General features: G+C 34.8%; 58 protein-coding genes, 6 pseudogenes and 1 other annotated feature (2 of these 65 running past the window's edge). Of the genes and pseudogenes, 9 read left to right on the top strand and 55 right to left on the bottom strand.

The window, feature by feature from the left end; translation table 11 throughout:
* The 6 genes in view from AXE83_RS04675 to AXE83_RS04650 are tightly spaced (at most 25 nt apart) and all read right to left on the bottom strand, a layout consistent with a single transcriptional unit that may run on beyond the window.
* On the bottom strand, positions 1-1,069 hold the 5' portion of the coding sequence (locus tag AXE83_RS04675) for an ATP-grasp domain-containing protein (protein WP_060955617.1). It extends 161 nt beyond the left edge of the window; 1,069 of the gene's 1,230 nt are visible here — the first part of the coding sequence; it begins with the start codon at positions 1,067-1,069; its stop codon lies off the left edge, out of view.
* 24 nt (positions 1,070-1,093) lie between these two features.
* Entirely contained in the window at positions 1,094-1,933 is an 840-nt protein-coding gene (locus AXE83_RS04670; RefSeq protein WP_060955616.1) for a bis-aminopropyl spermidine synthase family protein, read from the bottom strand.
* Positions 1,934-1,955: 22 nt separating this feature from the next.
* Complete coding sequence (locus AXE83_RS04665) at positions 1,956-2,477, bottom strand: hypothetical protein (RefSeq protein WP_150114525.1); 522 nt, start codon at positions 2,475-2,477, stop codon at positions 1,956-1,958.
* 25 nt (positions 2,478-2,502) lie between these two features.
* A complete protein-coding gene (locus AXE83_RS04660) occupies positions 2,503-3,714 on the bottom strand; it encodes an ATP-grasp domain-containing protein (protein ID WP_060955614.1) in 1,212 nt (403 codons plus the stop codon).
* 17 nt (positions 3,715-3,731) lie between these two features.
* Positions 3,732-5,432, bottom strand: a complete 1,701-nt coding sequence (locus tag AXE83_RS04655) for an ATP-binding cassette domain-containing protein (RefSeq protein ID WP_060955613.1) — start codon at positions 5,430-5,432, stop codon at positions 3,732-3,734.
* 3 nt (positions 5,433-5,435) lie between these two features.
* Positions 5,436-7,184, bottom strand: a complete 1,749-nt coding sequence (locus AXE83_RS04650; RefSeq protein WP_060955612.1) for an ATP-binding cassette domain-containing protein — start codon at positions 7,182-7,184, stop codon at positions 5,436-5,438.
* 261 nt (positions 7,185-7,445) lie between these two features.
* Between AXE83_RS04650 and AXE83_RS04645 the strand changes: the two genes are divergently transcribed.
* The 4 genes and pseudogenes from AXE83_RS04645 to AXE83_RS04630 form a co-directional block, all read left to right on the top strand.
* A complete protein-coding gene (locus AXE83_RS04645) occupies positions 7,446-8,291 on the top strand; it encodes a helix-turn-helix domain-containing protein (RefSeq protein WP_022524918.1) in 846 nt (281 codons plus the stop codon).
* Positions 8,292-8,471: 180 nt separating this feature from the next.
* A complete protein-coding gene (locus AXE83_RS04640; protein ID WP_060955611.1) occupies positions 8,472-8,825 on the top strand; it encodes a plasmid mobilization protein in 354 nt (117 codons plus the stop codon).
* Positions 8,812-9,559, top strand: a pseudogene (locus AXE83_RS04635) (relaxase/mobilization nuclease domain-containing protein); the annotation flags it as partial. The gene AXE83_RS04640 and the pseudogene AXE83_RS04635, both read left to right, overlap by 14 nt.
* Before the next feature lie 52 nt (positions 9,560-9,611).
* A pseudogene (locus AXE83_RS04630) lies at positions 9,612-10,055 on the top strand (IS3 family transposase); the annotation flags it as partial.
* A 516-nt stretch (positions 10,056-10,571) separates the two neighbouring features.
* Here AXE83_RS04630 and AXE83_RS10970 read toward each other — a convergent pair.
* The 15 genes and pseudogenes from AXE83_RS10970 to AXE83_RS04555 all read right to left on the bottom strand — a co-directional run bounded on the left by AXE83_RS10970 (position 10,572) and on the right by AXE83_RS04555 (position 22,806).
* Entirely contained in the window at positions 10,572-10,778 is a 207-nt protein-coding gene (locus AXE83_RS10970; RefSeq protein ID WP_150114524.1) for a hypothetical protein, read from the bottom strand.
* Positions 10,779-10,926: 148 nt separating this feature from the next.
* Positions 10,927-12,792 (bottom strand): SAG1250 family conjugative relaxase, encoded by a 1,866-nt coding sequence (locus tag AXE83_RS04620; protein ID WP_060955610.1) that lies wholly within the window; start codon positions 12,790-12,792, stop codon positions 10,927-10,929.
* Positions 12,779-13,144, bottom strand: a complete 366-nt coding sequence (gene mobC, locus AXE83_RS04615; protein ID WP_000263039.1) for a plasmid mobilization relaxosome protein MobC — start codon at positions 13,142-13,144, stop codon at positions 12,779-12,781. Before mobC ends, AXE83_RS04620 begins: the two co-directional genes overlap by 14 nt.
* Before the next feature lie 9 nt (positions 13,145-13,153).
* Positions 13,154-13,513: an SAG1252 family conjugative relaxosome accessory protein gene (locus tag AXE83_RS04610; protein WP_060955609.1), complete on the bottom strand. Its 360-nt coding sequence runs from the start codon at positions 13,511-13,513 to the stop codon at positions 13,154-13,156.
* Positions 13,514-13,846: 333 nt separating this feature from the next.
* Positions 13,847-15,250 carry a hypothetical protein gene (locus tag AXE83_RS04605; RefSeq protein ID WP_060955608.1) on the bottom strand — a complete coding sequence of 468 codons (1,404 nt, stop codon included), beginning with the start codon at positions 15,248-15,250 and terminating at the stop codon, positions 13,847-13,849.
* Between the two features lie 221 nt (positions 15,251-15,471).
* Positions 15,472-15,564 (bottom strand): annotated as a pseudogene (locus tag AXE83_RS10575) (toxin PezT); the annotation flags it as partial.
* A complete protein-coding gene (gene pezA, locus AXE83_RS04595) occupies positions 15,564-16,040 on the bottom strand; it encodes a type II toxin-antitoxin system antitoxin PezA (RefSeq protein WP_060955607.1) in 477 nt (158 codons plus the stop codon). The gene pezA and the pseudogene AXE83_RS10575, both read right to left, overlap by 1 nt.
* 360 nt (positions 16,041-16,400) lie before the next feature.
* The gene (locus AXE83_RS04590; RefSeq protein WP_060955606.1) at positions 16,401-18,716 is read right to left on the bottom strand and encodes an AAA family ATPase; all 2,316 of its coding nucleotides are present in this window, start codon (positions 18,714-18,716) and stop codon (positions 16,401-16,403) included.
* A 444-nt stretch (positions 18,717-19,160) separates the two neighbouring features.
* Positions 19,161-19,388: a hypothetical protein gene (locus AXE83_RS04585; protein WP_000301902.1), complete on the bottom strand. Its 228-nt coding sequence runs from the start codon at positions 19,386-19,388 to the stop codon at positions 19,161-19,163.
* Positions 19,379-20,011 (bottom strand): DUF3990 domain-containing protein, encoded by a 633-nt coding sequence (locus AXE83_RS04580; RefSeq protein ID WP_049525923.1) that lies wholly within the window; start codon positions 20,009-20,011, stop codon positions 19,379-19,381. Before AXE83_RS04580 ends, AXE83_RS04585 begins: the two co-directional genes overlap by 10 nt.
* Positions 20,012-20,092: 81 nt before the next feature.
* Positions 20,093-20,368, bottom strand: coding sequence for a hypothetical protein (locus tag AXE83_RS04575; protein WP_060955605.1), 276 nt, complete (start codon positions 20,366-20,368; stop codon positions 20,093-20,095).
* Between the two features lie 37 nt (positions 20,369-20,405).
* A complete protein-coding gene (locus AXE83_RS04570; protein WP_002933294.1) occupies positions 20,406-20,789 on the bottom strand; it encodes a DUF5945 family protein in 384 nt (127 codons plus the stop codon).
* Complete coding sequence (locus tag AXE83_RS04565; RefSeq protein WP_049548773.1) at positions 20,786-21,019, bottom strand: DUF5965 family protein; 234 nt, start codon at positions 21,017-21,019, stop codon at positions 20,786-20,788. The genes AXE83_RS04570 and AXE83_RS04565 overlap by 4 nt, the downstream gene beginning before the upstream one ends.
* A 50-nt stretch (positions 21,020-21,069) precedes the next feature.
* Positions 21,070-22,155, bottom strand: coding sequence for a toprim domain-containing protein (locus AXE83_RS04560; RefSeq protein ID WP_060955604.1), 1,086 nt, complete (start codon positions 22,153-22,155; stop codon positions 21,070-21,072).
* Positions 22,156-22,164: 9 nt separating this feature from the next.
* Positions 22,165-22,806, bottom strand: a complete 642-nt coding sequence (locus AXE83_RS04555; RefSeq protein WP_060955603.1) for a hypothetical protein — start codon at positions 22,804-22,806, stop codon at positions 22,165-22,167.
* A gap of 159 nt (positions 22,807-22,965) precedes the next feature.
* On the opposite strand from AXE83_RS04555, the gene AXE83_RS04550 reads away from it, so the two are divergent.
* Complete coding sequence (locus tag AXE83_RS04550) at positions 22,966-23,163, top strand: hypothetical protein (RefSeq protein WP_060955602.1); 198 nt, start codon at positions 22,966-22,968, stop codon at positions 23,161-23,163.
* Positions 23,164-23,176: 13 nt separating this feature from the next.
* On the opposite strand, the gene AXE83_RS04545 is transcribed toward AXE83_RS04550, so the two are convergent.
* The 7 genes from AXE83_RS04545 to AXE83_RS04515 all read right to left on the bottom strand — a co-directional run bounded on the left by AXE83_RS04545 (position 23,177) and on the right by AXE83_RS04515 (position 33,756).
* Positions 23,177-23,473: a DUF5966 family protein gene (locus AXE83_RS04545; RefSeq protein WP_060955601.1), complete on the bottom strand. Its 297-nt coding sequence runs from the start codon at positions 23,471-23,473 to the stop codon at positions 23,177-23,179.
* A gap of 13 nt (positions 23,474-23,486) precedes the next feature.
* Entirely contained in the window at positions 23,487-23,771 is a 285-nt protein-coding gene (locus tag AXE83_RS04540; protein WP_060955600.1) for a DUF5962 family protein, read from the bottom strand.
* A gap of 74 nt (positions 23,772-23,845) precedes the next feature.
* Positions 23,846-30,064, bottom strand: a complete 6,219-nt coding sequence (locus tag AXE83_RS04535) for a DEAD/DEAH box helicase family protein (protein ID WP_190279324.1) — start codon at positions 30,062-30,064, stop codon at positions 23,846-23,848.
* Positions 30,065-30,111: 47 nt separating this feature from the next.
* Positions 30,112-30,522, bottom strand: coding sequence for a thrombospondin type 3 repeat-containing protein (locus tag AXE83_RS04530; protein ID WP_049525944.1), 411 nt, complete (start codon positions 30,520-30,522; stop codon positions 30,112-30,114).
* A gap of 198 nt (positions 30,523-30,720) precedes the next feature.
* A complete protein-coding gene (locus tag AXE83_RS04525) occupies positions 30,721-31,362 on the bottom strand; it encodes an ABC transporter ATP-binding protein (protein WP_049525946.1) in 642 nt (213 codons plus the stop codon).
* Between the two features lies 1 nt (position 31,363).
* On the bottom strand, positions 31,364-33,385 hold the full coding sequence (locus AXE83_RS04520; RefSeq protein ID WP_060955598.1) for a bacteriocin-associated integral membrane family protein: 2,022 nt from the start codon (positions 33,383-33,385) through the stop codon (positions 31,364-31,366).
* Positions 33,386-33,456: 71 nt separating this feature from the next.
* Positions 33,457-33,756 carry a lactococcin 972 family bacteriocin gene (locus tag AXE83_RS04515; RefSeq protein WP_049525949.1) on the bottom strand — a complete coding sequence of 100 codons (300 nt, stop codon included), beginning with the start codon at positions 33,754-33,756 and terminating at the stop codon, positions 33,457-33,459.
* Positions 33,757-34,275: 519 nt separating this feature from the next.
* On the opposite strand from AXE83_RS04515, the gene AXE83_RS11190 reads away from it, so the two are divergent.
* Positions 34,276-34,440, top strand: coding sequence for a hypothetical protein (locus AXE83_RS11190; RefSeq protein WP_000201399.1), 165 nt, complete (start codon positions 34,276-34,278; stop codon positions 34,438-34,440).
* A gap of 1 nt (position 34,441) precedes the next feature.
* Positions 34,442-35,050: a hypothetical protein gene (locus tag AXE83_RS04510; RefSeq protein ID WP_049525950.1), complete on the top strand. Its 609-nt coding sequence runs from the start codon at positions 34,442-34,444 to the stop codon at positions 35,048-35,050.
* Positions 35,051-35,084: 34 nt separating this feature from the next.
* On the opposite strand, the pseudogene AXE83_RS11725 reads toward AXE83_RS04510, so the two are convergent.
* The 19 genes and pseudogenes from AXE83_RS11725 to rplJ form a co-directional block, all read right to left on the bottom strand.
* Positions 35,085-35,207 (bottom strand): annotated as a pseudogene (locus tag AXE83_RS11725) (CHAP domain-containing protein); the annotation flags it as partial.
* 138 nt (positions 35,208-35,345) lie between these two features.
* Positions 35,346-37,268, bottom strand: coding sequence for a group II intron reverse transcriptase/maturase (ltrA, locus tag AXE83_RS04505; protein ID WP_000165607.1), 1,923 nt, complete (start codon positions 37,266-37,268; stop codon positions 35,346-35,348).
* A 726-nt stretch (positions 37,269-37,994) separates the two neighbouring features.
* Positions 37,995-40,682 (bottom strand): annotated as a pseudogene (locus tag AXE83_RS04500) (phage tail tip lysozyme); the annotation flags it as partial.
* 11 nt (positions 40,683-40,693) lie between these two features.
* Positions 40,694-43,051: a VirB4-like conjugal transfer ATPase, CD1110 family gene (locus tag AXE83_RS04495; protein ID WP_190279323.1), complete on the bottom strand. Its 2,358-nt coding sequence runs from the start codon at positions 43,049-43,051 to the stop codon at positions 40,694-40,696.
* On the bottom strand, positions 43,002-43,361 hold the full coding sequence (locus tag AXE83_RS04490) for a PrgI family protein (RefSeq protein ID WP_001097589.1): 360 nt from the start codon (positions 43,359-43,361) through the stop codon (positions 43,002-43,004). The genes AXE83_RS04495 and AXE83_RS04490 overlap by 50 nt, the downstream gene beginning before the upstream one ends.
* A 53-nt stretch (positions 43,362-43,414) precedes the next feature.
* Positions 43,415-44,269, bottom strand: coding sequence for a conjugal transfer protein TrbL (locus tag AXE83_RS04485; protein WP_001054256.1), 855 nt, complete (start codon positions 44,267-44,269; stop codon positions 43,415-43,417).
* 16 nt (positions 44,270-44,285) lie between these two features.
* A complete protein-coding gene (locus AXE83_RS04480; protein ID WP_000627865.1) occupies positions 44,286-44,528 on the bottom strand; it encodes a hypothetical protein in 243 nt (80 codons plus the stop codon).
* Positions 44,529-44,548: 20 nt separating this feature from the next.
* Positions 44,549-46,426 (bottom strand): VirD4-like conjugal transfer protein, CD1115 family, encoded by a 1,878-nt coding sequence (locus tag AXE83_RS04475; RefSeq protein ID WP_060955596.1) that lies wholly within the window; start codon positions 46,424-46,426, stop codon positions 44,549-44,551.
* Positions 46,426-46,914, bottom strand: a complete 489-nt coding sequence (locus tag AXE83_RS04470; RefSeq protein WP_060955595.1) for a hypothetical protein — start codon at positions 46,912-46,914, stop codon at positions 46,426-46,428. Before AXE83_RS04470 ends, AXE83_RS04475 begins: the two co-directional genes overlap by 1 nt.
* Positions 46,904-47,203, bottom strand: a complete 300-nt coding sequence (locus AXE83_RS04465; RefSeq protein WP_000869763.1) for a hypothetical protein — start codon at positions 47,201-47,203, stop codon at positions 46,904-46,906. The genes AXE83_RS04470 and AXE83_RS04465 overlap by 11 nt, the downstream gene beginning before the upstream one ends.
* Before the next feature lie 333 nt (positions 47,204-47,536).
* Positions 47,537-48,124, bottom strand: coding sequence for a CPBP family intramembrane glutamic endopeptidase (locus AXE83_RS04460; RefSeq protein WP_060955594.1), 588 nt, complete (start codon positions 48,122-48,124; stop codon positions 47,537-47,539).
* Positions 48,125-48,126: 2 nt separating this feature from the next.
* Entirely contained in the window at positions 48,127-48,360 is a 234-nt protein-coding gene (locus AXE83_RS04455; protein WP_000840776.1) for a hypothetical protein, read from the bottom strand.
* 12 nt (positions 48,361-48,372) lie between these two features.
* On the bottom strand, positions 48,373-48,753 hold the full coding sequence (locus AXE83_RS04450; RefSeq protein ID WP_041974913.1) for an arsenate reductase: 381 nt from the start codon (positions 48,751-48,753) through the stop codon (positions 48,373-48,375).
* On the bottom strand, positions 48,746-49,195 hold the full coding sequence (locus tag AXE83_RS04445) for a hypothetical protein (RefSeq protein ID WP_060955593.1): 450 nt from the start codon (positions 49,193-49,195) through the stop codon (positions 48,746-48,748). The genes AXE83_RS04450 and AXE83_RS04445 overlap by 8 nt, the downstream gene beginning before the upstream one ends.
* Positions 49,179-50,537 (bottom strand): DNA (cytosine-5-)-methyltransferase, encoded by a 1,359-nt coding sequence (gene dcm, locus AXE83_RS04440; protein ID WP_060955592.1) that lies wholly within the window; start codon positions 50,535-50,537, stop codon positions 49,179-49,181. Before dcm ends, AXE83_RS04445 begins: the two co-directional genes overlap by 17 nt.
* 99 nt (positions 50,538-50,636) lie before the next feature.
* Positions 50,637-51,416: a replication initiator protein A gene (locus AXE83_RS04435; RefSeq protein WP_060955591.1), complete on the bottom strand. Its 780-nt coding sequence runs from the start codon at positions 51,414-51,416 to the stop codon at positions 50,637-50,639.
* Positions 51,413-51,586 (bottom strand): hypothetical protein, encoded by a 174-nt coding sequence (locus AXE83_RS10955; RefSeq protein ID WP_150114523.1) that lies wholly within the window; start codon positions 51,584-51,586, stop codon positions 51,413-51,415. The genes AXE83_RS04435 and AXE83_RS10955 overlap by 4 nt, the downstream gene beginning before the upstream one ends.
* 201 nt (positions 51,587-51,787) lie before the next feature.
* Positions 51,788-52,153: a 50S ribosomal protein L7/L12 gene (gene rplL / locus AXE83_RS04430; protein ID WP_001196968.1), complete on the bottom strand. Its 366-nt coding sequence runs from the start codon at positions 52,151-52,153 to the stop codon at positions 51,788-51,790.
* A gap of 76 nt (positions 52,154-52,229) precedes the next feature.
* On the bottom strand, positions 52,230-52,730 hold the full coding sequence (rplJ, locus tag AXE83_RS04425; protein WP_060955590.1) for a 50S ribosomal protein L10: 501 nt from the start codon (positions 52,728-52,730) through the stop codon (positions 52,230-52,232).
* A gap of 38 nt (positions 52,731-52,768) precedes the next feature.
* Positions 52,769-52,904: a sequence feature (ribosomal protein L10 leader region), on the bottom strand.
* A 176-nt stretch (positions 52,905-53,080) separates the two neighbouring features.
* Between rplJ and AXE83_RS04420 the strand changes: the two genes are divergently transcribed.
* Positions 53,081-53,608, top strand: coding sequence for an ECF transporter S component (locus AXE83_RS04420; RefSeq protein WP_060955589.1), 528 nt, complete (start codon positions 53,081-53,083; stop codon positions 53,606-53,608).
* 18 nt (positions 53,609-53,626) lie between these two features.
* A complete protein-coding gene (locus AXE83_RS04415; protein WP_060955588.1) occupies positions 53,627-54,142 on the top strand; it encodes a transcription repressor NadR in 516 nt (171 codons plus the stop codon).
* Here the strand turns inward: AXE83_RS04415 and AXE83_RS04410 are convergent.
* From AXE83_RS04410 to AXE83_RS04380, 8 genes and pseudogenes are all read right to left on the bottom strand, one after another.
* Positions 54,139-54,606, bottom strand: coding sequence for an 8-oxo-dGTP diphosphatase (locus tag AXE83_RS04410; protein WP_060955587.1), 468 nt, complete (start codon positions 54,604-54,606; stop codon positions 54,139-54,141). The two genes, AXE83_RS04415 and AXE83_RS04410, sit on opposite strands and share 4 nt — an antisense overlap.
* Positions 54,607-54,628: 22 nt before the next feature.
* Positions 54,629-55,060 (bottom strand): hypothetical protein, encoded by a 432-nt coding sequence (locus AXE83_RS04405; protein ID WP_060955586.1) that lies wholly within the window; start codon positions 55,058-55,060, stop codon positions 54,629-54,631.
* Positions 55,057-55,581 (bottom strand): hypothetical protein, encoded by a 525-nt coding sequence (locus tag AXE83_RS11415; RefSeq protein WP_223299870.1) that lies wholly within the window; start codon positions 55,579-55,581, stop codon positions 55,057-55,059. Before AXE83_RS11415 ends, AXE83_RS04405 begins: the two co-directional genes overlap by 4 nt.
* Positions 55,559-56,110 carry a hypothetical protein gene (locus AXE83_RS04395; RefSeq protein WP_060955585.1) on the bottom strand — a complete coding sequence of 184 codons (552 nt, stop codon included), beginning with the start codon at positions 56,108-56,110 and terminating at the stop codon, positions 55,559-55,561. The genes AXE83_RS11415 and AXE83_RS04395 overlap by 23 nt, the downstream gene beginning before the upstream one ends.
* Positions 56,107-56,733, bottom strand: a complete 627-nt coding sequence (locus tag AXE83_RS04390) for an NAD(P)H-dependent oxidoreductase (RefSeq protein WP_060955584.1) — start codon at positions 56,731-56,733, stop codon at positions 56,107-56,109. The genes AXE83_RS04395 and AXE83_RS04390 overlap by 4 nt, the downstream gene beginning before the upstream one ends.
* A 94-nt stretch (positions 56,734-56,827) precedes the next feature.
* Positions 56,828-57,325 (bottom strand): GNAT family N-acetyltransferase, encoded by a 498-nt coding sequence (locus tag AXE83_RS04385; RefSeq protein WP_060955583.1) that lies wholly within the window; start codon positions 57,323-57,325, stop codon positions 56,828-56,830.
* Positions 57,326-57,339: 14 nt separating this feature from the next.
* A pseudogene (locus AXE83_RS10550) lies at positions 57,340-57,426 on the bottom strand (UvrB/UvrC motif-containing protein); the annotation flags it as partial.
* Positions 57,427-57,456: 30 nt separating this feature from the next.
* On the bottom strand, positions 57,457-57,671 hold the 3' end of the coding sequence (locus AXE83_RS04380) for a DNA/RNA helicase domain-containing protein (protein WP_060955582.1). The gene runs 1,675 nt beyond the window's last position; only the last 215 of its 1,890 coding nucleotides appear in the window; its start codon lies beyond the right edge, outside the window; the stop codon is at positions 57,457-57,459.

Raw genomic sequence — 57,671 nt, 5'->3', positions numbered from 1 at the left:
CTCCATCCAATTTTAAAATTTCATCAACATCAGACACAAATGTCACTTTACCCTTTTTAGGATAAACTATAGTCCATCCTCCCTGGTTGACTTGACTAATTATTTCATTAGGAATTAGTTCCTCATGATTTGATTGGAGGTTATACTCAACTTCAAAAAGATTTGTTCCAAATAACGATTCAATGACTGGGACAACTCCCGCCCCTCCCGGCCTGACCCCAATCTCACAAAAATAGATACCATTGACTGAATTTATAAGCTCTAAGTGGAGTGTCACTTTGTCCATCCCATAGCACGCTATAACTTCATGAGCCGCATCTATAAGTTTATCTCTAAGTTGACTATCACTAACTGACACTGCAGATAAAGATTTATTTGATTTAAACTCAAATTGATTTTCTTGATACATCATCAAGTTATTAATTATTGGGGTCTTATTAATAACAAATGTATCATAGTGAAACACTTGACCTTCTATAAATTCCTGAATTATATAGCTTTTATCTTTACGTATATTTTCTGTAAGTTCTTTCACCTCTAAATCAGACAAATCACTTGTAAAAATTGCCATATCTTTGGAGCCCATACCATCCTTTCTTTTCGCTATAACTTTTTTAAATTTTTTTAGCAGTCTCACAACCTGACTATAATCTATATAGTCCTCTGTATATGGAATTTTAACAGAGTTTATACCACTATTTTCAAGCACATCAATCATGAGCTTCTTATCTCTAAAAGTGATAACATCCTCTGGCTTTTTTCCATCAATTTTGAAATGTTGCCGTAAATATGCGGCACTTAATAAGCAGTATTCTTCAAAAGCAAAAATATGCTCAATAGTGGCTTTTGAACCGATACAACTGATTAATTCTTCTAGTTTTTTTATTTTTACATTGGTTGAAATAGTGACTTCAGTTTCAACTGTAAGTAAATTTTCCAAGTAGTCCTCTGTGTATTCTAGACTCCCTACAGGTGTTATAATATGTATTTGATCTACATTCTGGGCTTCTTTTATGATAAAATCTAAAAAATTATTTAAACCCAATAAAATAAATATTGATGTTTTCATTAAGCTTCCTTTCTAATTTTAACATTACCAAAACTTTGTTCCATAAATCCAATCATAATTTGGATAACCATAAATAGTTCCATCGTCGCTTATATTTTTAGGAATTTCGCGCTCCTTACCATAAAGATTTATTACGTACTCTTTAGGAAGAATATGACCTTCAAATTCAGATGAAGTGTTTTCAACCCTATCAACAATTAATGTTGCTGAAGTTAATCCTGGTGCTTCAGGCAAGTGATAACTGTGCATACCCGTAACCATATCACGAATTACAAAACCACTTTTGATTAAAAAATCTTGAATATTTCTCATAGCTTCAACAGTCCATAAAACATTCTCATCATAGGGTATAACCAAACATCCAGACGACTCTTGTTTACATAACTCCATACATCTATGTAACCAAGCAATCGTACTTAACCCTTTATTTTTAGAACCATAAGGTGGATTTATATAGAAAAAGTCAAATTTTTGTTTTAGATCTGGATCAACTTTATCAATGACATTATAAATGGAAGCTTTCACTGGAACTGAAAACTCGAAATCTTTAGAAAATTTATCAATGTTATTGACCATTCTCTCATCAAAGTCAAGAACAGTGAGGCTCTTAGGTTTAGAGGTAAGTCCTTGTGTTGCAAACAACCCAAACATCATGCTCATTCCATCACCATCACCAAGAAATAGCACATCTTTATCACTTAAAAAACTATGCATTAGCATTGTTTGTTGTATCATATCACCACCATGCATAAAAATCTGGTCAAAGGTTCTGTTAGCTGATGGCCTTCTATATGTTACTTGGTCTGCCAAGTTAACCATTTGTTGTGAAATTGAAGAATTTAAGTTAGCAAATAAATTTTTCAAAACATTTCTCCTATTTTATTTTTTATTTTGTAAAAACTGCGAAGGGGGCTATTACTTCTGCAAGCAGTGTAATTTTTACCGTCTTATGATTAGTGGTGTAACTATCTGTTTTAACTGCACACGCTTTATCCACTCGATAACGGATATAATCACTCAAAATCGTTCCACATTTATTTCCGATTCCAACAGAATATGTATCCAAAGATAAATCAAAATTGCAAACTGTTAAATTTTTGATGCACAAAGCAAATTTTGAACCCAATACATTAATTTTTTCATCTATGGGAGACCAATCTACATTATCAATCGAGAAGTAATGACTCTTATCGGGAGTATTATTCAACTTCGATTCTGTTAAAGACATAACTAGATAAAGCTTTTCTCCTTTTTTATAGACATTCTCTGCAAAAGGTTGAACTTGAGTTAAAGGGTGACAAAAGTTTCCCCCATATCCCCAAAAAGTATATCCAACTTTTGCTATCTCATCTTGTTTACGCCTCACTATACTATCAACTGTTTCACCGGCATGTACACCGTACTTCATGTATATAATGTTATCCATTTAACTATTACTCTCTTTCATACTCAATACAGATCTCACTAAAATATTTTCTAGCTGCCTCTTCTATATCAGTTCCCGACAACATAATATAGCCCCATTTTCTATCAAATGAATTTTGTATAGGGTTGACATCTAATGTTGTAAAATCAAGCCTATCTTTTACATAAATATCATCTGAAAAAGTATGAGAATACTTTGTAACAGATGATATTTTACCAACCTCAGGGATATAATAAAATATTCCAGACCTCCCTTTATTTGTTACTAAAGGCAGCTGTTCACCATCTAACGCTTTAAAAAATAAATAGTATGGATTATAACCTGATACATTTTCGACTAAATCTGGTATGCAATCTCCCCCAGCTCTTAGATGAGATTCCACGACATATACCTCATTAGTTCCCTTCTCAATTATCATTTCTGTGTGTCCCAATGTAGTATTGACGTTAAGATGATTAAAGATTTTCCTAACATTATTATAAATATCATTGACAAGGTAAGATTCTAAATTTGCACAGAAGACATGACCACTCTCAACAAATTGTGAGTGAGGTGTCCCTTTCGGAATCTTATACTTATCTGTTATCCCAAATATCTGTGTAACTCCATCATAAGTTAATGTCTCAACGCTTACTTCTTTACCATCAATAAATTTTTCCATAATCAACCATCCATTGGATAACGACTCATTAAGTTGTTTTGGAAAAATATCTTCGAATCTATCTTCAGGTGATATCAAAAGGATATCTTGACTTCCTTGACCTGCAACTGGTTTTATAATTGATTTTCCATTGACCTTTAAAAATTGTCTCACGTCGTCAACAGTTTTGGGAACGATATTAGGCACTAGTTTTAAATTGATTGACTTTAAAAAATCTCTCATTTTCTTTTTATCTATAAGTATATCTACCGATTCTTTGGTTACAAACCGATTTTCAGATAAAAGCTTTTCAGAATAGACAGCTGATTTTAAGACTCCGTCCCTAGTATCAGTAAACGAAACAATACCAGCTACAATGTTAGTAGATACAATTCTATCAATTAACCCATCTAATTCTGATAAATTATTTATGATCACAGTTTCATCTGCAAAATTACATGCTTTAATAAATGTACTGTGTAACATATTGGATTGAAGTATATTGATAACATAAAATCCTTGTTCTTTAGCAGCCTTTACAACTGCTTTATGTCCAAAAAGTACTATAATTTTCTTCATGTTTGTTTCACCTCCAATTAAGTTATGTGCGTCTCTAAAATATTTATGTCATTTTCCACATAAATTTTGCTCTGCTTGCTAAACAATTCATAATAAGCACCTTTTTTAGTCATTAACTCATCATGACTACCAGTCTCAATGATTTTGCCACCTTTTAGAAAATAGATAGTGTCTGCAATCTGGCAATTAGCAAGTCGATGAGAAATAAATACCTTTGTCTCAATATCATGCAACTTGGAGACTGTTTCAAATATGGTATGCTCATTTTCAATGTCTAATGAAGCAGTTGGTTCATCTAAAATAAGTAGTTGAGAATCTTGATATAATCCTCGTGCAATTGTTAAGCGTTGGAATTGACCACCAGATAAGCTAATACCGTCAGCATTCACAGTGGGATTTAGTTTTTTCCCTAAAAAATTTTCATCCTGCAACAATATTGACTCTAAATTCACTGATTGAATAACGGACTCAATTTTGCTTCTCTCCTTCTCCTTATCAATAATAATGTTATCTATTATACTTTCTGGAAATTGGATTGACTCTTGTTGAACAAACGCATAATTATGATTTACTCCGTTAGAAACAGATCCAGTTTGTGGTTCTAGAATCCCGGCAATAATACCAATTAAGGTTGTTTTTCCACTTCCATTTTCACCTACTAAAGCTACTGTTTCTCCTTTTTTAATCTTCATTGTAAGGTTATCAATGACTTTATTACTTCCTGTATAGGCGTAAGAAATATTATTCATCTCAATAGCGTACTCACTGGTGTCATCAAAATTACTTGGTACACATTTTAATTTATCTAGGCTATAATAAGACGAAAGTTGGGTGCAGACGGTCAATAATTGTAAGTAAGCTGCAAAAGAGTTTTCAATCATGCCAACAAAAGTAAATAGTGCGGTAATAGCGAGGCTAAGTTCAGAAAATGCTTGATTTTTTGATAAAGTGATTAACATGATTGAACCGATAACTAGACTAGCCACACCTAAAAATGAACTGACACCATCAAAAAAGGCAACTCTAAACATCCCTTTTCGGAGTGTCTTATTTGTCTTTGCTGTATACTTATGAAACCGTGAATTTACTAAAATAGATAGATCATAAACTTTATTATCACTTAAAAATAGTTCATTCTTTGCTAGTTGTTCAAAATAGTTAAGTCCCTTATTGATGTTTAATAACTTATTTGTTCTCATCAATAGTATTTTCTTTTTTAACTCGTTTATGCCAATAGATAGCCCGACTATCACTACGCATGTTAGTGCCACAAATGGATTGATCTTACTAATGATAGCAGCGCTAAAAAGCAATGTTACAGATGTGTAGACTAGTGTAGTAATAATTTCATAATATCGAATGAAAAGAGACTGGTTATCGATAGCAAATAAGGTATTTGATAACTTTGTTCTAATCTCTGATGATTGTAATTCTGAGTAAGTATGGCTCAACATTTTTGATACAATCTTAGTCTTCTTTGACTCAGATAACACCTGATAGAACATTTCAGCCTTTTTAGTTGCGAAATCTGATATTAAACGACAAATTAAATAGAACAGTATAATAACTAAGATAAAAAGCAAATTAAATTGATCACTGTAGGCCGTAAGGAGATAGACTAATACCGTAGGAAAAAGGTTAAAAAGTGTATTTGTCATCACTAACAGAGTCACATAGAGAATAAATACTGGTATGAATTTTCTTTTGATACAATCCATAGATTATTCCTCCCCATATCCCTTATTCTGTAGTTTGTATAAGTTAGCGTAATATCCATTATTTTCTAAAAGTTCGTGGTGCTTGCCTGTTTCAACAAGTTCACCATTATCTAATACTAAAATATCATCAGAAAATTTAGTAGCCAACAACCGATGTGTTACTATAATAGACATCTTTTCTGAAGTTATTTTCAAAAACTCCCTAATTGTTTTTACTTCATTATTAATATCCATGGCTGAAGTGGCTTCATCTAAGATATATAAACTTGAATCTTTCATCATAGAACGAAGTAATAACAGCATTTGGACCTGTCCGCCAGAAAGTTGTACTCCTTCTTCTGAAAAATATTTGGTATAGTGACTATCAATTCCTTGTGGTAGATTTCTAATCATATCCTGTATTTCTAATTCTTTTATCAAGGTATCTAATCGTTTGATTTGTGAGCAATCAAATTTCGATAATACATTTTCTCGAAATGTAAAGGCAAGAAAATCAGTTTTTTGAAAAACAGTTGCAAGTTGCTGGTGATAACTTTTCAAATCGATTTTGTTTAAATCAATCCCATTCACTAAAATCTGTCCGACAGTTGGCCTTATAAAACCACATAATAATTTAATTAGAGTTGTTTTACCAGAACCACTCTCGCCAACAATTGCTACTCGATTGGGAGATTCAAAACAATATTTTATATCCTTCAAAACATACTGGTCACTATTGGGATATTTATAAGAAACATCTACAAACTCTACCTTGTTAATTTCTCCAATACTTACTTTTTGAACTTCATTTTGATAAGTAGTAGTCAAGCATAAAAAGTCTTCATATAAGTCATATAGACGAATATCTGTTTTTATTTTTTCTCCATTTTTCAATAGTTTGCTTATATTATCCTGAACCACTTTAATCATTGATAGATAAAAGATTCCGTCTGTAACTCTCAGATATCCACTATGAACACCTAGTAAAATCAAAATGATTCCTGTTAGATAAGGAAGAGCAGATAACACACTAATATACAATAAATTCAAACCATACTGATTAATTTTATTCGTACTCAATTCATAGAACTGTAAAAGTCTGTCAGACAACTTTTTCTGTACAAAATTTTCATAGCTCGATGATTTAATTTCACGTAGCATTTTGCTATCCGTTAAAACACTGGAATAAAATCCTGTATAATTCTTTTGACTTTGTGCTAATACATCAATCGCTTGATTTAATTCAGGAATTTTACCATTAAAATAGTGAACCAACAAAGCTAGTAAAGTCATGACAATCATAAATACCCTAGTCAAATTATCGTTCATGATTGCGATTAAAACTAATGAAGAAATAATTGCGAGAGAGGATGGGACTAACTTCATCAATCGCTGATATCCTTTCCAACTTTGAGCAGAAAATAGTTCCCCATTCCTATTTGTTGTTAAATCTATCTCTGAGATTGTACTTTCAATTGGTAGATCTATTGTTTTTTCAAAATAAGAAGTTACCAAATAGGATAATCGAAATTCTGCTAACTCTGTTTCAAAAATTTGTGATAGTGGGGGACCCAAGAAGCTCAGAAGGAGATAGAATACAGAACTTACAATCGTTAGTTGAAGATTACTTACTCCTTCAATATAATTTAAAAACCCCTTTAAAAACATAACACTAGATACTGGTAAAATTGCATATATCAGTGTAAAAATAACTGTCAGTGAAATGAGTTTTCGATTTGAATAATGTCTGTAGATACTTCCTATTTTTTTCATAAGTAACCTTCCTTCAGTAATTTTTTCTGTACGTTTAGGAGTGGGAGAGTAGATTAGTATCTACTCTCCCTTATGTACATAAGGACTCATCCATCCTTATTGCTTTTAGGATTAACCACCTACAATGATTAATATGTCACATATAATAAACAGTAAAATTTTTATGAGCCTCTTCATAAACTTTTTCCTTTCCTTTATTTTAGACTTATTGTAAACTAATATTAGAAAAACCAATTTTTTGTTGTGAAAGTGGGATGATTTATGGACGATTTCGGGAAAACACTACGCTTTATCAGGACGAGTAAGCAAGTTAGTATAAATAAATTAGCCGATGATGTTATATCAAAATCACAACTTTCAAGATTTGAAAGAGGTGAGTCTGAAATATCTTGTTCTAAGTTGAATTATCTTTTAAATAAGTTAAATACTTCCTTCGATGAATTTTTAATTATTAATAGAGGTTTTTCTGATTATGATTTTAAAATCATGATAAATGAAGTAAGAGATTCTACTGCTTCAAATGATATTCAGAATATAATAAAAATTTTAGAGAGTTATCAAAACAAAGACAAAAGCACTTTAAAAAACTTTGAAATCACTCTTTTAAAATCTATTCTTAATAATTACTCTAAAGATATATATCCCTCCAAAAGTGAATTAGAAGAGCTCGTTGATTATCTATTTAAAGTCGAACATTGGGGCTACTATGAAATTTCTCTATTTGGCAACTGTTTTAGACAATTAACTTATCAAACTATCTTTTTATTAACAAAGGAATTATTAAACAAGATTAGATACTACATTCGAGCAGAGAGTAATAAAAGATTGGTTATTCAACTTACTATTAATTGTCTAATTGTTAGTATTGACAAGGGTCACTTCAAAAATGCGAGGTATCTTTTAAAAGAAGTCGAATATCTTTTAAATAATGAAACCAGTTTTTATGAGAAAACCGTATTCATCTATGCTTCTGGCTATTTACTTTATAAAGAAGGCAACTTAGACGGTAAAGATAAAATGCTAGATGCTTTAAAAGTTCTTAAAATTTTAAGTGAAGATAAATTCTATAAAAATTATATTGAGCACTACAATAAAATAGTGAATTAATTATCTATAATATAAATTAGCTTACCGCTATCTACTGTTTAGTAGCAAGCACAGTAAGTGTGTACACACTTACGACAAATTGATGAAGCAGCCCCTTGTGGAACTGCTTCTTTTTTATCAATTTAAACTTGTTAGGGAATCCCCTAAGACCCCGAAATACACTGCAAGGAGAAAGTAACTATGGCAAACAGAACAAGAAATATTCAGCTCAAAATATGCCTTAACGAAGAAGAAAAACAAATTTTTGAGAAAAAAATAAAACTTACCAAATGTAAAACCATGAGTCATTTTATACGTAAATTTGTCTTGGAAGGAGATATTTTTGTGGTAGACTTACAAGGACTCCTCTATGATGCAACTAACAACATCAATCAAATTGCAAAACGTGTCAATACTACTGCTGTTATCTATAAAGATGACATACAAACAATGAAGGAAAAAATAGACTCCCTCTCAAAAGAAATCTGGCAAATACACTCTCTTTTACTCTCAAGAACACATAAGGCAGGAGAGAAGCAAAATGGCAGTCACTAAGATTCACCCTATTAAATCAACGTTAAATCTTGCTATCGACTACATCACAAATAACGAAAAGACAGACCAAGAAATTCTTATTAGCACGCATAAGTGTCACGTTACAACAGCGCATACTCAATTTTTAAAAAGACGAGAACAAGAACAAGTTCATGGAACTGTTCTAGCAAGACACCTCATACAATCTTTTTTGCCTGGAGAAATCTCCCCAGAATTGGCTCACGAAATTGGACTGGAACTCTGTAAAAGAGTCTTAAAAGATGAATACGAATTTGTACTAAGTACTCATATTTATAAAGGGCATATCCATAATCATATCATCTTCAATAACGTCAATATGGTGACAGGAAAATGTTATCAATCCAATAAGAAAACCTATCATCAAATCCGCTATCAAAGCGATCTAATCTGTAAGGAAAAAGGGCTATCTATTATAGATGAGTACTACGAAACCTTTAAGAAAAAATACAAACCAAATGGTAAATCATGGTATGAAGATAATCAACGAAAGCAAGGAACATCTTGGAAAAGTAAACTGCAATTTGATATTGATAGAGTAATTAGACAATCAAAAAATTGGGATGATTTTCTGTCTAAAATGGAAAAAATAGACTATGAAATCAAGCATGGGAAACATATTGCCTTCAGACATAAGTATAAGGAACGATTCACCAGAGGAAAAACAATTGGAGAAGATTACTCAGAAAAAAGACTCAAGGAACGAATCACAGAATTACTGTCGAGAAAACGAAAACTGTATAAGGAACAAGTAGGAAATATCATTAATCTAGTCAAAAACTCTATTTATCACCTGTTTTAGATGGCTTTAACAGCGAAATTATCGCCTATAATCTTTCAACTTCACCAAATTTAGAACAGGTGAAAACTATGTTAAACCAGGCCTTCAGTGAGAATCATTACACAAATACGATTCTCCATAGCGATCAAGGCTTGCAATACCAACACGATTTTTATCATCGGTTTCTAGAGAGTAAGGGAATTCAGCCATCTATGTCACGCAAGGGAAACAGCCCAGACAACGGTATGATGGAGTCCTTCTTTGGAATTTTAAAATCCGAAATGTTTTATGGTTATGAAAAGCACTTTAGGTCTTTAGAAGACCTTGAACAAACTATTGTGGACTACATTGATTACTACAACAACAAACGAATCAAAGTCAAACTAAAAGGACTTAGCCCTGTGCAATACAGAACTAAATCCTTTCAATAATTATTTGTCCAACTTTTGGGGGTCAGTACAAATCGAAAGACTATTTTTGTTAATTCACGCACTTCAAGATTGGGAAACTGTGAACCGCTGGCTTCATTGAGAAACTATGCAACCAAGTTAGTTGGGGGTTGAGCCCATTTTCTTCTCTGACTTTGCGTTTAGAAATGTATTTTCTGCCATGAGAAATCTGACGAATTAAGTCACGACCTCGTATAAACTTTTTGAATTGGGCATTTTCTTTGTGGTGAATAAAGAAATCGAAACTTTTTTATAAGCATCCATATTATTCTTCTCCTTTCTTTACAACTACTGAGATGTTAAGAACATCTCTCTTACTAAGAAGCAGCTAAGTGTCCATCTGTTACTGTTGATCCAATCTCGGTTAAAACAGTGGCTGCACTTGCTTCGCTCACACCAGTAATTGTTTGAAGGTATCTTTTTTCTTCAGGGAAACTCCTTTTCGATATAAGCCTGAATCTCACAGGTCAATTTTTAAATGAGATCCTGATACATCCGTTATTCTTCTAAGCTCTGTTCCAAGAGAAAGCGATCGTCTAGTGATAACTTCACATTCATAGCTTCAGCTAATTCTCCAGGACTTTCTTTGACATGCTTATGAATGTAAGGAATCACGTTATCACAGTCTATGACTTCCCCGTTAATAAAGAGAGTCGAGAGATACTGTCCTGTCTTGGAGAAGATGTCAGAAAGATAACTAGTCAATTTAGTGTTGGCCCTTTGTAAGAGATTATGATTTTCGTTTTTGACTTGTGTCTGATGTTGCTTATAAGAAACCAGTTAACGAATGAGTAAATGTAATTGAATAACCTTAGATCTAGAAATGTAGTATTTTCTATAGTTATAGAATCTTCTATTCTATAGTAATATCAGTTTGTAATTTCTGATTTGCTTCTCCATCCATATTCAAAATTCTTACAAATGTTTTTAATCTTCTCACTAAATCCTCATACTCATCAAGATAATGACCGAGTTCCTCTTGTAGCTTTCTTATTTCTTCATTCACATACTCTAACGACGCTGATTCTGTCAAGTTCAATTTTGAAAAGTCATATCTTGCAAGCTTTCGACTGCTTATATCTTCACTCTTCAAATTGATAAGTACTTCCGCCATCTTATTTAAGTTGGCGATTTTTTCATTAATTTGATTTAGTTTTATATCTGTCTCTGCTATTTCTTTTACTAACTCATCTTTAATGTCTTGGTATTTCTTATCTGCTTCAGTTAATTCAATGAAGAGGTTAATCTCGGTAATCTTTTCCTGTAGACTCTTAACTGTAGATCTTCTGTATGGTATTACTCGACTATCGTTGGTTAGCTGTCTTATCAATGTTCGTCCTTCGACATACTGATTCTTATCCGAATGTTCTTTGTTATATACAAAGTATGAGGTTGTCTCACGTATAAAAATTTTATATTTTGTTTGATTCTCTTCTTCTAGAATATCTAATTGATAATTGGGAATGAAAATGAGACCACTCTGCTTAATACCAAAAGACACTTTGATATAAATGCCCTCATCAACTAGCTTCTCTATTTGGTTCTCTGCAAGTTCCACTTCAAATTCACGAACGGTATCTCGTTTTTCCTTAAATGTCTCAAAGGCTTCCTCAATCTCTTCAGTGGATACTTTATCCTTATCTCGTTCTTCTCGGAAAGCATGGTACTGTTCCTGTAAATTCTCTAATCCTTCTGAAACACCGACTTCCTTATTTTTAAAATAATCTTGAAAAAATTTGACATCATATAATTTCTTATCACTTATTTTTTGATGACCCAAACTTATCTTTTGATTATCTTCTTCCAGGATAAAAGTTACATTTTTTTGTTTTAAGCCAATGGTTAAATTCAATTCTTTTGCTTTTGTTATTAACTCTTCTAAAGAATTGACACGGTTCAACAAAAATTCTAAACGACTTTCAATCTCTTGCTTAGCAAAATGCATTCTAAAAAATTCGTCATCATATAGATCTCGTTTGCTGAGTTGGCGTCCTCGAATTGGTTTTGTCATTGCACGATCCGTCATCAAAAAACGGCTATGCTTCTGACTAAAATCAATCTGAACATGCAACTGCTTTGCTTTCTCTAAAAAATCATCAAACGATTTAGATTGCTGCATCAAAAAATAGAGACGTTGTTTCAATTCAAACTTATGACTAGATTCCCTATATTTTTTATAATCACGATAGGAATAACACTTCTCAATAATTTTTGCACCAGCTATTTTTGAAATACGGTCAGAAATCATACGAAAATTTCTTTCTATAACATAGTTCCATATCAATTTTTTATCTGAATTACGATCTATAGCATTGATTAGGATGTGATTATGAATATGATCTTTGTCTGTGTGAGTTGCCACGATGAAACGAAAACATCCTCCTGTTAATTCCATCATGGTCTCATAACCAATACGATTAATTTCTTCAGGTGTCAGATTATCTTCAGGAGAAAATGATTGGATGAGATGATGGGCATGAATAGTTTGTTGGTGTTTTTCTTGTCGGTCGTTTCTGGATTCGTACAACTTGTCATTATTGGTGAAGTTGACATTGTACATTTCTACCATTTCTGCATGACTAGGGAAGTCCAAGTAATTGCTCATGCCAAAATCAGATACCAATTTCAAATCATCTGTTTTATCGGGATTGAGAATATACTTAATCAAACGCCTACGATATTTTTTACCGTGCGTCGCAAAGTGTTTAGTAACTACCATGAAACTCCTTCAGTCTTTTCACCTCCACTTGAAATTCTTTGTCCACTTCCTTAATTAACTCTCCGACTCCTTTACTCAATTCTTGTAATTGGTCCTGAGAAATCAGATGGCTTTGATTAATCGCACGCGCAATTTGATTGATGTTATTTCCAATCCGTCTCAATTCAAAAACTAACTGGTCATAAGTATCAGTGTTAATCGTGACAAATGACATATTGGGATTAAGCAAAACTTTTCTGGCATAGACTGAGAAATTTTGACAATTGCTCTTAGCAATCCGTTCATTCAATTGGTGTAATTCTGGATCAGTTAGAAATACTTTTTTGAGATTGGTACGATAGCGATAAACCATTACATCCTCCTAACCCATATATTTTTCACGGAACTCACGACTGAGTGGCTGCACTTGATTCACTTCTGCAATCAATTCTTGAACGCAAGTCAATAAGATTGAGACGTGTTCTTGAGTCACTTGATGATTTTCTCTTGCGACAACCAGAACTTCATACACATCTCGACTAATCTGTTCAAACTTTTGACACTGCCAAAGGGAGAACCAACTTTCAAAAATTCTATCCTGATAATTCTTTTTCAATAAATTTTGACGAAGAAATTCTGAGAAACTATCCACTTTTTGTTCCCTCATCATTTCTTTTATCTGTTTTTCTTCTTGTCTCGTAATTCTAAATTGCTTTCGGATTGACTTAATTTCTTGTCCCATTCTGATATCCCTTCAATATTCTACTTGTCTGACAGTGTAAGTCTACCTCACATTGTCAGTACGCTTCCTAAAGACCTCACTTGGTTCTTGTTCGGTCTTTGCGAGCTCAGATATTGTGTCCACAATATCCCAAAAATCATATCGCCAACCGATCAAAAACTTCTAGTTTTGACAGCTAACGATAAGATAACTTGGTGGCTTCGCCCCCAAACCCCCAGTAGAAAAATCTTAGTTGGATTTTTTAAAGTTGAAAAAAGTATATCAGAGGAAATTTGGAAAAGGTATCACAGCATGAAGATGAGAGTAAGAAAAAAGAGAGACAGAACTGGCTCTCTAGTGCTTTTTACATTTAAAGTATAAAATAGGTAACCTTAAAATATCCCAATAGTTTTTATAGATGAAAAAAATAATTTTAGGTTCTGTTCTATTTTCACCTACTAAATAAGGAAATTTAACCACATGACACCCGCATGTCTTGCCATTTAATAAATTTTCGATTAAATCTTGCTTTCTGATTTGATATGAAAATTTTTTATAATGATACCTTATCAGTTTTATTGTATCCTTTGATTCATGGAGATTCACCACACAACAATCATAAATAACAATACAAATTAGAAAATAAAGAGCTACTAAAATCGAAAGAACCATTGCTATATGAAATGAATTGTTATTATTAATTTGAAGTAATAACATATCAACAAATCCACCAAATATTACAATGATTAATGGGAAAAAATAAAAATTGGTTAGCAAAAATGTTAAACCAAATATAATAAATCCTATTATACCAGGTAGGATTAAGGATTTTACCGTTTGCATTTCCTTTTCTAGTTTCCTGTATTGATTTGATAAAAATAAATATGATTTCTTTTTCGTAGAATCTTTACTATCCGAAACCAAATCAAAAACATCATCTTGTTCTAATATTAAGAATGTTTTACCTTCAGCTTTATTCACTGTAACACTTTCTTTGTTATTCCTATAAATTTTTACTTTCTCAACTGATGACTCAAATAGCTTTGTTCCTTTTTTCAACTTTATTCTCTGATTATCTATAGGTAAACTATAAATATTATCTTCAATACTGTATAGTGACTGTGGGATTTTGTTTTCAGAAGTCATAACTATATCAAAGTCAGTTTCAGTATCAATCGAATAAACTTTACCATCACTGATATTTTTTAAATAGAACCTTTCGAGAGATTGAAACGGGAACTGTTTTACCTCGTTATCAAAATGATTAATAAAAATAATAAAAATAGAAAGAATTCCTAATAAAATATACACTCCTATTAGAACTGACTTAATAAATGGGAACAAATAAGATTGACTATATTTCCAAAGTTTACCTCTATTCAGTTTTTTGTGAATTGTAAGATATTTTTTGTAAAAAACATAAATTATCTCATCATTCTTGATGTTAGATAAAAATTTTTTTCTTGAATAAATAAAGGAATTCATACTGACTGTTACAGTACATAAGATAAAGAAAAAAACTAAAGTTGGATTAACCAATGACAAAACTGTCAATAAATCTGTTTGAAAATATATTCTTAATAAATAGATACTAAATATCCATAATAAAATGGTAAAGACAATTATTAAGGCAATATTTTTTAAAAATATTTTTTTACGTTTTTCAACTTCTCCATTATCAGAATAGTATATTCCTGCTATAGTAATCGTAGAAACAATCATAGAAATTACTGTTGCTAAATCCTTAATAACATCCATAGTAAAGGCCCTCTATAATTTGGATTCCAATTGAATTCCAAATATCCCTCTCTATTCTTTTTTTAATATGAATCTACTATGATGTTATGAATTGGAAATTTTTTACTTCTATCATATTGTACATAGCAGATAAAATTATCATTTTCTGGAAACAGTTCTCTCTTTCTTCTTAATTCGTTGTGAGAAGCAGTTAAATAAACAATATCAGCAGACATATTAGTTTGCTTACTGGACTTTTTTCCTCTTGTCAGTGAGCGAAGGTTCCTTGCTAAAGCCTGTTTAAATTGACTATCGGTATAATCTTGAATTTCCATCAGGCTACCATCCGTTTTTCAGATATCTCTAACATACGTTCAATTCCATCCAAATAGCCGCTATACCTCTCTATTTCATCAAAAGTTTCTACTAAATAGATATTCGTATGAATCAAGTCAGATAGATCATCACTCATTAAAATCCAAGGATTAGATTCATCATCAATGCTAATTCCCTGACTATCTTGATAACGATAGAGTCGAGATAATAGATTAGCACCTCTTTCTTTCACAATTTCAATTTTTAAAGTCAGTTCATAATCTTCAACAGGATTGAGCATTTTGTCTTCTCCTACAATATCTACATAAGATACATTAAACTTTTGACAAATGATATCTATTAGTTCCGTAGAGACTGAACTAATTCTATTTTCATAACAACTTAAGCTATTTCGAGATATTCCTATAATTCGGGCAAATTCGGGTGGTGTTAAGTCATGTGTTTTACGTAAGGATTTTATGTTTTTTCCAATCATGGCAAACTCCCTTCATTTGATAATACCATTATAACATAAAAAACATAACTCACCAATTTTGGTGAGTTGTGTCTTGTTTTTCTATACTAAACTTTACTTCTAAAAAAGCCACCTAAAAGGGAGCACAACACTCAACAGTATAGAGATAATACTCTTCGAAAATCAAATTCAAACCGCGTCAGCTTCGCCTTGCCGTACCTAAGTACAGTCTGCGACTAGCTTCCTAGTTTGCTCTTTGATTTTCGTTTAGTATAAGTACATCTCTTTAATGAAATGTCGTTATTTTTATCTATCTTCCAGAAAATCGGGGTGAGTTAAATTACTATTATTGAGAAATGATTTAAATTGTTCTGGATCATTTCAATGTAAGGCGCCTAATATTATTCTAGCATCATGCTTAAACTCGCATGTATTAATGGGATTGCGAGTTCTATCAAACCTATCTTCTCCATGAGAGTACTCATTATTTATACGTTGCATAAATGGAGCATTCTCATCTCCGAAATAATTAATAATTTTATCGTCATTCTTTGTTTTATAGTCAGGATATTTAAAGTATAAAAGAGTTTCAATAAATTTTCTACCGTTGTTTGGAAAATTATAAAAAACAGAAAAATTATTTTCGTGTTCATCTTCTGTTGCCACTCTATATATTTGTTCAAACAGGAATACAAATTCTGTGACTTTATTTGATAAATGCGTAGGCAATTTTTTTATATAACTTTTTGACGGGATATTTTCAGCTTCTTTTATCTTTTCTATTAAGTAATAATCTTTTTTATTAGAAAATCTATTTGTATATTTCAAGAAATCTAGATTATGAGTGGACAAGAAGTATTGTAAAAATTCTTTCTTTTCTAGAAGACAAAAAATTAGGTTGTAGATATAAAAAATGTTATTTTCATCCAGACTAGAGACAGGGTCATCAATAAATAAGATTGTTTTTGACTTTTCTTCTGTCGACAAACTTTCTAATCTTGTAATATAATAAGCAAAGGCTATTAATGATTTTTCTCCTTCACTTAGATTATATGCTCTTTCTTCATTACGAGAAACTTCGAAATATATACCTTCCTCATCATCGACTGATTTTAGGGACATCTCTGAATGTGCTAAAGAATTTTGAAGTATCATATTTATACGTTTTGCTGCTTCAGATTCTGACTTTAAACTACCTTCAAGTTCAATAATATCTTGCTCAAATTTTTCTTTTTCTTCCTTTAATTTTTTCTGTTCTTTGGAATTCTCATTTATATATTCTTCAAGTTGGTCAACTTCTTGAGATAGTTTAGTGAACTCAGATACAGGGAACTCTTTTACGATATAATATCTTCGAAGAAAATCTATGCTTTTAGTTTTCCTATCCTCAAATTGTTCTATCTGTTTAATAGTACCATCATATAGTGAGTTAATCTCAACTTGAATTTCGGAAAAATCAATCCAATTTAAATCATTAATTTCAATTTTAGAAAAAATGTCTCGTTGTTTTTCTGAAATTTTTGATTCTAGTATTTCTAGAACTCTTTTTCTATTATTAATATTATTTTCAATCTCTTTGTTTATATTTTGAATATCAGATACAGATTCTTTAAAATAATCTTCCTTATTAATATTTGGAATAGCATCTAATTTTTGGATTTCTGATTTTATCCTATTATTTTGCAGCACTAATTCGTTTTCCAGAGAGCTTAACTCATCAGAAAAAGCCAACTTTAGATTTTTAATAAGCTCACCATCAATGCCGTTACCACAAAATACACATTTTTCTGGATTATCTCCATGGATATCAACACCATGCTTAATCCAATTTATTTTATCTGGACTATCTTTATATTCATCTAGAATATTACTTACTGAGACAACTTTAGATAAAAGCTTCTTCGTATTTTCTAAAAATAATGTGAAATTAAAATTTTTATCAAAACTAACTAAATCAATTTTTTGTGGTTTATTTATGTTTTTTTCGAGAATTCGTATTTTGGCTTGTTCAACATTCTTTTCTAACTCAGCTACAGCCTTCTCATCATCTTGTAATGGTAAAATAGGAAAATGAGCTGAATATTTTTTAAACTCTTCCTTTATATCTCGTATATCATATTTATTACCAACTACGACCGAGGGATTCTTTAAATTCTTGATTTTTGATGCAGTTGTTCTCAGTTTTGAATTCAAAACATTTTCACTACTCTTAAGCTTTTTTTGTTTTTTAGTTATATCCGATTCAACCTGTGACAATTTTTCATTTCTGGGTTTAAGTTCGTTTAATCGTATATCTTCAATTTTCTTCAAGGTTTCATTAGTATCACTACCTATCGAAATTTGGAAACTATTTAATTTATTGTCATTGTGAAGATAAATATTATCGTCAATAAATTGCTGATTGAAAACTTTACAATCTATTGGTAAGTCGCTACCTATTTCGTTTGACTTAATAATCCTATGATTAGCTAGTTTGACTTCAAAATCTATATTTTCATACTTTTCTGGAAGTTGCTTAAGTTCAATACTTTGAAAAATTTTCGAATAAGTACTTTTTCCTGAATAGTTTCTACCGTAAAAAATATTAATTCTTCCATCATTAAAATCATTACCGATACCTGATTGACTATGCTGTTTGTAATCTTTATAGCAACCAAAATCTTTGATATCAATTTTTTTAATCTCTAAATCTGACATAGTTTATACCTCTTTTTCATTATATCATATAGACATAGCATAAAACAGGATGCGTACTCAAATTACTTTATAAATGAGAATCATTCCAATCGATCTTTGAATTGTGTCGATGAAGCAACTTCTTTCAACTCTGTAAAATGAGATTTTTAAGCCTAATCTATCACATTAAATACTGAAAACTTCGTCTAGATTTGTCAGTCTAACTCATTCCGACAGGAGTTTCATTTCTAACTTGACAGAAAATGATTCACAAGCCGATTGACACGAAACGCAACTGAATTATTCAGATAGACATTTATTACGATTTCATCGGGAAAAAAACAAAATAATGAAAAAGCGAGTCAGTCCGTCTGACTCGCTACTATTAACCCTGATAACTGAACTGCTAGCTATCAACTTGGCTAAGAATAATTTCTTTCTTTTGAGGTCGCTTATTTCAAAATCCTATACAATAAAATACTCTTGTTTAATTTTTGTAAGCAGATTGTTAGCAACCGAAGTTACACCAACATGCATCAGTTCAGGATCAGAATAATCTAGATTACGAGCATAGCCTTCTGCAACAGTCTGAGCAATACGCTCATCCAATTTATAATTAGAGGCTTTTAATAGTGCTTGAAATAATTCTGAACTATATAGTTTAATATTATTTTCCAATGATACTACTGCCATTTTTGTAACTCCTCTCCTGTCTTTGATTGATAAACCTTCTCTATTTTCATTATATCACAAAAAGATTGGTTGTGAATGGATAATTGTTTAAAAGAATAGGGTTTTCTAAACTCAGAAAGCATTTCTTCTTTTGTAATTTCATTCTGACGAAAACGAGCTAAAGCTTGGGTTGGATTGTCATCAGTCTGAACACCATAGATAAAATCAAAATGGTGTTGTAATTCATCTGGATTTTCCCGATTTTGAAAGACAAATTCCGCAAAATCTAAATCTGACTCTGATTTTTTATGTTTTGCAAAATAGTGACAATGATAGTCTGGGTTCTTAAAAATTTCTACAAAATTTGAAATACGAAATTCTAATATAATTCCGAATTCTTCTTCTGACTCAAAAATATCTTTATTCGCCATAATGTTATTTAGAACTTCAACTTGTTTATTGATAAATTTTCTAGCTTGTTCAAAGTCAGGCGTAATATAGAAACCAGGTCCAAAATCTAGCTCACTCCCTAAGTTAAATTGAACATTGATACCTTTTTTTAACGATTCTAAATGTCGGAACAATGTCGCATGGAACCACTGAGTCTGACCTAGTTGCTTTTCCTGCTTGGTAGTCAACTCCAAAATATTTACTTCCTTCTCTAGTCTATACTAAAAGTATAACACAAGACTTTATGCAAGTAAAAGAAAATTTTATAAAACCATTTATTTCATTCCATCTTTCCTAAATCTCTCTAAATTCTTCTCCAATTGTTCCTTATGAAGTTGATTCTTAGCTTCCTTTAATGTGTCGTCCAAAGTTTCTTCTCTGTAAGTTGCTTCTGTTTTTAGTTGTTCTGATCCTTGATCTGGAGTGAAAATGATATCTAACAGTCGGTCTATTTTTTCAAGATCTTGGACAGACATATCAGATAGTCTATGAATTAGCTTCTTAAATACATCACTATTGTCTTGGTTTTTCTTAAAAAGTTTTGTAAACATCTATAACCTCTCAAAAAAAGCAGCCTATCAGGACTGCTTAGTGTAATTCGGAAATCGCATCATAAATTGACTGCAATTTCTTATTGTCTTTATTCTTTGTGTCGATCAACGTATGTAGCTCTTCAATTTTCTTTTGACTACTTTGAATATCGCTATTGTTATCTGCAATAAGTCTTTTAAGATGTTGCTGATAACTTGTAGTGATATCTGTCTCTTTTCCTGTTCTAACCTCTGTAACTTTGGGTTTAGAACTAGAATTTGATTCCGTCACAGGTGCTTGTTTACGCTTTTGAAAAGCTGCTTCATAATTTACATCATTACCTCCTTGATGATTTCCAAATAAGGCCGCAATTTTATCTGGATCTTCTTGATTTTCTGATTTACTCTCTAATGGTTGATTAAAATTCCAATCTTTTGTCATTCACTCATTTCATCCTTTCTAAATTCAGAATCATCGAATTGTCTTTCTCTACCGAAGGCATGGTCAAGAGCTTCTTCAAAACTCATGTGACTAATGCTTTGACGCCTTTTGAACGTCGCAAACATCGCTGTCTCCAGTTGCTCTTTGTAAGAAGCGAGCTTTTCTGTCTCTCTTGCTACCTTGCTTTCTTGCCTAGTGACCTTTTCTTCTAAGCGTTCGATTATGGTCATATACAATCCTCCTTCATTCTAATATTAGCTAAAACATCTTGATTTTGTTATCACAATTCTAAACATTGAGAGGTTTGTCCTACTGGTTGATTCCCCAATTGCTCTTTTGCAGTCTCAAGCATAAATTGTAAATCTGATTTCTTTTCTCTAAGAATATCGTTCCAGTCTATTTTTTCTTTCCCAAATTCATTATCAGGTAAATCCAGTAAAACAGGCAATCCTGCTTGAGATAACTTATCATAAAAATCTTTTCCTGCATCATCACAATCTACCGCAAGTGTCAATAAATCAGGATGATTATCAAAATAGCTGGTGGTATCACGAATTGTATTGATCAAAGGCAATAACTTTGAAGGTGTTACTGTATCTAAGAATTCCAACTTCTGATTTTCTTCAGCTATCAGTCGTAAAGTTTGATAAGCAACAACAGACCTTTTTAATCCCTCCATAGACACCAAACGAACATCAGATAGATTTTGTTGATGAAGTTCGTAATAGCTCATCAAGTCGATGAACGATTCACAAAAGACCAGCTTATTTGGTTTACCAATGTCAAAGGATATTCCAACATGTCCATGGCTTCCTTTTAGAATTGTTTTTAACCTCTCTCTTGGGATAGAATGATTCTTATAAATCCCTTGTAGGCTTGCAGCCTGTAGCTTGTGATGATGATCAAAGCTTTTAAAAACAATAACAGGTTCAACAGTTTCATTTGTTTTCCAATTGGCTTGTGCCATCAAACCTTGTTGAATCATCTTTTGTACGATTTCTTCTGAGATTCCTCTACATTCTGTTAAATAGTATCTGGCCAGACTACAGTTAGAATCTTCTACTCTCTTTAAAGGATAATAAAATGGTCTCTCTCTTTTTTCTTGAACAACTTCTTTTTGAAAAGGTTCTTCAGAAAGAAAAGCTAGAGCTTCTTTAAAGGAAATTCCCTTAACAAGTCGAACAAAATCAATGACATCACCTTGAATATCTCTTGAAAACCATTTAAAAGTATTGGTAGTTGAAAAAATTCGGAATGAATCGTGTTCAGGATGTTCATAGACACGGCTAGAAACTTGTTTAAAGGAGATACCTAAACGATTGGCTACATCAAGAATTGAAATTTGCTTACATTCTTCTATTTCCATGCAATATCATCATTTTGTCGTAGTATTTGGCAGTGATGGTATTGATGATGATTCTTCTAAAGTTTTAGGAGTTGCCTTATCTAAATCATCCAACCCAGATTTCCAAACCTGTACTTGGTTGACCAATAACTTACCAGGTAGTTTAGAATAGGATAACTTAACTGTTCTTGTTTCTGTCTGATTAGTCTTTGATTGGTTTACATTCTTTAAATCAGATACATAGGTTACATTATAAGAGACCATGGCAATGGCTTGATTCGTAGTCTGATTGACAAAGATATCAGCTTTTTCAAAATGATAATCCAAAATATAGTCCTTATACACTTGGTTCATGGCATCGTTTTGACTTGTCAATTCTTGAGAATAAGCTGATTCAGTCATATAAGGTTGAATGCGTGTATTATTTTCTCCGAGCTTTTCTTTCGTATAGTACTGTGTCAAAAATTCTTTTACAGTATCCGATGACAAAATACTGGCTTTATCTTCTGCTTGTTTATCTTCCACAAGTTTAGCTGCAGCCAATTCAATCTCTTTGCGACTTTGTTTAGCAGTAGAATGTTGACCAGCAGTATATCCCATCATGAGAATAAAGCTAGTTGCGGCTACTGCTCCAACACTAATTAAGGCTTTAGTTTTGACTTTATTTAACATCTTAGACCTTCTTTCTATAAAAACTAGGTCAAGAATAACAAAAAGAACTTGTAAGTTTTATCACACAACAACTAAAGGTGATTCCTACATTTCAGGCGCAAAATCGTACAGTTCAGAGAAAAATATCAAAACTATCTGTCTTCAGCTTATAATGTAACTATGAAAAATTTAAAAGAAGAAAATTTGAGAAGAGCTCTTTCTCATATTGAACGACATAAACAAGCCATAAATACAAGTAATAACAGTGAGGATAATGATTTTCATAAATTACTGCTCCAATTTAGCTATAAAGTATATGAAAGAATCAAGGCTAATAAAAAACCTTATCCGAATTTAGATTCAGATAAAGTTTTTTAACCATCTAACAAGTTTATATACTTTCCTTAGTTTTGGAGTTTATGAAACGCCAACTGAATCCTAGAACCAACATCAGATTGATGAAAAGGTACACAGCCGTAAAACTAGTTAAACCATGTTGTCTGATATCATCAAAGTATAAAGTCGGTTCAGTAAAGAACAAATAAATTCCATAGACCTCCACGAAAATAAGAAAACTGACAAAACCAATCAGGAAAAGTCCACTGGCAATAAGAAAGAGTCTCCATAAAAGAATGAGAATTCCTCCTACTGCTAAAAAAATTACTGGGATAAGGAGTAAATCATTCATGACTTTCTACTCTCTAGTCAATCAATTGACGATAATGGGTGGCAAGAGAGGAATCAAATTCCTCTAGCTTTTGAACTAAGTCCAAATACTCCTCTTTTTCATGTTCTTCAAAGTCCACACCTCGATGATTCTGAAGACCGATTTCCAGTTGACTAGTGAGTTCTCGTATAGAAAAACTGTAATCGCCTGTCACTTCCTCATAATGTTCCTTTAGTTCCTTGTAGGCTTGGTATTCTTCAGGTGTTTGAAATCCCTGTACCAAAGCCTCTTCTAATTGATAATAGGTATCTTCCATCATAATCGTTACCTCGTTTCTTTCTATCTTTATTTTACCGCGCTTTTCTTTTCTTGTCCGCTATTTATATATATTTTTTAATCTAATTCAAAAGAAAGTTGTTCTAGCTTTTCTTTTCCTTTTTCGTGGAATTGTCGTAAGGCCTGATCAATAATATCTAAATCCGTTTCAGTTTCAATCAATGGCGCGAGTACATCGTATTCGGCCTTTTTAGTTTGATAATCCTCTTCCTTTGGAAAATTTTTCTCAATTTCTACCTTAGCAGTAGTCCATTTATCCTTTAATTCATCCAATAAGTTCTGAGTTTTCACTTGGTCATCTTTAATGTGGTCTATCGTATGTTGGAGTCTTTGAATTGTCCCCAAAGGAGAATACAAATCTAAACTGACAGAATACCGATTTTCTCCTACAATCTTAACAGAGAAAGTTTCAGGAAGAGGTTGATTTGTTGGAAGACTAAGCATTTTAATGTCAAATCCTCGATAACTGGCTAGGGTACGGAATTCTTTGCTGTCAGATTGATTATGACGGATAAGACGGTGTAGGGATTCACCTGCTTCAGCTCGTTGCTCAAAAGCTTGCTTACCTACTGTCATAGAAAATGATTGGTCTTTCGACATTTCAGACTGTTGAATGTCGCCTTCATACTTGCTTAATCGTTTCTCAAGAATGGGAATATTTTCTTCACAGTAAGAGATTGTATGACGATAGTGATCCTTGCTACGTTGAAAGGCGCGTCTTTGATTTTCTAATAGGGTTAGATCATTCTCTAGTTCCATCTTATATTTGAGATAAGGATTACCTGTTGCTAGTGCCTTAAAATCAGAAGCTGTCATGGTCTGCTCATCAATGTCTTCTGCAGCACGAATCGGCTCCTTAGAAGTCATAATCTGCTTAATATAACGGAGTTTGTTCTCCTGAGTTGCCCATAGATAATTATCAAACGAACCTTTGGTAATATAGTGGTAAATATCCACTTCCTTGTTTTCATTTCCTTGTCGGATAATCCGTCCATTGCGTTGCTGAATATCACTTGGTCTCCACGGTACATCCAGGTGATGAACTGCTTTCATCTTGCTCTGAACATTTAAACCTGTTCCTCCTTTTTCAGTTGAAGCAAGGAGAATCCGCACCTCTCCTGCATTAACCTTTCGAGACAAACTGTTCTTCTTTTCATCACTATTGGCATCATGTACAAAGGCAATTTCTTTACTAGGGATTCCTCTATCAACTAATAATGCCTTAATCTCAGAATAAACATCAAAGCCATTGTCCTTTTTCTTAGGTGTTCCAATATCTGAAAAAATCATCTGAGTAGCCTTATTTTCCATTCCTTCACGATAAATTCTCTCAACATTATCCACTACCTGAAGCAGTTTATGATTGTCTGCTAGACTATAACTAGAGTCCAATAAACGCATATCAATAGCTAATTTTCGTGCCTCACCCGTAATTTTTAACATGTTATCCTGACTTGGATCAACTGTTCCACATTTGACAGCATCTGACCTCATAACTAATTCTTCTAAATAGAGTTTCTGGTTTTCAGTTAACTCACTCTCAATAGGGATAATATGAGCTTCTGGAACAGGTAAATCCAACATATCTTGTGTTTGAATATCGGCTGTTTCTTTATAGATTTTCATCAACTCAGGTAGATTGACAAACTTTTTAAATCGTTTCTTAGGCTGGTACTTATCCCCTGTAGGAGCTAATTCCATAGAGTTTTGAATTTCTCCAAAAGCACCTACCCAAGAGTCAAAATAATCAACTTGATAGCGTTTTAAAATATCTGGTTGAATATAGTTCATCATAGTATATAACTCACTAATAGAATTGGAAACAGGTGTTCCTGTCGCAAAAACAATATTCTTAAAATCATGTTCTTCCTGAATCTGTCGAACCTTCATTTCCATATCCACATTCTTCTTAGACGTTGTATTGGTAATCCCTGCTACATTCCCAAGTCCAGTAATTGGTCGTATATTTTTAAAATGATGTGCTTCATCCACAAAGAGAAAATCAATTCCTAAGTTCTCAAAATCAATAAAACTATCACGATTAAAGCGTTGGAGTTCTTCCAATTGTTTCTCTAGACCACTTATTGATTGCTCTGCTTCTTTAACGGTATACTTATTTTCAGAATGTGTTTTAATCTCTCGTAGTTCGTTGAGTTTATCCTCTATATAGTTCATCTGTCTTTCCTTACTGACAGGGATTTTTTCAAATTGAGAATCTCCAATGACAATGGCATCGTAATCTCCTGTAATAATACGTGACACAAATTGTTTTCTTCTCGCCTTCACAAAATCTTTCTTAGTGGTCACAAAGACTTTTTTAGTAGGGAAAAATTTCATGATTTCTTGGCCAAACTGAGCAGACAAACTAGAGGGCACCACATACAAGGGCTTATGAACCATCCCTAACTCCTTTAATTTAAACCCAGCACCAAGCATGGTCAAGGTCTTTCCTGAACCTACCTCATGAGCTAATAATGCTCTTTTTTCTTCTATAATTCTTTGAATGGCATTCTCTTGGTGAGGACGAAGACTGATGTTTTGTGCCAAGCCATCAATGACTAGATGGCTACCGTCATACTCTCGACTAACCGTCCGATTATAAAGACGATTATAGCTTTCCTCAATGACTTGTTGGACTTCTGGATACCGTGATACAAATTCTTGAAAGAGCTCTTGTAAATGCTGCTCTTTTGCTCTTAGAACAGAGGTTTTTTCCAAATCTGTGATGGTCTTTTTCTTTTCTCCTTCCGTAACAGTCATAGTAATCGTCGGTTGGTTTGAATTTAGTAAATTCTCAAAAACCTTTCTTCCTGTATCATAACGTGACCCACTGACTCCAAGACTACTATCTTTGGCACTTGGATAGCGATAAGCAAATGATGTCCTTAAATGAACCTGGCCATCGACAGGATTCACTTCAATGACTTGTTCAACATCTGGCGAAGACAATTCAAATTCACGATTGGTAAAACATTCAAAAGCAAATTTACCATAAACGGATTGAGGAATCCAACGTGACCCTATTTTAAACTCAATATCTGCCAGATGAATCCGTGGAGGGCGAACAGATTCTAACAAATCTAAAGCATGGTTCCAATCATATTCTTGGTTGTTTTCCTCTACTAATAGTTGAACTACTTCTATTTTGTTGAGAATGTCTCCTGATAAAAACTGGTTCTTAGAAAGATATTTTCTTTCTCCTCTTAAATAGCTTTCTGGATCCATTAAAATCTGGTCACCTATCTCATCTAAAATAGCAGCTTGGCTATGTTCGGGATAAATTGATACCATATAGTCTAAATCAACCCCTCTACCATCCGATAAACTAGAGTTTAAGGCATCTAGAGCCGTTGAGACTCTTGCGATCACTCTCTCTGGCCTAACCAATGCTTTCTCAAAGGCTAAAGATTTTTTATATTTTACTTTCTGATATTTAGAATCGATGTATTCATCTTCTAAACTTGCTAGTAAAGAATACTTATCGTCACTATCAAATAAGTTCCGATTAACGGAAGCATTCAAGTATCCAAATTGACTTACAAAACGGTCATATTCACGATTGAGTTTACTAAGCAATTCCTGAAAATCAGCCCGACTATAATCTTGATGACGTTGAATTTCAATTAAGGATTGATAGGTCTCTCTCAAATCAACCATGCCCTTAATACGACTAATGTCCTTATCCGATAAGGGACTTTCATAAAAGACAGTTTTTTTGAACAGTCCCTTATATTTCCCTCTTTTACTCGCTTCTTCTGACTTGTAAACATCTAGTGCTTCCTCATCTGTCAAATGAAGTTGCACGAATCGATCTATTTTATGTTCAGACAAAGAACTGTCCCAATCTTTAAACTCTCCCTTCTCGTCTACATAATAACTAATTTCGTCTACTTTTGAACTTTTCCGAATGCCATGCGTATCTCGGTAATAAATTTGATTTCCCTCATATCCAAAAGAATAGAGCGCTAAGTTCTCACGTATACGACTTGGGATAGAATTATCCACTTCTTCTTGGATAAAAACAGGTGCTTTCAAAGAATTGTCAATTTGTTTAGGTGCTTCCACATTCTCTAATGCTTTCATTATGTCAGTAGATAATGTTTCTGATACCCCCTTAACATTGAGAGTTCCCCCATTAAAATTACGTACCTCATATTCACCCAAAACTTGTGTATTGTATTTCCCATCAAAATAAGGATTGATCCAGACACGCTTATCCTCCTCAAAGGGAATAGAACCACTAAAAACAAGTTCCTCCTCATTAAGATCCTTTGCTTGATCCTTTTGAAAGAAGAGAAGATCTGTAGTCACTCGAGTACCTGCAATGCTTTTAAAAGTCGTATCCGGCAACCGAACTCCCCCTAAAAAATGAGTGTTGGATTTAATCTCTTGTAAGATATTATCTGTCCGCTTATCCATTGTCCCGATAGATGAGATAATCGACACTTGTCCTCCGTCTCTTACTAAATCAAGTGAGTGTTTGACAAAGTAGTCGTGAATCATATAAGGTTTATCATAGTTTTTATCGGCAATGCGAAAATTTCCAAAAGGAACATTCGTTAAGACTAAATCAAAACTATTATTTTGATAGGGAACTTCTTCAAATCCTCGCACTTCAATATGGGTATTGGGATGGAGTTGTTTTGCGATTGCGCCTGTCACACTGTCTAATTCAACCCCATAGAGTTCTGATTTCTCTCGTATACTTCTAGGCATCGCCGCAAAGAAGTTCCCAGTCCCCATAGAAGGATCTAATATCCTCCCTCCCTCAAAACCATCATCCAGTAATTTTTGCCAAATCTGGCGAATAATCATTGGGTCTGTATAATAGGCTGTGAGAGAACTTTGTTTCATGGTGGAGTATTCTGACTTACTTACTAAGCTCCTAAGAGTTAAACGTTCTGCTTCATACTTTGGATTGAGTTCATCGAAAAATTCATTGGCAAGACCACCCCAGCCGACATACTTGGCTAGTAGCTCTTGTTCTTCTGGATGCGCTTGTCGTCCCTCTTTTTCTAATCTTTTAACAAGTTCAATTGCGGCGATATTCGTTTCAATCTTTTCTCGATTTGTCTTAGGATAAAAGTCCTCTAAATCATCTGGAAAAACAAAATCTAGAACATGGACATCTGTCTCTTCTATGCCTTCAATAAGCGTTTCTGTTTCCTTATCCTTTTCATTATCTTCTTCCAGATAGGAATACAAATCTATTTCCAGACTTTCACTTGATGAATCCATCTCAATCTCTGAATTTTCTTTTTCAAGTTCTACATGAGACAATACTTGTTCAATCTCTTCTAAACTGTTCAAGTATAAGATAGGATTTTCTTCAAATAACTTGTTGGAATCATTGAATAGCTCTAGGCGAACTAAGCCATTTAACTGTGCATTTTCAATTGAAACCAACTGAAATACTTGTCCTTTATAACTTACTTGTGAACCAATCGGATATTCCCTCAAAGCTTCTTCTACAATTTTATCTACTTTAGTTAGGGAATGAACTTCCACATTTTCTTCTACCTGGTCAATATTATCTAAAGGTAAGACTGCTTCCTCTACTTGCTTAGACTTTTCTCTTATAGCCTTTACTTCATCAAAATAAGTAATAATCTTCAGCTTTTGTGTCAGTGGGAGTTGTTGGTAGTTTTCTTCATGATGGACAAGATCCGTAACGATATCTAAAGTAGCCATCAATTCTGAGCCCAAATAGGCTAGAACATCTCCTTCTTTTTCTTCAAAATGAATCTCAAGAACTTCTTTTTTTAGTTCTTTGGAATCAACCATTAGAAGAAACTCCTCTATATCTCTACTAATGCGATCAGATAGATTATTCGCAACCCGATAGACATTGACTAAATTGACATCCTGATTCTGATGAAATACAAGCTCACTTAATGGTGTTAGCTTCTCTTTTTCAGATTGGATGTAAAATCGAGTGAAAAGATTATAGGTTGCGACTTCTAGCACCAAGTTTTTCTCAAAATTACTTAATTGAGATAATTTACTTAGACCTGCTTGTCCAAAATTTCTTGTGTAACTTTCTAAATCTTGATCATTATTTTCAGAACTGGCCTCTAGGAAAGAAACAATATCTTGATCAAAAGAATATACGTGAGGAATCTCTTCTATCTTGCCCTCTTCAGCCAAAAAACTCTCTACCAAATCCTGCCATTTCTCATCAAAATGTTGCGCTTGATAACGAAGAAATAGGTCCATTTTCTCCCTATCTTTTGGAATTGTTCCACGAAACATAGCCAATAATTGCATTACTTCCATACTCACTCCTTTCATCTATACGAAAATAGGAGAATCACATGATTCCCCTACAACTCTATCTCCATTTCAACCTCTTGAGGACTGGTTTCTAAATCACTAGACAAAAGAGAAACAGAATCTGTTCTCATGTAGTAAGTATATAAGTCTTCTAGGTCTTGTTGGTTTTCAATCCCTGTTTCAATACTAATCAGAGCCTGTATAAATTCCTTGTAGTGACTCTCCATCATATCTGAAATCTTTTGTTTCATTTCCATAAATACTGAAGATGGTTCAGTTATACTTGTTTGGTCTATGTCTTGTAAATCCTTTTCTAAGGGATTGGTTCCTTCTTCTACTTCCACTAAATCTGAACGACCATCACCATCAGAATCTGCGCTAATAGGATTGGTTCCTAGCGCTAATTCTTGAGCATCAGTTAGTCCATCTTGATCCGAATCACGTTGATAAATGGCTTCCATATACTTCCTTCTTTCCTAGTTAATCTTTTTTCACTCCAATCCTACCAAATATTCCTTGAAAGAAGTATCACAACAAAAAAAGAGAACGAGCCAAAACTGCGTTCTCAAATAATATTGTGATTATAAACAAGTACTCCAGATTTTCGAAATTTATGCTGTATATAATCAAAAACTTTCTTATTGCTGAATCTTGCCATATCATCTATGTGATAAATCGGTAACTCGAATGACTTGGTCCACTTGCTCCCAAATAAGAGGATTGTGGGTCGCAATAATAATGGTTCGATTCGGATTTTTTAAAGATTCTAGGATAGAGAGTAATTCCTCAGAGTTTTTGGGGTCTAGCGAAGCGGTTGGTTCATCTGCAAGAATCAAAGGCGGATCTTTTAAAATTATCTTCGCTAGTGCAACACGTTGTGCTTCTCCTCCTGATAACTCAAATATAGGTTGCTTTAAATCCAAATAAGAGAGGTTTACACGGTTTAGAGCTTGTTTCATCAAAGAGAGTTTCTCTTTTTCTTTCAACTTTTTACCAACTAAACCCAGATTGAGATTCTCTTTGACGGTTTGGCTTTCAATTAAGCCAAAATCTTGAAATAAATATCCCAAGTAATCTCTAAAGAAAACAGAGGGCTTAATGTCTTTAAGAGAGGTGCCATCATAGATGATTTGCCCTTTGTCATATGGCTCTAATCGTCCAATCATATTCAAGAGTGTTGTCTTACCACAGCCACTTGTACCGATTAAGGCATAAATTTTCCCACCTTCAAAATGAAGATTAATATCTGAAAATAGCTGACGGCTTCCAAATTTTTTAGATATATTCTTTAGTTCAATCATCCTATTTTCCTTTCATAATGGTCATAGAAACACGAGATTCTTTCTGTGCTTGACGGTAGAGAGTCAGTATAGCAATAACGAGGAAGATTGATAAAGTTACCAATCCAATCATCACATCCCGACTACGCCAAATAAAGAGACTCGCACCGAATACAAAACTAGCAAATTGACTAATCATATACTGAGCGTGTGTTTCAAAAAATCGCAAACCAGAAATTCGTTTAATCAAAATCTCACGACGGAATTGTTCAAAATAAAGAAGATTCACAGAATAAAAGAGAAGCAAAGAACTCGCGATTCCAATAATAGCTCCTAAAATAAGGGTTAGAGTTTCTGTTTGAACCTCATAGTAACGTGCGAGGTAAACACTTCGTCCCTCCTTGAGATAGGAGACTTGATCATAAATTTCTGCATTTTTCAAGAGTTTAATCCCATCTTCATATCCTTTGACAAAAATATTCTTAGCAGCATTGATAGACCAACTAGATAAGGATGTAAAACTATCACCTGTAGAAGTCGGCGTGAATACCACTAAAATCGGATCAGTCAAATACTGAGTGGATACGGGATTCTCACCGTTATTATAAACAAACCGCTTTTCTCCCATTGAAAGATAACTAACGTGCGCTTTCATCTCATAATCCAAAGGAGCACTTGCCTCCTCACCAGATTTTCCATAATAACTCAATCTTTCTTCAAAGATTTTTTTTAGTTCTGCTTCTCGAGAGCGCAAATGTTCTGGGAGCAAGAGAATAAACTCACCTTTTTGGAGATGGGCTAACTTCTGTTTGGTCTCAGCATCTACCACGACCTTTTCCTTCTCCAAATAACTGGGACTAACATAGAGCGTATTAGCATCCGGACTATAGGTATCCAATGTCTCTCCCTGTTCATTTTTTCCTTGTGGATTGGCAAAATGGAACAGATTATCCTTTACATAAAGGGCTTGTTCTTCTTCGATTGCTTCCTTGGCAAAGGCATACCACTTGCTCTGATTTTCCGCATTTTTTCCTCTATCACCGATCCCAAAGGAAATTTGGTAATAATCTGCTCGATCTTCCCAAGCTTGCTTGGATAGCTGGAGTTCCTGTAAACGCTGGTAAGAAGTCAAGCCAGTCTTGACTGCATAACCTACTGTAAAGACAGCAACCAACTGACATAGCAAGGTCAAGGTCATCAAACGTTTGAGGGGCAAACGTCCTTTTAACACAGGAACCAAAGCCTTGTAGCTCAAGCTCATCAAGTAGAGCAGGCTCAGTACGAGCGAAATTCCCAATAAAAAGAGAAGATAAAGCCCCACTCCGATACTAAAGGTTGCTAAAAGAACGGAATAAAAGAGCCCTTGGCCGAGGAGTACAGCACCTCCCACTATAAGGGATCCCCCCCCAGCTAAGCAAAGCCACTTGACGTCATCGTATAAGGCGCTTCCTATAATGGACAAGAGGGTCTGTCCTGAAAAGAGCTGAAGCCCTGCAGCCCGCATCTCCTTAATCCGAGTGATAATCACCATAGCAAAGAAAGCTAATCCAAATATAGCTAAACTAATCAACAACAACGGATTTAAAGCAATCCAAAAAGCTAAAAGATACGGAGGAGTTTTGCGGTCTGCAATCGCTTTATAACCTAAATCATCTAATTTTGCAGCTAATTTTTCCTTGGTCAATGAACCAGATAAGAGAAGGTAGCTATTGAGAGGATCGCTCCGTTCTCGGCTTTCTTGGCTGGCCACTTGAAACTCTTTTGGCAAGCTTCCCTGACCATAGGTCGCATAGGTGAAGTTGGTGCTTCCATCCTTACTCGGCTCTACTATCCGTCTGGCAATCAAACTCTGCTCCGAGCTTGCAAACTTCTCCAACTCTCGCTCAAACTCCTCACGAGTCGGCTCTTGTGCCCCCTTTTTAACACGTAGCAGGGTAACGGAGTCATAACTAGTATAGAGATACTGAGGGGCACGTAAGATAATAATCCAAATGAAGAAGCAACTGAGAAAAATAGTAGACAAGCAAATAAATAGTTTCTTCATAGTAGACTCCTTATAAAAAAATGATTCCCCTTGTAGCTCGTACAAGGGGAACGATTTAAACCAATGAACGATTAGTCATAATCATAGTAAAATGATACTTGTTCTCCCCATTTGGTCCAAATCCATGCGTAGGAAGTTTTTCCAGCAGGAGCTTCTCCTTTATCAGAATCACTATCCCATCTGCTCACGATAGATGAATAATGGTATTTTTTACCATGGTAGTAATTTGAAAAAGCCCATCCTCCTCCAGAACCCTCACCATAGGTCCAAACACCACCATCAGGATACTGCACTGCGGCAGATACAGCTCCCATTAATGTAAAGCTTGAAATAAGAGCTAGAGCGAGTAATCTATTTTTTTTCGTTTTCATTTTATTTCTCCTTTCAAACAAAGCACACCCTGAGTAACAATGCGACAAAATAAATCCTCCTCTCTCTTTTTTTGAAACCGGTTTCTTTATAAAACAATGATACCATTTTTACTATTATATGTCAATTAATTATATGTCAATTAATTTTAAGTAAATCAGAAAATTTTTTTCAAATAAACTATTGTAATAATAAAAAATAGATGGCTTACTGAACCTGTAAGCCACCTAGTCAGTCGGTTTATTCTGGTGCCTGCCACCGCTTGGCCCTTACGTCCAAGATTGCTATCGGATTTCGTTCTGGTGTCCGCCACCGCTTGGCCCTTATGTCCAAGATTACTATCAGATTGACCATGAGCCGACCACTCATCTACACCATTATTCTAACGAATATGAGCTACAAATACAAGAGAAAAACTTATTTTGGATTTATACACTATAGAAAACATACACTATCTTTAGATTGAACTTTTTTTCAAAATAAGCTATAATGAATTTAAGTAGAAACAGGAGGTAGAACAAATGGCTACAATCAGTTTAACACGTGACATAAAACTAACAAACGAAGATGCTCTAAAAATTCTTAATCATAAACCATCTAAAAAGCTACAAGCAGTCTTGAAATCTATTGAATCACAAGACGCTACCGCTCCAACGAAAAATAAACTCATTTCAAAGTATCTGTAAGATGACAATTCAAGTAACACCACTTAAGCAATATCTTGAAAATATTCAAGTGCTGGCTCCTGATAAAACTAAGAAACAAGTTCAGGAGCTATTTAAAACTATCATTTTAGAAAATGTTAATTTCAACGGTAATGAAGAGATGTTGACTTATCTATCTGATAAAGCTCCCAATTTTGAAAAACAACATCGTTCTCGTAATTTTATCGTTGAAGAAATTGAAACAAGTAACATCATAGGATTCTTTAGTTTATCTCTCAAAGTTGTTGATATTTCTGATTTAGAGAAATCCCTAAAAAAGAAACTCGTCCTAAAAGGGAAAAGTCCCCAAAATATTGATTATCTCCCTGTGTTACTTATCGGTCAATTCGGCAAAAACACAAAGCTAAATAAACTATCGGGACAAGAGTTATTTGAAATTGTAATTCAAAAAATTGAAGAATTTCGAGCAATTGTAGGAACTCAGATGGTATTTTTAGATAGTATCAATCATCCTAAAGTCATTCAATTTTATGAACAGTTCGGATTTGTTGCTTACAGTCAATTGATTAAAGACGATCATCAAGTAAGTTATCAGCCTATGGCATTAAATATGTCACTCTATAAAAACTAAGAATCATGTCACCTAAACTGATGACATGATTCTTTTATTTCACCGTATAAGCAAAACTAATGGCACTATCTGCTTGAGAGATTTTTCTAAAGGTATAGTTAGGGTTGCTACCATAGTTAGTTTCAGACACAAGGAAAGAACCATCATCATAGACCTTCTATAGCGATAGGTAAAACTTTGATACTATCTCCATCTTTTCCCCCGCTTCACACCGTGCGTGCGACTTTCACCGCACACGGCGTTCCATCAATAGTGTATTATCACGATTTTGCTTTATCGTGCTGTATTAATATGATTAACATAATTGTTCTAAGTTCAAATTTTCTTTCAATAATGGTGAATTTCCTGCAAGTTCGCGCAACTGATTTAATTTGGTCAGTCCTGTATCACTCAAATTCAAAAGCTGAAAGAGATTTTTGATAACCTTCTCATTTGTTGCGTGAATCAGGCGATGAATATCTCGTCCAACAATGATAAGGTTCCTATAAGAGTCATCCTTTGTTTCTAACCACGGTCTCTTATGGTGACAATGAATATCATCCATATCCAATTCCTGACCGGTTACAGCACATTTCCCTTTTTGAGCTACAAATAAAGAAATTCGATTATCATTGTATTCAACTGTTGCACGCTTATTTATAATTGAGTGTTCTCTCAGCCATTTTAATTTCCATGTTTCAACAGATTCCTGTTGTTTATGAATCAATTTTCTCCCCTCGGGAGTATACCTATTCAGATTCTTATTTCTTCCTTTTAGTGTTCTCGTCTTGACATAGCTAATTGGAAGAATTGGATAACCCATTAAGTACCGAATATTTTGAGATTGGAGGTAGGGGAGAAGTCCTTTATCTTTTCCCTTGTATTCTCCTATTTTTGTCAGACCTTTCGCCTGCAATCGATTTTTAAAAGAGAGATAAAGCTGATAATGAATTTCTTCTAAATCCTTACTCACATGTGTTGCCATACTATAATAGTTATGAATACCGATAACCATACTATTATACTTCTGTATTTCACGAATAATTGTTTCTTTAGCACCTTTAATTTGTATCAATTTCATCTGTTGTTTCAGTTGATGTTTAATACGTTTCTTGGCTTTTGATGCAATATGAGAGAAACAAACCAAACGATTATTCTTAGAAACTAGCTTTAAAGTAATCCCAAGGAATTCACTGCTTTTCTTTCTCAGATTGGTAATTTGAGATTTTTCCTCTGAAATAGGGAGGTTAAGTCGTTCTTTTAACCACAATTTTACAGCCTTAAACGTTCGCTCTGCCTCATTCCTATTTCGACAAAAGATTTTAAAATCATCCGCATATCGGACAATATAAACTTCTTTTAGCGTCGTTGAAGTTCGCAGCTTTCTGTAAACATGTGACTTGTGTCTTGTTCCCTTGGAATTATATTGAGGAACTAATTCCTTACAATCTCTTTCTTCCCATTGTCGTCCTATCCACCAATCAAATTCATTGAGATTGATATTGGCAAGTAGTGGAGATAAGATACCTCCTTGTGGTGTGCCCTTAGTTGGATATGTCACTTTTCCATTCGGAAGAACAATTGGTGCTTTTAACATTTTTCGAATAATCACTAGAAGTTGTTTGTCCCTGATACCTAATGTCCAGATTTGACGCATTAACTTAGTATGATTCACTTCATCAAAAAAGCCTTTAATATCAACGTCAACGACATAAGTCATATGACTTTTATTCATACGATACATACAGTCCATAATAGCGTTATCAGCCGACCTTAAGGGTCTAAATCCATAACTGTGTTTGTAAAATTTCGCTTCACAGATTGGATCCAACACTTGTAAAATACACTGTTGGGCCACTCTGTCCCACATCGAGGGAATGCCAAGTGGTCGTTTCTTCCCATTTGGCTTAGGAATCTCTACTCTTCTGACTTTTCTGGGTCTATAATATTGAAATCTTCTTTGAACTTTAGAGATAAAGTCTTCTTGGGTCAGATTTTCTAAATCTTTAATGGTAACACCATCTACTCCTTCGGTTTGACTACCACCATTCCGCTTTATGGTACGATAAGCGAGCAGTATATTCTCGGGAGATATGATAATGTTCATTAAGTTCTTAAAACTGAATCCCTTTTGACTTTTGGAATATAAATCATCAAATATCTCGGTCATGCCATAGTATTCCGCATACCTTAGTTTTTGATGTTTTAATAGTTTGTCATCATTTTTTGGTTTCGTCATGGTCTATCACTCCTCTCTTTGGATTCGTGACCTTTTATGTCTTACAAGAATCCATGAAATGATAAAGTTCATAACAATACACTATTGACTAGTGGCTGTTCCTCCAGTATCATTACAACACTTTCAAAGGTCGTGCCACCACTCTCACTAGAGATTAAGGAAAGTTATGATTTTCTTTCCAATGTTTCTCTGGTTGTGCAACCTCCACATCTCTAGCTTTCGACGTTCCCTTATCTTTATCAATACTAAACTTAGGTGCCTAGCTATACCCCTTCAACTTTGATATGCCTGTAACATAACAAGGAATTTCATATCGTCGATTCTTACTCTTCCTCAAGTTGAAACAACTTACGTTGTTATACGCATTTCTACGTACTCGCCTTCGGAGCGTACATTCGCTGGTTCGTCAGTGCTCATGCACATTCTCACCCTATTTAGTTTTTAATGACTCCCGACCTATCAGATACATATTCCACCTCTGGAACACTTTCGATTCTTAAGTCCTTAAGAATGACGGTATCTTTCAGCCGACTTCACCGAGCTTCAAACCTTTACCTTTGCACAAGATAAACGCATGTCGGAGTATTAGAGAAATCGTTTCAGGGCGTTACCCCTTCATTCCAATTTTCAAGATAAGAGTTCTCCATTCTATTCAAATTTAACCTGATTATCAGGTTGATTTTTCAAGAACGTGTCTAACCTTTTCAGTTAGAAACGTCTCGCACCGACAAAAGCCACATGACCATAGTCTGCTGGTGTGCCATGGGTACCTCCGACAAAAGAAACAATAGCACCTGCTTTTGGTGTGAAACCCGTTTCTCCACCAAGACTTGAAGCTGTCGCAACCCAGTCCTGACCATTTCCCATGGTATTAATGATTGAAATCTTCTCTCCGTTTCTACCTTTTAGCTTTAATCCTAACTGGTTCATACGAGCCGCAACACCCCATGTACATTGTCCATAGGCATAGGCCATACCATCTCCACCACCAGGAACAGAATGTTCATACAAGTCCCCACGAACCCCTTCAAGGGATTGCGGGTCACTTTTTGCCTGTCCTCCATTTGTTTGGCTGAAGCCTTTTTCAATTTGGTAATACCATTCCGTTGCTCTGGTTTGTCTTTCCAGTAGTTTGTCACCAGAATTTCCCTCCCAATAGGTAAGGAAGAGTTGGGCTAGATTGGCTGCGCTGCCCGTATTTCCAAAGAAATCCTTTAACCAACTTTGATAGTAAGGACTATCCCCATGAAGCATAAAATCAAGTTGGAGATCTAAATCATACCACTTCTTATTTTTGATATGTGCATAATTCAATAAAGCTGTATGACGTGTTGAACCATCTGCAGTATCCGTCCATTGACCTAAACCTAGACCTCTATGAAGAATATTAGGATAAGCACCACTATAAATGGCTGGCCCTCCTATCGCTAACCAGGTTTCATCATCCCATGAGGAATCGGTAGCGCCAACAGGAGGAGATAAATAATCCCCTTCAGCTCGTTTAGGATTGATAGAAGACTCTACCGACCAATTTCCTAAAATGGCCGCAATGGCTTGGGGGCTTGCCCCTTGAGATTTCAAAAACTCATAAATATGTTTCGCTCGTTCAAACTCATCTCCACCAAACTGACCAATGGCAGGTAAGATAGTGGTCTGAAGTTGAATGACTTTTGGAAAATAAAATTGCGGATTGACATACACCAATTTTTCTTTCTTGTTCTTATATTTTTGATAGGAAACTTTCAAACCTGTATCGTCTGGTGTTTCACCAACAACATCACCCGTTAGGATTCTTGTCCCCTCAATCGCACGGCCATTATGAATGGAATATAAGGTTAAGCGACTCTCATTCTCTCCTTTTCCGTTAGTGAGAATAACATTGTCGCCATCTAGAGATACAACTCCATCCATTGGTGCGACAATTGCTTGGTGAGCTTTAGCTTCTAGTAGAATGTACTCCTGAAGAGTAGGTTTTCCGTCTAAATCATAGTATCCATAACGATAAGTCATGGTTAAACTATCTTCGTTACTTTTCCCTTCAAATGGATTATCCAATTCCTGCATGGAAGAATACATACCCTCTTCTTTTAGTTCCTTCATTTCCTCTTGATCGTCTTTCGATAGTTTATACTTAGGAGTTTCATAGAGGTCTTGCATGGATTTCAAATCATCCCCATCGTTTAAATCATGCCACAAAGTAGACAGATAATCCTTGTAAGTTTCTGAACTAAATAAGTGAACTGGTTTGTGTAACTCATAGTCGTGGAATTTAAAGTTCATATAGCCCATCACATCATCAATTTTTGTGTAATAGGTAATTCCTTTGTCATTTGTGCGAGTATGTTCTGCATCTTCCCAAGTTAGGTGGGTATAAGCTTTTGTTAATTCAAATTCATCTTGTTGAATCAAACTAGCAGATGAAAATCCTAAAAAGAAGCTCATCATCAGTATGAGGATAAAGACTATTCCTCCAACTATCCAGGTTGCAGGATTTCCAGCTGCAAATGTAAAGAAGGAAAAGGCTGCTTTTAGTTTTTGATAGATATTTCGGACACTGGTAAGACCTTGTTTCTTTAATTTTCGAAACCGATTTTTAAAGGAACTTGGGTTATCTTTCGCTAGTTTCCATCCTTTTCCATCCTTAAAATGATGGTATCGCTCTTTTGTGTTGGTCAGTCTTTTCTTGGTAAAACGACCTGTTGCTTGTCCTGTTTTGACACTAGCTTTTCCAAGATTATAAGAAAGCCGACTGTAGCGCTTCCCTTTTCTAATGGTCTCTTGAAGTGTGCGATAGCCTTCTAAATCTTCATTTTCTGAAGCTAACTCTCCACCTTCACGTCCAAGGACATAAAGAAAAGTTTTGGCTTTCCTACTGACTTTTTTGGATTTATAGGCTTGTTTAGTAGATTTTAAATTTTCTTTAGCAGCCTTGACTTCCTTCTTAGCTTTTAATTCTTCTAAACTCTTCCCTTGAAAGAAAAAATTGGATTCTTCTTTCGTTTCCTGACCATAGAGAAATTTTTGATTGATTTTTCTTTCTTTACGACTCTCTTTTCTTTCTTCTTTTGCTTCTACCTTGGCTTCTCTAAATTGCTTCTTGGCTATTTTCAATCGTTTCCTAGCATGAGGCAATCGTCTGTCTCTTAATTCTTTGCGATTCAAAAGAGATGGAGGACTATTTTGAAGAATATGATTGTAGTCTTCATTTGCTTGTTTTACTCTAGCCTTTGAAGCCTCTCTCATATTCTCCAGCTGTTGCTTTATATCATTTTTCCATGCTTTTTCATCCAGTATAGCGGAATCTTTTTTCTGTTTCCTCACCTCCTTCTTTCCTTGTTTCAAGAATTTCTTCTCATCTTTTAGACTTCTTCTAAATGCCTTTCGGGCACGTATAATTTCTCTTTTATCCTTCATTTACCTTCCCCTTAGTTAGAAGCCATTTTATCAGGATCTGTACTCATGATATCAAACAATTGAGTACCTTGAGGAATCTTATTTTTAAAGGGAACGACAACGGAACCAGCTTTTATCAGTCCTGCTCCTTTTTCTGGATTGACTAGGTATTTTTCGAGTTCTTTTGACAAGCCTAATAGTTGAACCAGTTCTTCTCGGTCATTTTTTGCTTGCTTGAGGAGAATCATAAATTCACTATTTGCAATAATCCGTCTACCATTTGGATCTAACAATAAGGTTTCAACATTTTGAGTTATCCCAGTCGGACTAGCTCCATATTTTCTGACACGACTCCACAATTTAAAGAAGAAATCACTGGCATATTTATCTAATAAAAGAAGCTGCATTTCATCAAAATAAATCCAGGTCTTCTTCCCTAATTTTTGGTTGCGAACGACACGATTCCATATCTGATCAAAAACCACCATAAGGGCGATTTGTTTCAGCTCATCTCCCAACTTTTTAACGTTATAAATCAAGAAATTGGAGCCTGTCTGAATATTGGTCTTATGAGAAAAAATATCAAGAGAACCTTCAACATACAGTTCCATATCAAGTGCCAAATTCTGCGCTTCTTCTTCTGGTTGTTGACTCAAGACAAAGACCCATTCTTCCAAAGAAGGCTCTTTAAAAGACTGATAGGTAAGTCTGGTAACTCGGTCGATAATCGATTTTTCTCTTCCATCCATTTTTCTATCCAATAATTTGCCGATAAAGGATAAAAGAAATTCTGATTTTACCTTTACAGGATCCTCATCCATATTTTTTTCAGACAAGTCAAGGACATTGAGATAGGTTTGGGAATCAGGCGCAATATCAATCATTTCTCCCCCAAAAGCCCGTCCAATAACACTGTACTCTGCTTCTGGATCCACGATGATAATTTCTGTATTTTCACCAGATTCCTTGATTTTGGTTGTGATAATCTCATGCTTGGTTGCCATCCCTTTCCCAGCTCCAGATGTTCCTAAAATCAGACCAGACGGTGTATTTAATAGGCTTCGATCAATGGTAATAATATTGCTTGAGATTTGATTGATACCGTAATATTTCCCACTACGGTCTTGTAAGTCTACTGAAGTCCAAGGAGAGTTCACTGCTATATTGGATGTTAATAAACTCCGTGATACGCCCTCTAAAAAATCACAACCAAATGGCAGCAAACTATTAAAGGCTGCTTCTTGCATATATGGAAGTTTATCAATCATTAGGTCATTTGAGCCGGCCACTTGTTGGATAGTGTCTAGTGCTTGTTTGAGTTCTTCTTCGTCCTGACCAAAGACCCCAATCAAGAAGACCGTTTGAAATAGTTTATCTCCTGTCTCGGTCATGGTTTTTAAGAGTTCTTCAGCTTCATCGATATTGCTTTCTAAAACATGGCCTACTTTTTCCAAATAGATACCTGTACGAGCTAGTTTTTGTTGTTCCCCAATCTTTTGGGATTCCATCAAGGTTTTCTTTGTTCGTAGTTTCTTCATGGCATCTGCCTTGGTCGAACTTTGAGCATGAAGGCTTACAATCAATTCCAAATCTCCTTGCATGAGGTCTCTGATAAACTGATCTCCTAATTCCATACCGTAGTCTCTCACATAGACAATCTGCAATAATCGGTCATTGATTTGTAGGTAATTCTTGTTTTTGAAATCTAAGAGATTAGGAGCTATAAAGTGACGAGTTGTCTGACCCGATCTCGTTAAATCACGGTAAGAAAAAGGAAGATGGTGTTCTCCTCTAAGCATATCTGCCAACAAGTTGACACGGTTTTCTCCAGCCAAGGATTCAAAGCGAGCATCAATTTCTGAAAAACCACTCTTGAAATATTCTCCAATTTGAGACAAGGAACGATAGGCTTGTTTGGGATTAGAATCCTTTCTACCAAAGCTAATCAGTTTCACAGCTGAGAAATTATTTTCACCACTGTCTAAATTCTGATTCATCATCCGATTCAATTCTTTACGATAGGTATCATATCCATCTTCTTTTGCCTCATACAAAACACTTTGTCTAAACTTTTCTAAATTCAATCTTTTATTAAAGATGGTCAATTGGAAGTTGGTTTGGTCATCTAGGGAGTTAATCAAATCAGAATACTTCTCAATGATTGCGCCCTTATCTTCTAAACCAACAGTTTGGTAATTGACATCACCAAGTAAGTAGCTTTGTGAGAAATAATCTTCTTTTACCTGCATTAGACCATTTTGATACAGGGCTTGATAATAAAGAGTATTCGCCGTAGAGGGTAACACTTCCTCTTTTTTCCCTTTAACTACTTCTTTTTTATTAGTCATTGAAGTTTTTTGTTTCTTTAATGTATTTGATTTTCTTTTCATGTTCAGGTCCTTTCTTTCCTGTAATTGTGCGTAGGGGAACCGTTAATTCAAAATGAAGACGGTATTTCAAATAATGTTCAAAATATAAATCATTGGGTTTATAGACTCCAAAAAGCATGAGGGGGATGGTAAAGGCAAACACAAAACCGTAAACAAACCAATCTCCAAATTGCCAGAAAAAGAGATTCAAGCCCAAAACAATAATTGTGACAATAAAGGCTGGTAAAACAAAGATAATTTGTCTTGTGGTGAAGCCTAACCAAGCCCTGTGTTGGTATTTTGAGATGTCTTTAAAGACACGTGTATTCATGACTTTCCTTTCTAAAAAGGCTAAGAAGCATTCACTTCCTAGCCTTTATCTAATTACATACCTAAAATTGAGCGTGCCGTACGTTGAGAACCAACGAGAGCGATAATCAGCAAGATAGCTTGTATTAAGCTACCAAACATAATCGCAAGAGATTGTAGGACTCCTGCACCATTTGAAACGGCTATTTTCCCAGCAGATTCAAACAAAGGAACAAGAGAAACAATCAGAAAAATAAGAACCCCTTGTACCGCATAGACCATAATATTTTTTAAATAGCCAATACCAATAGACTTCCATTCATCACTTAAAAATGTTGGAATCGTAAGAGGGGCAAATGGAATCATAAGGTAGAGTTGAATAAATCGAATAGATACCAAAAGATTGACCATGGCTGCACTTACTATCCGAACTAGCCAAATGAGGAGGGCGAAAAAGCCCACAATCATCCGGCCAATAAATCCTGAACCTTTTAATCCAGAGATTGTATCATACTTTGCCCCACCGTGAGCCACAATCGAGGCCACTTGTTCAATGGCGTGACTCGCAATCCCGATGATAGCTTCTACAATGACGGTAGTGTTGGTAATTACAACTGCGACCATAATATAACTAATCAACATCGGCGCTAATGCTTCAAAGGTCATCGCTCCTCCTGAGTTAGCAATCTTCTTTGCCATCTTCGAAAATTCTAGGATGAGAACAACTGATAAAATCGCAACTCCAAGAGGCTGCATGACACTTTTAGTAATACTAGACATATAAGTCCAAACTGTTGGATTGTAGCTAGATAGAGATTTAATCAGATCTACCGTAGATTGTAAATCTACATTAAATCCTTCAAATAAATTTTCAGCTGATATTTTTTCAGATGCAAGGTAAACAAAGGGTGAGACTAAACTAAGATTCATGTCATTGTTTATCCTCCTAAATTGAAATTTGAGTTACAAAGGCTCCAGCAGCCCCTACCATAACACCACCGACAATTTCCAGAATGGCATTCCGAACACCTGGTCCACCATCTTTAATGTTGGTTGCAAGATTGACAATTCCTACAACAACGAGAAAGGCACCAACCGCAATCAATCCCTTCTGTAACAAAGACATAGCTTGTGCAAACATAGCACTTGCATCTACTCCATAAACAAAACCTTTAAAATGCGTAATCATCTATTTCCTCTTTTCTATTTTTATTTTAAACTAGATTCAAAAGTTAAATCACGAATTCTAAGGCCTTCAAGATGATTTTCTTGTCTTTGATTTAAAGGATTGATTTGATAGTTCCACCACCGTTCATCGGTTTCTTGATTGGCTAGGTATTTCCAGTTTGGATGCTTAGTGGAATTGTACTTTTTGCTTTTAAAGACAGGCATATTGGCAATTCGAACCAAGCATTCATGCCGTTTCATGTTTCCGACCTCATCTGGTGTCATTAAATCACGAGCAATCTTTTGATGGGAAAGGGATCCTGAACCTGTCTGGCCAAAGGAACGACTAGTATTTCGAACATCAATGGTTTGTTTACCGAGTAAGCCACTCATAAATTTAAAGGTATCTTCATCATTACCACCTAAGTAGACTAAACTATCACAGTTCCCCAAAATGGTTTTCCAAGCTTCTTTTTCTTTATAGAGCCCTTGAAGTTGGGCAATATTTTGAAGAATGGGAACGAGACTCATATTACGAGAACGAACTGTTGAGGTTTGTTCAGCAAAATCTGGGATTTCTCCTATATTTGCGAACTCATCTAAGTAAACTCTCACATGAAGAGGCAATTGACCCTTAAAATCAATATCTGCTTGTCTTGTTAGGGTTTGAAATACGGTTGAAAAAAAGAGGGCTGAAAGAAAGCGAAAGGTACTATCGTTATCTGGGATAACTAAGTAAACCATTGATTTTTCCTGGCCCCATGTCTTCATATCAAGGGTATCTCTTTTGGTCAAATCCATGACACTTTGAATATTGAAGAGGGCAAATTTAGCAGTGGTTACAGCTATAACAGAATCCAGAGTCTTATCCTTATAATTTTGAAAATCTGCCCAATTTCGCATGGTAAAATTTTCAGTACCATACTTTTTAGCATAATTTTCAAATAGAATTTCTAAGACACTTTTTTCTTGGTTTTCACCCTTAGATAAGTGTTTAATGAGTTTTGAGATTTCAGCAAAACTTGGATAACACCCTCGTTTTTTTCGCTCTTCCACTTCTTTTTTTTGACGTTTCAACAAGTTTTGGTATTCTGTTTGACTCAAACGACTTTCTTCTATGAGCTGTTCTCTTGTTTTAGGTGGGTTATAGAAATCGACCAAGTAAGAGGCTAAAGCTCGTACCAAAGTCATAGAAGCTTCATCCCAAAATGGATCACTACGAGATCCAGAGCCTTTGGTGTTATTAAAATAAACCGTCAGCATGCGATTCAAATCATTTTCTGTCTCTATATAGCGAAAAGGATTGAAGCCATCTGAGTTCTTCATATTGACTAAATCTAGCACCTTTACTTGGTAGCCATGTTCCAAAAAGAGTCTTCCTGTTTTCTCAGCTAAGTGATCTTTAGGATCCACGACAATATTTGAACTATTCATCTGAATCAGATTGGGTTTTACAAAGCGAAATGTCTTCCCACTTCCTGAACCTCCGATCACCGCAATATTCTTATTTCTATCATATTGGGGTGATTTTTTATCTAATAATGTCAAACGAACATCTTGTGCTAAGATCGTATCATGAGAAAATTCTTTACCGTAAAAGAGCTTCTTTTCTTTTAGAGTTCCAAAACGGGCGCTCCCGTATTCTACTCCTTCTCGGTATTGTTTTTTACCAGTCTCTAGATATAGATAAACTAGTAACATCATCACAAAACCTAGTAGAAAAAAAGCACTTGATTTTCCAGTAAAAGAAACATTCCATGGCGACTGAAGAACTTCATCTTGACCTTCCATTAGAAGATGAGTCCATTTATCTAAGCTATTTCCAGTATAGGAATCATACAAAAGCGTCAAACGATGAAAAAGATAGCCTAGTAAGATACCTAACAGTGAGAATAGTAGGAATTTCTTTCCACTGTACATCATCTCACCATCTCTTTCTGTTTGACGGCTCCTTCTTGAGTAAAGGTAATTTGGGATTTAGCCTCATCAATTGCATCGTCTAATGACTTATCCATGGTAAAATCAGCTAATTTCTCTGGATCATTAACCATCTTTTCTAACAGATGGTCTAAATGATTGTCTAGAATCGAACGGTCTTTCGTGTAGAAATGCAGAGAATCCCCTTGCCAAGCGATGGCTAAAGGAATCTCTTCTTTTTCTAAAAAAGCTTTAAACTTCTCTATATCAATTGGTTTGTCTAAAAAATCTTTTTTCAGATTAATCGTATCAATCGAATAAGGAGATTGTAGCAATTCTTCTAATTTCTGCACCCCTATCTTATAGGCGGAATCCTGTGCTAAAGCCTGACGTCTAGACCATTCTAGAATCTTTAAGAGACTTTTTACAGTAAATAAAAGACTACGCTCTGCATATTGAACTGCCATTCGTTCCTGTTGTTCAGAGGACATCTGATGCCTCCTTCTTAACAAATAGCAGCTTTCCTTCTTTATAACGATAAGCTATCAATTTCTGACGTTGCTTAATCGACTTGACAACCTGCAGTAGATCTCTCGAATAAGGTTCTCGAAGAGTAACTTCTACTGCTTTCCCATCAACGATACCAACACGTTTAAATTCAATGTAGTCTTTTTTGAGATGTCCTAAGCCCATACCAAAGGGAAAGTGATGAATCAATTGGATGGTGCAACCACCTTTATTTCCCATTTGTTTCAAATCATACAAGTTTACTACTTTCATGATTAACTCCTTTATCTAGTTTGTCGCATCGTTTAAGTCTGGTAACGATAAACTCCGTGTCTGTTAGAAAATTCTCACACACGTCTTGTGCCAGTTGCCCTTCACAGGGAAATACTCTCAGTCCCTACTTACACAGGCACGCTAATCAAGACGGAGTGGATTCAATTTTCAAAGAACAGGTAGCTTTATTATAGATAAGAGTAGTTGAAATTTTTATCACATTTCTTATTTTTCTGTCGAGCTAAATTCATATTCATCAAAGAGTTTGAAATAAAAGACTAACATTGTTACATAACGTTAGCATTTCATTTCCCTTTGAAAATCTAACGTTGTCTAAACAAGCAGCAAACTATAAACTAGTAGGTTCCACACCAAATGTAGCCCCATACTGCCCCATAAGTCCGATTTATAGCGTACCATCCCTAAAAACATCCCAAGTGAAACATATAAACACCAAGCTAGAATGGTTCCTGGATGATGTACTAAGGCAAATAAAACACTTGTCAACGCAACTCGAATATCTAATTTTCTCACCAAATTCCATATAATTTCTCGATACAGAAATTCTTCAACCATACTCGCATTGATTAAGAACAATAAAAATGAAAACCAAGGAACTTGATGTTGAAGGCCAATTAGATTTGCTTGATTCGTGGTTCCTTGAGAATGGATTAGGCTAAAACATAGACTTATAATCAGTAGGCTAATGAATCCAATACCAAGCCATTTCATCCTAATTTTCATATTGACCTTGGTCACTTGTTTTCGTTGACCATACATCCATAAAAAAGAAATGAGCGACGCACCATAGATAATCTCTAGTATAGTTAACTCACCGATACAAAGAAATTTCAGTAAATATAGAGATACCAATAGGACATTTACTTGTTGGAATATATAAACTGGAATTATTCTTTTCATAGTTACCTCCGAAATAAATCTTCATAATCTAAATCTAATACCTGCACAATCCTTTCTACCCATGGACTTTGAGGCATTCGTTGTTCCATCTTGTAGTGACGAATCTTTTGATACAAACGATTCAATTCACTTGGATAGTGAAACTCTCCCGCAAACATTTTTCTGGTTAACTCAATCCAGCTGATATTTCTTTCAGCCAAAATAATGGACAAGTTCTCCCAAAATCGTTCTGCCATATTGATTCTCCTTTAGTTAGATAAATAATGTGTTTGTGCCATGTAAATCAATTGTTTCGTATCTCTTGGCAATAAAGCTCTAGCCTCCTCCAGATTCAGATTTGGATAAACCCTCTTATTTGAAACCGCAAGAGGAAGTCTAATAGTTAGTTCAGGATTTTTTAATATCATTTCAATGAAATCCGTTAATTTTAGATTGTCACGGTTCTTAAATCGTAATAAATTAGGAGATAAAAACTCAAAACAATCTGAAGAATAGCTCATCATCTCAATTAATTTATCCTTTGTCATTTCAGAAACTGAATGACAAGATACCTCGATGCCATAGTTTTGGAAGAAGTCTAAAAGAAGTTGATTTCTATGGTTGTTTTTACTTAGATAGAGATCAATCATGGGAGACCTCCCAAAGATTCGGTTCTACTTGATATTCTGAGACGATTAAGGAATCTAATAAATTGGAGAAGTTAATTGATTTCTTGTCTTCATCATAAGCTTTTACAGTTACTTGGGTTGTAAGTATTCCCTCTTTTCCCTCGGCTCGATAGCCTTGCCCATATAAAACAAAAACAAGATTATGATTATCATCTATAAAGGCATCAGCTCCGTTCTTTATATCCTGACTTTCAAGGAATTCCATAATGTTTTGAAGATAGGATTCATAAAATAGTGGGTAATTGTGTTTTTTATGGTAATAATCTAAAAATGTCACCTCAAACTCACATGGATAATTGGGCATCAAAAATATTTGTTCATCCAACTGCATCATTTCTGCATCATGTAATTCTGTTTCTAATTCATCACAATCTAGTATTGATTCTTTATTTAATGCTTTCATCTTTTTCCTCTATTTCTTTTAATTTTTTTGCGATTGCGGCAATCACAGGAACGGTTACACTATTACCAGCTTGTTTATAGAGCTGACTATTACTAGAGACTTTTCTAGCAGCTTCAAAAGCCCAATCAGGAAATCCCTGCAAGCGAAAACACTCTTTAGGAGTGATTCGTCGTATCCTCAAACGGTAAAATTGCCCATCAATTAAGACACCAGCTACATGATAAACTTGTTTATCTTCTCCTTCATAGCTAGCCACTACTACTCCCATTTGACCACTAGTTGTTAACGTGTTCGCTATACCTTTGCCAACTCTACCACGACGATACTGAGAACTTGGTCTTTCCAAATTGATTGAATCTCCTATTTCTGCTTGAGCATATCCTTTTTTCGTTGCCTCTCGGACTTTTAGAAATTGGATTGGTTCTGGAATTAGTATTTTAGGAATTTTATCTCCACCTTGCATTGTAGTCAGTGTTGGAGATAAGCCCTCACTTCCATAGACACGACCTGTCTCCTTAAAGCTAGTCGGTAAATCTCCAACAACGACAATGCCATGACGATCCTGAGTATTTAAAGTAAACATTGGCTCTTGATTATCCTTGAAACGTCTACCATTTTGTCTTTTGTCTAATCTATCTGGTGTCATACAAGGAATCGCAACCTTAAATCCTTCTCCTTTTCCACGAACTAAAGTTGGCGCAAGACCTTCTGAATAATAGACTTTACCACTCATTCCACTTCTTGATGGATTTAAATTCCCTAGTTCTTTCAAAGTCTCAGAGTTAGTTGCTTGACCTTCTCGTCTGAAAGGAAATAGGAGTCTGGTACCTTTCTTTCTAGAATGTCCGATAATAAACACCCTCTCTCTGTTTTGGGGAACGCCAAAATCCTTACTGTTAAGCACCTGCCACTCAACATCAAACCCCAATTCATCAAGCGTGGTAAGGATTGTGGTGAACGTCCGTCCCTTATCGTGATTGAGTAGGCCTTTAACATTTTCAAGAAAAAGAAAACGTGGTTGGATTTGTTTGGCCGCCCGAGCAATTTCAAAGAACAGAGTGCCTCTAGTATCTTCAAATCCCAATCGTCTTCCTGCGATTGAAAATGCTTGACAAGGGAATCCCCCACAGATGATATCGACTTTCCCTCTAAGTTTTTTAAATTCGTCATCTGAAACATCTCGTATGTCATGAAATTCTATTTCTCCTTCTGTTTGAAAAATGGACTTATAAGATTCTCTAGCAAATTTATCAATCTCACAAAATCCAATACACTCGTGTCCAACACTTTCCATTCCAAGTCGAAAACCACCGATACCTGAAAATAAATCAATAAATCTCATTTCTTTATCCTCCCTCCCTGATCGACTATCAATGTCCAAATAGTCACACCACTTGAAATGACAATGAGCATAACTAATATCCACTCGATTGGCGACATTTTAACCACCTCCTTTTCTAACACGGTTATTCCAAACAGAATACAAGCCGTTAAACACAAATTCAGCCAAAACTTCCGCTCGTCTAACAAAGCGAACATTGTCAAGAGCATACTGATAGATTCTTTCAAAATCAGTCATAGCAATTTCACTGGCTGTTTCAGAAAAACCTTCTCGTCTAAATTGATCTTGTACCAATCCCCAAATATAATCTCGATCATATTTTGTGACCTTTTCTACTTTTCTTTTCAAAATAGGTTGAGTATTCCTATCCTCCTCATCCTCAATAAATAAAGAATCAGTCTCACTATATTTAGTCTCACTAACTTCAGTCTCACTAGGGGCTAAATGTGAGACGGGGGCCGTATCATTTTCATCCTGCCCTAGTCTTTTTTTAACACTAGGCCTGCTTGAATTAGCTACGGGGGTAGAAGATAATTCCCCTAAATAAATCTTATTAGCTAGTCTTCCTTTCTCACTTGAAGACTGTTGGACTTCATCAATTAAGTCATATTCTTTAAGAATTTTTTTGATTGTCAGTAATTTCGACTTCGAACAACCTAATAGTTTCATCAGTTTAGAATTAGAAAATACTAAATAGACTGCTCCTTCTTCATCTATCCAACCACGACTCAGAGATAATTCTAAACGATCTTTTAAAATAGAATAAGCCACCTTTACTTCTAGTTTCATATCCATATATTTTTCATCCTCAAAAAGAATTTTAGGTAATTTATAATACCGTTCTGAAGTTTGGTATTGATTTGCGGTAATTCGTTTCATAGAGCTCCTCCTAGTTCTTTAAGTATTAAATCTCCACTTGATTCCAAGCGAACAAAGCCACTTTTTTCTAATTCAGCCATAAGATAGATGGCTTCAACAATATCAATTCCCATTTCACGTACTAAAAATGAAATGACAATATAGCGTGATGATTGTAATTCTTTTGTCATTTTCTCTCCTTAAAATAAAAAAAGGAGAACAATATTCAATTGTTCTCCACGATAAATTTGTTAAAAAGAAAAACCCTGCCAAATTAATTTTTGGTAGGGTTTTTGGTAGGAAACTAAATTAATTTATCAGTTTCTAAAATGTGTTCACGATTCTAAAAGGCTGATACTATAGTATTCCGATTTCTAATTGGTATATGCCTCTTATTTAAGAGTAACTGAAGCTCCAGCTTCTTCCAATTTAGCTTTGATTTCTTCAGCTTCTGCAGCTGCAACGCCTTCTTTGATGACACCTGGTGCACCATCAACAAGTTCTTTAGCTTCTTTAAGACCAAGACCTGTGATTTCACGTACAACTTTGATAACGCCGACTTTCTTGTCGCCTGCAGCTGTCAATTCAACGTCAAATGAATCTTTAGCAGCTTCTTCAGCACCACCAGCAGCAGCTACAGCTACAGGAGCAGCTGCAGTTACACCAAATTCTTCTTCGATAGCTTTTACAAGGTCGTTCAATTCAAGGATTGAAGCTTCTTTAATTTCAGCAATAATGTTTTCAATGTTCAATGCCATTGTTATTTCCTCCAAATAAGTTTTAAAATTAGTTTTTTATTTTTTTTGTAGCTAGGCTACGCTGCGTAGCTTAAGATTAAGCTGCGTCTTCTTTGCTTTCTGCAACCGCTTTGACTGCAAGAGCAACGTTGCGCACTGGCGCTTGAAGTACAGAAAGGAGCATAGAAAGAAGTCCTTCGCGGTTTGGAAGAGTTGCAAGAGCAACGATTTCTTCTTTTGATGCGACAGCGCCTTCGATTGCACCACCCTTGATTTCAAGTGCGTCAGCGTTTTTAGCAAAGTCGTTCAAGATTTTCGCTGGAGCGATAACATCTTCGTTAGAAAATGCTACAGCAGATGGTCCAACAAATACAGATGCAAGTTCTGCAAGTCCAGCTTTTTCAGCTGCACGACGTAAGATTGAGTTTTTAATAACTTTATACTCAACTTCGCTTCCACGAAGCTCACGACGAAGAACTGTATCTTGTTCAACTGTCAAACCACGAGCGTCTACAACGACGATTGATGCAGCAGCTTTCATTTTTTCAGCTACTACGTCAACTAGTTCCGCTTTTTTAGCAATAATTGCTTCACTCATTAGTGTGTTCACCTCCGTAATTATTTTGCTTGGGGAATTTTTCCAAAAGAAAAACGCGCCCAAACCTAGACACGAAAGTACAATACGCTTCTTTTTACATGATACGTTTTGTCCTCGGTAGGATATTTATGAGTCGAGCTCCCCTACTGTCTTAGGCAGTTTTTTCAAACCGTATATAAGTATACCACACTACTTTGTTTAGTGCAAGAGTTTTTTTCTTATTTTTTAAAAAATTTATTTATTTTTTAACCTTATTTCAAGATAATCTCATCAAAAATCAATTTTAGTTCTTGACTTGTTTGATTTTTTATTGTACTATACAACTGTATATACAGTTAAAAGGAGTTATTATGAATACACAAAAGAAAACACAATTCATGACCTTAACCGCATTGCTAACAGCTATCGCTATTTTCATTCCTTTGGTGATGCCCTTTAAAATTGTCATTCCTCCCGCTTCCTACACTTTAGGAAGTCACGTTGCTATTTTTATAGCTATGTTTCTCTCGCCATGGATGGCTATCTTTGTTATTATAGCTTCTAGTTTAGGATTTCTCATGGCTGGGTATCCGATTGTCATTGTACTTCGCGCCTTTTCCCATATCTTTTTTGGAAGTCTGGGTGCTTTCTATCTTCAAAAACATCCTCAAACCTTGGACAATAAGAAATCTTCATTGATTTTTAACTTTGTACTTGGTTTGGTTCATGCTATTGCTGAAGTTTTGGCTTGTATGATCTTTTATGCTAGTACTGGAACTGACTTAAAAAATATGTTCTATGTCTTGTTTGTATTAGTTGGATTTGGTACTATTATCCATAGTATGGTAGACTATTACCTAGCCTTGGCTGTTTATAAAGCATTGAGAAAACGCCGTTAAGCGTTAAGAAAGAAGAATATGACAAAAAATCGAAAAGAAGCACTTTTACAACTGTTAAAGGAGTCTCAAAAACCTCTAAATGGTCAAACTTTAGCAGACCGTTTTCATGTAACCCGCCAGATTATCGTTCAGGACATTGCAGTACTGCGTGCTGATGGTGCTCCGATCTTATCAAGCAATCGTGGCTATATTTATAAAGAAAATAAAACCAATCCTTATGTTCACAAACTTTTTAAAGTTAAGCACGAGATGGAAGAAATTGGTCAAGAACTTCTAGCTATCGTCGATAATGGGGGACGTGTTCAGAATACCTTGATTGATCATCCTGTCTACGGTGAAATTGAAACCTTGCTCAAACTCTCTTGTCGCCGGGACGTTCAGCATTTTTTAGAGCAAGTCGAAAGGTCTGACTTTAGACCACTTTCTGAATTAACAGATGGCGTCCATTATCACCTAGTCGAAGCTGAAAATGAACAAGACCTCCTCTATATCGAGAAGGCCTTGGATAAGTTAGGTTATTTAGTAAAGGATTAGAAGGTTTTCTTTTCCCATCCATCTTCTGTACGGTGACGATAGAAAAATTCTGACTTATCAGGAGCTTCCATCATCTCCATCAAAGGTAACATATCATAGGCCAGATCCAAATTTGGAATCTGGTCTTTTTGCACCCAGGACACTTCTCCTTCTTCAGATGATTGGAGAGTACCGGTGAACTCAGTCGCTTTATAACAAAAGACAATGTAGCGCTCACCTGAGTCTAAAGGCCAATTTTTTATACCGACCAGTTGAGGATTTTTAATAGTCAGACCTGTTTCCTCGTAAATTTCACGAATAACAGATTCTGCAAAAGCTTCTCCATTTTCAACATGACCTCCTGGAAAGGCATAGCCAGACCAGCGATTGGTTTCAGGCGATCGATACTGCATAACCACGCGCTGATTTTCAAGGTCTTCTATTAGACAAATATTAGTTAGAATGGTTAATTGTGCTCGAGACATACATAGACTCACTTTCTAATGTTTAATTTTCCACATACTTAACTTTAGACTTCATAATCAAAGGATTAACTAAGTCGTGATATTCATGAATTTCATGGAGCAAAGATCCTCTAATAATTCTAATTTCCTTTTCTTTACTATTCACCTGATAGTCTATATTGATAGGCATAGATGAATCTGGGACCATGGAAAAGAAGAAAAATGTCATAAACCAGATCAAGAGTGCAATGAAGCCGCTGAGAGTCTGAAAAATTAGATGATGCCATTGAAAGATTCTAGATTTATAAAAGATAGTCCACGGATGGATAAATAAGGTCAAGCAAAGACCAAAAAACCAGAGATTCCACAAGACTGGTGTAAAGGCTAAACCAAAAAGCCCTAAGATAAAATGAATCAGTACAAATACCAGGCACAAAAGATAAATAAACCTAAATACAGTTAGATGTTTCATCATGATTGACTCCTTTTCTTTTCAATATATTTCATCGCTATAGTTATAATAGATGCCAAACTGAAAAAGATCAGATAAGTTGCTATTGGAAACCAAATGTAACGGTGATCTAGGGATAAGAGAGAAGGTAAAATTCCTTTACTATTTTTCCCGCCAATACCAATAAAAAGATGAACCACTAGACCGATACTATTAAGATAGATAAATAAATCTGCATATCTTTTTATCGTCATTCTTGTCCTAGTCAAGTCTAGGAACCAATAGTCAAATAATCGATACACTAGACAAAAAAGATTTATATATATTGGAAAACTATAGTTGATATCTCTGTATGGCGACGGAATAGGAAGGAGTTTAAAAACAAGATTGACACCTAGCCCTATTCCTAAGATTAGACCAAATACCAAGAAGAAACCTAATAATTTATGAGAATTCATCCAAAGCTGAAGATTTTCTTTCCTTGAAAGAATCTTTTTTGTATTTGACTTTCTTTTGTTACTTTTATTTGATTGTATTTTTCCCATTTTCTTCTTTTCTCTTTTTCTTTTCAATATACTTGGAAATTATAATTGTCACAATAGGCACTAGAAAGAAAATGAAATAAGTAACGAGGGGAAACCAGATATAGCGATAGTCTAATGCCCATATCGGAAGTAGTCTTCTTCCTCTTTTAGAGGTCATCCCAATCGTTAACTGTAATACACAAGCAATTCCGTTAGAATATAAAAACACTTCTGCAAAATTTCGCAAGGAAATCCAGTCTTTCCTAAAGTTACGAAGGAAAGTATGATAAGATGCATTCACCAAAAGAACGATATTTAAATAAAGTGGAAAACTATAATGCAGTTCCCGATAGGGACTTGGAATAAGGGTTGTTCCGTACAATAAATATAATATTCCTAGAGCAGAAAAGAACAGAACGCTTGCATCAAGGATCCAGGCAATTGTTGAATGTTGCACAAACCACAGATTCATGCGGTCTAGTAAACCAATCTTTCGATTTGATTTCTGGTGTTTTTTTAATATTTTCTGTCTCTTACTTTTTTGTTTCATGATAGTTTTTTAACTTCTTCTGCTACTTTTTGGAGATGCTCTTCACGCATACTTGCTGTATTCACATCCCGTCCAACTTCACCTAGTACGCACACGCGCTTGGTTTTAATCCCACAGTGATTCAAGACCGCATTTTTCAAAACAGAGATGCCATAGCTATCTGGAATGTTGATAGGACCCGAAAAGATCTTGTACCACCAAGTGGGCGCCATGGAGGTTGCGTAAATACTGGCTGTTTTCCCTTTTAATAACTTTTTAAACTGCTTGCCTCTTAGATAATTCCAGATAAAACTTCCCTGGTCATTGGCAAAGTAGGCAATTCCAGGTGTGAAGACACGATCAATCCAGCCTTTCATGAGGCTAGGCATACTACTCCACCAGATAGGATAAATAAAGATGAAATGATCTGCCCATTGGATTAATTCCTGAGAATGAAGGATAAAAGAATCTTCTTCCATACGTTTTCGATAACCATAACGTAAAACAGGGTCAAAATCTTCTTCATTAAGATTGATGACTTCAAGCTCATGATGCCTTGAGTCAATATTTTCTACAATGGTTTGAAAAATAGCCTGACAATAACTTTCCTTATCCGGGTGTCCATTGATGACTAGAATTTTCATTCATCTTCTCCTTCATCTCTTTGTTTCATTCTATCTATTTCACTTTTTATACCTTATTAGTTGATAATGGTTCAAAGATTGATAGATACGTTCTTTAGGAATTTTTATTTGAAGAACACATCATCCTCAATTCCTTAACAGGCTTTCCAAGTTTAAGTATTTTTTCTTGGCCATCAAAAGTAAAACCCATTTTTTGATAAAAAGCAATAGCTCGCTTATTATCTTTCAATACCCATAAATAAATTTCAGAGAAATGATCAAGAGCAACAAATGCAGCATGCATTAACTGTTCACTCACACCTTTTCCATAGTAATCTTTTAAAACATATAAGGCAATGATTTCACCAGCTTGAATGGCCTCATCACGAAAATTTCCATAGCTGATAAATCCAACGACCTTCTTTCCATCCATCGCAATCAAGGTATTTTCTGGATACTTTTGACTAAAGAAACGACATCTATCTAATGTCATCGTCTCCTGAAATTCCGCGGGTAAAAGATCGTCATAAGCTTCTCTCCACTTTTGCCAGTGAACGAGGGACTTCCCTTCTATCTCTTCAGGAGTTTCCATTGTTTTAATGATAATCTTCATTCGCTTTATCCTATCTAACCCAACGCCTTGACTTCCAACATCATATCACGTATTTGCGCTGCCAACTCAAAGTCAAGCACTTCGACGGCTTCTTGTATTTGTTAAAAATTAATATACTATTTTACAATCAATTAATTTTTGTCAGCAGGAAATATTTTGAGTAAAAACTCCCTTAGTTTATCATCCTCAATATAAACCATTTGCCCATATACTGCTCTTGTTAATAAAATATAATAAGCATTTTTGACATATTCATCAATTTCTTCTACTCCCTTTTTAGCTCCTCTATCAAAAAAACAATCTCTATTAACTGTGATAAGTTGTGTTTCACAATTTAGACTTATAT

It is taken from the genome of Streptococcus sp. oral taxon 431, assembly GCF_001553685.1.
Classification (GTDB): domain Bacteria; phylum Bacillota; class Bacilli; order Lactobacillales; family Streptococcaceae; genus Streptococcus.
The sequence above is the reverse complement of the archived record's forward strand: the minus strand, read 5'-3'. Positions and strand labels throughout refer to the sequence as shown.

Bases quoted from the DNA above. Each gene is read 5' to 3' on its own strand.
- AXE83_RS04385 (WP_060955583.1), bottom strand. From the start codon at position 57,325: ATGAAGATTATCATTAAAACAATGGAAACTCCTGAAGAGATAGAAGGG.
- AXE83_RS04460 (WP_060955594.1), bottom strand. From the start codon at position 48,124: ATGAAAAGAATAATTCCAGTTTATATATTCCAACAAGTAAATGTCCTA.
- AXE83_RS04645 (WP_022524918.1), top strand. From the start codon at position 7,446: ATGGACGATTTCGGGAAAACACTACGCTTTATCAGGACGAGTAAGCAA.
- AXE83_RS04610 (WP_060955609.1), bottom strand. From the start codon at position 13,513: ATGGGACAAGAAATTAAGTCAATCCGAAAGCAATTTAGAATTACGAGA.
- AXE83_RS11190 (WP_000201399.1), top strand. From the start codon at position 34,276: ATGGCTACAATCAGTTTAACACGTGACATAAAACTAACAAACGAAGAT.
- rplL (WP_001196968.1), bottom strand. From the start codon at position 52,153: ATGGCATTGAACATTGAAAACATTATTGCTGAAATTAAAGAAGCTTCA.
- AXE83_RS04565 (WP_049548773.1), bottom strand. From the start codon at position 21,019: ATGACCATAATCGAACGCTTAGAAGAAAAGGTCACTAGGCAAGAAAGC.
- AXE83_RS10955 (WP_150114523.1), bottom strand. From the start codon at position 51,586: ATGACAAAAGAATTACAATCATCACGCTATATTGTCATTTCATTTTTA.
- AXE83_RS04575 (WP_060955605.1), bottom strand. From the start codon at position 20,368: ATGTTTACAAAACTTTTTAAGAAAAACCAAGACAATAGTGATGTATTT.
- AXE83_RS04480 (WP_000627865.1), bottom strand. From the start codon at position 44,528: ATGATTACGCATTTTAAAGGTTTTGTTTATGGAGTAGATGCAAGTGCT.
- AXE83_RS04445 (WP_060955593.1), bottom strand. From the start codon at position 49,195: ATGAAAGCATTAAATAAAGAATCAATACTAGATTGTGATGAATTAGAA.
- AXE83_RS04535 (WP_190279324.1), bottom strand. From the start codon at position 30,064: ATGGAAGTAATGCAATTATTGGCTATGTTTCGTGGAACAATTCCAAAA.
- AXE83_RS04435 (WP_060955591.1), bottom strand. From the start codon at position 51,416: ATGAAACGAATTACCGCAAATCAATACCAAACTTCAGAACGGTATTAT.
- AXE83_RS04405 (WP_060955586.1), bottom strand. From the start codon at position 55,060: ATGATGAAACATCTAACTGTATTTAGGTTTATTTATCTTTTGTGCCTG.
- AXE83_RS04590 (WP_060955606.1), bottom strand. From the start codon at position 18,716: ATGTCAGATTTAGAGATTAAAAAAATTGATATCAAAGATTTTGGTTGC.
- ltrA (WP_000165607.1), bottom strand. From the start codon at position 37,268: ATGACGAAACCAAAAAATGATGACAAACTATTAAAACATCAAAAACTA.
- AXE83_RS04655 (WP_060955613.1), bottom strand. From the start codon at position 5,432: ATGGATTGTATCAAAAGAAAATTCATACCAGTATTTATTCTCTATGTG.
- AXE83_RS04665 (WP_150114525.1), bottom strand. From the start codon at position 2,477: ATGAAGTACGGTGTACATGCCGGTGAAACAGTTGATAGTATAGTGAGG.
- pezA (WP_060955607.1), bottom strand. From the start codon at position 16,040: ATGATTGGAAAAAACATAAAATCCTTACGTAAAACACATGACTTAACA.
- AXE83_RS04470 (WP_060955595.1), bottom strand. From the start codon at position 46,914: ATGTCCTCTGAACAACAGGAACGAATGGCAGTTCAATATGCAGAGCGT.
- AXE83_RS04650 (WP_060955612.1), bottom strand. From the start codon at position 7,184: ATGAAAAAAATAGGAAGTATCTACAGACATTATTCAAATCGAAAACTC.
- AXE83_RS04525 (WP_049525946.1), bottom strand. From the start codon at position 31,362: ATGATTGAACTAAAGAATATATCTAAAAAATTTGGAAGCCGTCAGCTA.
- AXE83_RS04390 (WP_060955584.1), bottom strand. From the start codon at position 56,733: ATGAAAATTCTAGTCATCAATGGACACCCGGATAAGGAAAGTTATTGT.
- AXE83_RS04560 (WP_060955604.1), bottom strand. From the start codon at position 22,155: ATGGAAATAGAAGAATGTAAGCAAATTTCAATTCTTGATGTAGCCAAT.
- AXE83_RS04585 (WP_000301902.1), bottom strand. From the start codon at position 19,388: ATGGCAGTAGTATCATTGGAAAATAATATTAAACTATATAGTTCAGAA.
- AXE83_RS04550 (WP_060955602.1), top strand. From the start codon at position 22,966: ATGAAAAATTTAAAAGAAGAAAATTTGAGAAGAGCTCTTTCTCATATT.
- AXE83_RS04450 (WP_041974913.1), bottom strand. From the start codon at position 48,753: ATGATTGATCTCTATCTAAGTAAAAACAACCATAGAAATCAACTTCTT.
- AXE83_RS04490 (WP_001097589.1), bottom strand. From the start codon at position 43,361: ATGAATACACGTGTCTTTAAAGACATCTCAAAATACCAACACAGGGCT.
- AXE83_RS04570 (WP_002933294.1), bottom strand. From the start codon at position 20,789: ATGACAAAAGATTGGAATTTTAATCAACCATTAGAGAGTAAATCAGAA.
- AXE83_RS04510 (WP_049525950.1), top strand. From the start codon at position 34,442: ATGACAATTCAAGTAACACCACTTAAGCAATATCTTGAAAATATTCAA.
- AXE83_RS04640 (WP_060955611.1), top strand. From the start codon at position 8,472: ATGGCAAACAGAACAAGAAATATTCAGCTCAAAATATGCCTTAACGAA.
- AXE83_RS04415 (WP_060955588.1), top strand. From the start codon at position 53,627: ATGACAAAAAATCGAAAAGAAGCACTTTTACAACTGTTAAAGGAGTCT.
- AXE83_RS04660 (WP_060955614.1), bottom strand. From the start codon at position 3,714: ATGAAGAAAATTATAGTACTTTTTGGACATAAAGCAGTTGTAAAGGCT.
- AXE83_RS04555 (WP_060955603.1), bottom strand. From the start codon at position 22,806: ATGTTAAATAAAGTCAAAACTAAAGCCTTAATTAGTGTTGGAGCAGTA.
- dcm (WP_060955592.1), bottom strand. From the start codon at position 50,537: ATGAGATTTATTGATTTATTTTCAGGTATCGGTGGTTTTCGACTTGGA.
- AXE83_RS04410 (WP_060955587.1), bottom strand. From the start codon at position 54,606: ATGTCTCGAGCACAATTAACCATTCTAACTAATATTTGTCTAATAGAA.
- AXE83_RS04520 (WP_060955598.1), bottom strand. From the start codon at position 33,385: ATGAAGAAACTATTTATTTGCTTGTCTACTATTTTTCTCAGTTGCTTC.
- AXE83_RS04455 (WP_000840776.1), bottom strand. From the start codon at position 48,360: ATGGCAGAACGATTTTGGGAGAACTTGTCCATTATTTTGGCTGAAAGA.
- AXE83_RS04530 (WP_049525944.1), bottom strand. From the start codon at position 30,522: ATGGAAGCCATTTATCAACGTGATTCGGATCAAGATGGACTAACTGAT.
- AXE83_RS04495 (WP_190279323.1), bottom strand. From the start codon at position 43,051: ATGAAAAGAAAATCAAATACATTAAAGAAACAAAAAACTTCAATGACT.
- mobC (WP_000263039.1), bottom strand. From the start codon at position 13,144: ATGGTTTATCGCTATCGTACCAATCTCAAAAAAGTATTTCTAACTGAT.
- rplJ (WP_060955590.1), bottom strand. From the start codon at position 52,730: ATGAGTGAAGCAATTATTGCTAAAAAAGCGGAACTAGTTGACGTAGTA.
- AXE83_RS04545 (WP_060955601.1), bottom strand. From the start codon at position 23,473: ATGAATGATTTACTCCTTATCCCAGTAATTTTTTTAGCAGTAGGAGGA.
- AXE83_RS04465 (WP_000869763.1), bottom strand. From the start codon at position 47,203: ATGAAAGTAGTAAACTTGTATGATTTGAAACAAATGGGAAATAAAGGT.
- AXE83_RS04485 (WP_001054256.1), bottom strand. From the start codon at position 44,269: ATGAATCTTAGTTTAGTCTCACCCTTTGTTTACCTTGCATCTGAAAAA.
- AXE83_RS04395 (WP_060955585.1), bottom strand. From the start codon at position 56,110: ATGAAACAAAAAAGTAAGAGACAGAAAATATTAAAAAAACACCAGAAA.
- AXE83_RS04605 (WP_060955608.1), bottom strand. From the start codon at position 15,250: ATGGATGTTATTAAGGATTTAGCAACAGTAATTTCTATGATTGTTTCT.
- AXE83_RS04420 (WP_060955589.1), top strand. From the start codon at position 53,081: ATGAATACACAAAAGAAAACACAATTCATGACCTTAACCGCATTGCTA.
- AXE83_RS04515 (WP_049525949.1), bottom strand. From the start codon at position 33,756: ATGAAAACGAAAAAAAATAGATTACTCGCTCTAGCTCTTATTTCAAGC.
- AXE83_RS04475 (WP_060955596.1), bottom strand. From the start codon at position 46,426: ATGTACAGTGGAAAGAAATTCCTACTATTCTCACTGTTAGGTATCTTA.
- AXE83_RS11415 (WP_223299870.1), bottom strand. From the start codon at position 55,581: ATGGGAAAAATACAATCAAATAAAAGTAACAAAAGAAAGTCAAATACA.
- AXE83_RS04540 (WP_060955600.1), bottom strand. From the start codon at position 23,771: ATGATGGAAGATACCTATTATCAATTAGAAGAGGCTTTGGTACAGGGA.
- AXE83_RS04620 (WP_060955610.1), bottom strand. From the start codon at position 12,792: ATGGTAGTTACTAAACACTTTGCGACGCACGGTAAAAAATATCGTAGG.